General features: G+C 71.3%; 41 protein-coding genes. 19 read left to right on the forward strand and 22 right to left on the reverse strand.

The window, feature by feature from the left end:
* Positions 1-33 precede the first annotated feature (33 nt).
* The 4 genes from ACWGPF_RS13290 to ACWGPF_RS13305 are packed head-to-tail and all read right to left on the reverse strand — an operon-like array spanning position 34 to position 2,370.
* Complete coding sequence (locus ACWGPF_RS13290) at positions 34-282, reverse strand: hypothetical protein (RefSeq protein WP_452333247.1); 249 nt, start codon at positions 280-282, stop codon at positions 34-36.
* Positions 279-1,466 carry an anion permease gene (locus tag ACWGPF_RS13295; protein ID WP_452333248.1) on the reverse strand — a complete coding sequence of 396 codons (1,188 nt, stop codon included), beginning with the start codon at positions 1,464-1,466 and terminating at the stop codon, positions 279-281. Before ACWGPF_RS13295 ends, ACWGPF_RS13290 begins: the two co-directional genes overlap by 4 nt.
* A 56-nt stretch (positions 1,467-1,522) precedes the next feature.
* A complete protein-coding gene (locus ACWGPF_RS13300; RefSeq protein ID WP_345439485.1) occupies positions 1,523-1,774 on the reverse strand; it encodes an anti-sigma factor family protein in 252 nt (83 codons plus the stop codon).
* Positions 1,771-2,370, reverse strand: coding sequence for a sigma-70 family RNA polymerase sigma factor (locus tag ACWGPF_RS13305; RefSeq protein ID WP_345439483.1), 600 nt, complete (start codon positions 2,368-2,370; stop codon positions 1,771-1,773). The genes ACWGPF_RS13300 and ACWGPF_RS13305 overlap by 4 nt, the downstream gene beginning before the upstream one ends.
* A gap of 106 nt (positions 2,371-2,476) precedes the next feature.
* Here ACWGPF_RS13305 and aroA point away from each other — a divergent pair, with 106 nt between their 5' ends.
* The gene (gene aroA / locus ACWGPF_RS13310) at positions 2,477-3,826 is read left to right on the forward strand and encodes a 3-phosphoshikimate 1-carboxyvinyltransferase (protein WP_452333249.1); all 1,350 of its coding nucleotides are present in this window, start codon (positions 2,477-2,479) and stop codon (positions 3,824-3,826) included.
* Positions 3,823-4,869: a ribosome small subunit-dependent GTPase A gene (gene rsgA / locus ACWGPF_RS13315; protein WP_452333250.1), complete on the forward strand. Its 1,047-nt coding sequence runs from the start codon at positions 3,823-3,825 to the stop codon at positions 4,867-4,869. The genes aroA and rsgA overlap by 4 nt, the downstream gene beginning before the upstream one ends.
* 36 nt (positions 4,870-4,905) lie before the next feature.
* Here the strand turns inward: rsgA and ACWGPF_RS13320 are convergent, their stop codons facing one another.
* Together ACWGPF_RS13320 and ACWGPF_RS13325 are read right to left on the reverse strand one after the other, a co-directional pair.
* A complete protein-coding gene (locus ACWGPF_RS13320) occupies positions 4,906-6,090 on the reverse strand; it encodes an SseB family protein (RefSeq protein ID WP_452333251.1) in 1,185 nt (394 codons plus the stop codon).
* Positions 6,091-6,235: 145 nt separating this feature from the next.
* Positions 6,236-7,426, reverse strand: a complete 1,191-nt coding sequence (locus tag ACWGPF_RS13325; protein ID WP_452333252.1) for an MFS transporter — start codon at positions 7,424-7,426, stop codon at positions 6,236-6,238.
* Between the two features lie 48 nt (positions 7,427-7,474).
* Here ACWGPF_RS13325 and ACWGPF_RS13330 point away from each other — a divergent pair, with 48 nt between their 5' ends.
* Positions 7,475-8,152 (forward strand): GntR family transcriptional regulator, encoded by a 678-nt coding sequence (locus tag ACWGPF_RS13330; RefSeq protein WP_452333253.1) that lies wholly within the window; start codon positions 7,475-7,477, stop codon positions 8,150-8,152.
* A gap of 6 nt (positions 8,153-8,158) precedes the next feature.
* Here ACWGPF_RS13330 and ACWGPF_RS13335 read toward each other — a convergent pair whose 3' ends face one another.
* Positions 8,159-10,540, reverse strand: coding sequence for an ATP-dependent helicase (locus ACWGPF_RS13335; RefSeq protein WP_452333254.1), 2,382 nt, complete (start codon positions 10,538-10,540; stop codon positions 8,159-8,161).
* Positions 10,541-10,710: 170 nt separating this feature from the next.
* Between ACWGPF_RS13335 and ACWGPF_RS13340 the strand changes: the two genes are divergently transcribed.
* On the forward strand, positions 10,711-11,367 hold the full coding sequence (locus ACWGPF_RS13340) for a GntR family transcriptional regulator (RefSeq protein WP_452333255.1): 657 nt from the start codon (positions 10,711-10,713) through the stop codon (positions 11,365-11,367).
* 69 nt (positions 11,368-11,436) lie between these two features.
* Positions 11,437-12,093 (forward strand): GntR family transcriptional regulator, encoded by a 657-nt coding sequence (locus ACWGPF_RS13345; protein ID WP_452333256.1) that lies wholly within the window; start codon positions 11,437-11,439, stop codon positions 12,091-12,093.
* On the opposite strand, the gene ACWGPF_RS13350 is transcribed toward ACWGPF_RS13345, so the two are convergent.
* On the reverse strand, positions 12,086-13,078 hold the full coding sequence (locus tag ACWGPF_RS13350) for a glycerophosphodiester phosphodiesterase family protein (RefSeq protein ID WP_452333257.1): 993 nt from the start codon (positions 13,076-13,078) through the stop codon (positions 12,086-12,088). The genes ACWGPF_RS13345 and ACWGPF_RS13350 overlap by 8 nt on opposite strands.
* 115 nt (positions 13,079-13,193) lie before the next feature.
* Here ACWGPF_RS13350 and ACWGPF_RS13355 point away from each other — a divergent pair, with 115 nt between their 5' ends.
* From ACWGPF_RS13355 to ACWGPF_RS13395, 9 genes are all read left to right on the forward strand, one after another.
* Complete coding sequence (locus ACWGPF_RS13355) at positions 13,194-14,129, forward strand: Bax inhibitor-1/YccA family protein (RefSeq protein ID WP_452333258.1); 936 nt, start codon at positions 13,194-13,196, stop codon at positions 14,127-14,129.
* Positions 14,130-14,486: 357 nt separating this feature from the next.
* Complete coding sequence (locus tag ACWGPF_RS13360) at positions 14,487-15,428, forward strand: phosphodiester glycosidase family protein (RefSeq protein WP_452333259.1); 942 nt, start codon at positions 14,487-14,489, stop codon at positions 15,426-15,428.
* Positions 15,425-16,495, forward strand: a complete 1,071-nt coding sequence (locus tag ACWGPF_RS13365) for a GtrA family protein (RefSeq protein WP_452333260.1) — start codon at positions 15,425-15,427, stop codon at positions 16,493-16,495. Before ACWGPF_RS13360 ends, ACWGPF_RS13365 begins: the two co-directional genes overlap by 4 nt.
* A 61-nt stretch (positions 16,496-16,556) precedes the next feature.
* The gene (locus ACWGPF_RS13370) at positions 16,557-17,153 is read left to right on the forward strand and encodes a DUF4956 domain-containing protein (protein WP_452333261.1); all 597 of its coding nucleotides are present in this window, start codon (positions 16,557-16,559) and stop codon (positions 17,151-17,153) included.
* Positions 17,150-17,929, forward strand: a complete 780-nt coding sequence (locus ACWGPF_RS13375) for a polyphosphate polymerase domain-containing protein (RefSeq protein WP_452333262.1) — start codon at positions 17,150-17,152, stop codon at positions 17,927-17,929. The genes ACWGPF_RS13370 and ACWGPF_RS13375 overlap by 4 nt, the downstream gene beginning before the upstream one ends.
* Before the next feature lie 22 nt (positions 17,930-17,951).
* Positions 17,952-19,508, forward strand: a complete 1,557-nt coding sequence (locus ACWGPF_RS13380) for a carbohydrate-binding domain-containing protein (RefSeq protein ID WP_452333263.1) — start codon at positions 17,952-17,954, stop codon at positions 19,506-19,508.
* 226 nt (positions 19,509-19,734) lie between these two features.
* Complete coding sequence (locus tag ACWGPF_RS13385) at positions 19,735-20,112, forward strand: MmcQ/YjbR family DNA-binding protein (RefSeq protein ID WP_452333264.1); 378 nt, start codon at positions 19,735-19,737, stop codon at positions 20,110-20,112.
* A gap of 78 nt (positions 20,113-20,190) precedes the next feature.
* Positions 20,191-20,805: a ClpP family protease gene (locus ACWGPF_RS13390; protein WP_452333265.1), complete on the forward strand. Its 615-nt coding sequence runs from the start codon at positions 20,191-20,193 to the stop codon at positions 20,803-20,805.
* Complete coding sequence (locus ACWGPF_RS13395; RefSeq protein ID WP_452333266.1) at positions 20,802-21,389, forward strand: ClpP family protease; 588 nt, start codon at positions 20,802-20,804, stop codon at positions 21,387-21,389. Before ACWGPF_RS13390 ends, ACWGPF_RS13395 begins: the two co-directional genes overlap by 4 nt.
* A gap of 6 nt (positions 21,390-21,395) precedes the next feature.
* On the opposite strand, the gene ACWGPF_RS13400 is transcribed toward ACWGPF_RS13395, so the two are convergent.
* Entirely contained in the window at positions 21,396-21,752 is a 357-nt protein-coding gene (locus ACWGPF_RS13400) for a helix-turn-helix domain-containing protein (protein ID WP_452333267.1), read from the reverse strand.
* A gap of 74 nt (positions 21,753-21,826) precedes the next feature.
* Positions 21,827-23,014 (reverse strand): MFS transporter, encoded by a 1,188-nt coding sequence (locus tag ACWGPF_RS13405; protein WP_452333268.1) that lies wholly within the window; start codon positions 23,012-23,014, stop codon positions 21,827-21,829.
* Positions 23,015-23,089: 75 nt separating this feature from the next.
* On the opposite strand from ACWGPF_RS13405, the gene ACWGPF_RS13410 reads away from it, so the two are divergent.
* Positions 23,090-23,638: a TetR/AcrR family transcriptional regulator gene (locus tag ACWGPF_RS13410; RefSeq protein WP_452333269.1), complete on the forward strand. Its 549-nt coding sequence runs from the start codon at positions 23,090-23,092 to the stop codon at positions 23,636-23,638.
* 274 nt (positions 23,639-23,912) lie between these two features.
* On the opposite strand, the gene ACWGPF_RS13415 is transcribed toward ACWGPF_RS13410, so the two are convergent.
* The 7 genes from ACWGPF_RS13415 to guaB all read right to left on the reverse strand — a co-directional run bounded on the left by ACWGPF_RS13415 (position 23,913) and on the right by guaB (position 31,339).
* Positions 23,913-25,190, reverse strand: a complete 1,278-nt coding sequence (locus ACWGPF_RS13415; RefSeq protein ID WP_452333270.1) for an alpha/beta fold hydrolase — start codon at positions 25,188-25,190, stop codon at positions 23,913-23,915.
* Positions 25,191-25,267: 77 nt separating this feature from the next.
* Positions 25,268-26,845 carry a glutamine-hydrolyzing GMP synthase gene (guaA, locus tag ACWGPF_RS13420; RefSeq protein WP_452333271.1) on the reverse strand — a complete coding sequence of 526 codons (1,578 nt, stop codon included), beginning with the start codon at positions 26,843-26,845 and terminating at the stop codon, positions 25,268-25,270.
* Entirely contained in the window at positions 26,842-27,351 is a 510-nt protein-coding gene (locus ACWGPF_RS13425; protein ID WP_452333272.1) for a DUF3817 domain-containing protein, read from the reverse strand. Before ACWGPF_RS13425 ends, guaA begins: the two co-directional genes overlap by 4 nt.
* A 75-nt stretch (positions 27,352-27,426) precedes the next feature.
* On the reverse strand, positions 27,427-28,326 hold the full coding sequence (locus ACWGPF_RS13430; RefSeq protein WP_452333273.1) for an SURF1 family cytochrome oxidase biogenesis protein: 900 nt from the start codon (positions 28,324-28,326) through the stop codon (positions 27,427-27,429).
* Positions 28,326-29,444 carry a GuaB3 family IMP dehydrogenase-related protein gene (locus ACWGPF_RS13435; protein WP_452333274.1) on the reverse strand — a complete coding sequence of 373 codons (1,119 nt, stop codon included), beginning with the start codon at positions 29,442-29,444 and terminating at the stop codon, positions 28,326-28,328. Before ACWGPF_RS13435 ends, ACWGPF_RS13430 begins: the two co-directional genes overlap by 1 nt.
* 37 nt (positions 29,445-29,481) lie before the next feature.
* Entirely contained in the window at positions 29,482-29,760 is a 279-nt protein-coding gene (locus tag ACWGPF_RS13440; RefSeq protein ID WP_452333275.1) for a DUF2277 domain-containing protein, read from the reverse strand.
* A 76-nt stretch (positions 29,761-29,836) separates the two neighbouring features.
* On the reverse strand, positions 29,837-31,339 hold the full coding sequence (gene guaB, locus ACWGPF_RS13445; protein WP_345439424.1) for an IMP dehydrogenase: 1,503 nt from the start codon (positions 31,337-31,339) through the stop codon (positions 29,837-29,839).
* Positions 31,340-31,551: 212 nt separating this feature from the next.
* Between guaB and ACWGPF_RS13450 the strand changes: the two genes are divergently transcribed.
* Genes ACWGPF_RS13450 through ACWGPF_RS13465 form a run of 4 tightly spaced genes read left to right on the forward strand, consistent with a single transcriptional unit; the run spans position 31,552 to position 35,584 of the window.
* Complete coding sequence (locus ACWGPF_RS13450; RefSeq protein WP_452333276.1) at positions 31,552-32,880, forward strand: ABC transporter permease subunit; 1,329 nt, start codon at positions 31,552-31,554, stop codon at positions 32,878-32,880.
* 10 nt (positions 32,881-32,890) lie between these two features.
* Positions 32,891-33,871, forward strand: coding sequence for a branched-chain amino acid ABC transporter permease (locus tag ACWGPF_RS13455; RefSeq protein WP_452333277.1), 981 nt, complete (start codon positions 32,891-32,893; stop codon positions 33,869-33,871).
* A 43-nt stretch (positions 33,872-33,914) separates the two neighbouring features.
* The gene (locus ACWGPF_RS13460; RefSeq protein ID WP_452333284.1) at positions 33,915-34,853 is read left to right on the forward strand and encodes an ABC transporter ATP-binding protein; all 939 of its coding nucleotides are present in this window, start codon (positions 33,915-33,917) and stop codon (positions 34,851-34,853) included.
* Entirely contained in the window at positions 34,850-35,584 is a 735-nt protein-coding gene (locus ACWGPF_RS13465; protein ID WP_452333278.1) for an ABC transporter ATP-binding protein, read from the forward strand. The genes ACWGPF_RS13460 and ACWGPF_RS13465 overlap by 4 nt, the downstream gene beginning before the upstream one ends.
* Positions 35,585-35,635: 51 nt before the next feature.
* Here ACWGPF_RS13465 and ACWGPF_RS13470 read toward each other — a convergent pair whose 3' ends face one another.
* The 5 genes from ACWGPF_RS13470 to rarD form a co-directional block, all read right to left on the reverse strand.
* The gene (locus ACWGPF_RS13470; protein WP_452333279.1) at positions 35,636-36,493 is read right to left on the reverse strand and encodes a metal ABC transporter permease; all 858 of its coding nucleotides are present in this window, start codon (positions 36,491-36,493) and stop codon (positions 35,636-35,638) included.
* A complete protein-coding gene (locus ACWGPF_RS13475; RefSeq protein WP_452333280.1) occupies positions 36,490-37,233 on the reverse strand; it encodes a metal ABC transporter ATP-binding protein in 744 nt (247 codons plus the stop codon). The genes ACWGPF_RS13470 and ACWGPF_RS13475 overlap by 4 nt, the downstream gene beginning before the upstream one ends.
* A complete protein-coding gene (locus tag ACWGPF_RS13480) occupies positions 37,230-38,132 on the reverse strand; it encodes a metal ABC transporter substrate-binding protein (protein WP_452333281.1) in 903 nt (300 codons plus the stop codon). Before ACWGPF_RS13480 ends, ACWGPF_RS13475 begins: the two co-directional genes overlap by 4 nt.
* Before the next feature lie 108 nt (positions 38,133-38,240).
* Complete coding sequence (locus ACWGPF_RS13485; RefSeq protein ID WP_452333282.1) at positions 38,241-39,530, reverse strand: ABC transporter substrate-binding protein; 1,290 nt, start codon at positions 39,528-39,530, stop codon at positions 38,241-38,243.
* Positions 39,531-39,734: 204 nt separating this feature from the next.
* Positions 39,735-40,676, reverse strand: coding sequence for an EamA family transporter RarD (gene rarD / locus ACWGPF_RS13490; protein ID WP_452333283.1), 942 nt, complete (start codon positions 40,674-40,676; stop codon positions 39,735-39,737).
* Between the last annotated feature and the right edge of the window lie 113 nt (positions 40,677-40,789).

Below are 40,789 nucleotides of genomic sequence, written 5' to 3' on the forward strand. Positions count from 1 at the left end.
CCTCGCGGCCGCCCGGCGCCGCGGTGCGCGGGATCAGCCGCCGAAGATCGCCTTGCCGAAGACGATGACGACGATGCCGGCGAGCGCCGCGACGATGCACAGCGCGAAGCAGGTCCAGGCGCCCACGCGCGCCGGCGCGGGCCCGTGCTCGGGGGCCGCGGCGAGCAGCCGCATGCCGAGGGCGAAGAGGGCCGGGAGACCCGCTCCGAGGAGCAGGCCGACGACGAGCACCTGCAGGACGGACCCGAGGATGCCGGGCAGATCGATCGACACCGCGGTCACCGCCCGACCTTGACGACGCTCGTCACGTTGGCGGTGTCGAGGGTCACGGCACCGTCGGGCCAGTCGTCGTTGACGTTGCGATGCGAGACCTCGGTCTTCTTCGAGTGCCAGTACATGTAGCCGGAGAGGGCCACGAGCAGCGCGAACACGATGAGCACGCCCACGAGGCCGGGGAACGCGCTGCCGATCCACCAGCACACGCCGCCGACGACGGCCGCCGCGGGCAGCGTGATGACCCAGGCCACGGCCATCCGGCCCGCGAGCTTCCAGCGCACCTCGGCGCCCTTGCGTCCGAGCCCCGTGCCGAGGATCGAGCCCGTCGCGACGTGCGTCGTCGACAGCGGCAGGCCCAGATGGCTGGACGTGAGGATGATGGCCGCGCTCGAGGTCTCGGCGGCCATCCCCTGCGGAGCCGACAGCTCGACGAGGCCCTTTCCGAGCGTGCGGATGATGCGCCAGCCGCCGAGGTAGGTGCCGAGCGCGATCGCGAGCGCGCACGTCAGCTTGACCCAGAACGGCACGTCGTCCTCGGGGCTCACGGCGCCGTAGGCGATGAGCGCGAGGAAGATGACGCCCATCGTCTTCTGCGCGTCGTTCGTGCCGTGGGCGAGCGAGACGAGGGATGCCGATCCGAGCTGGCCCCAGCGGAAGCCGCCCTCGGTCTTCTTCTCGGGCGCCGTCGCCGTGATCCGGTAGACGAGCCACGTGCCCACGCCCGCGATGAGGGCGGCGATGAACGGCGACAGGATGGCCGGGATCAGCACCTTGCCGATGATCCCGCCCCACACGACGCCGTTCGCGCCGTTGACGGCGCCCCATACGAGCGCCGACCCGATGAGGCCGCCGAACAGCGCGTGGCTCGACGACGACGGCAGGCCGAACAGCCACGTCACGAGGTTCCAGATGATGGCGCCCACGAGGCCGCAGAACACGATGAGCATGAGCTCCTCGCCCTGCGCCTGGCTCAGGTCGACGACGTCGCCGCCCACCGTCTTCGCGACCTCGATGGAGAGGAACGCGCCGACGAGGTTCAGCACGGCCGAGAGGGCGACGGCGGCCTTCGGCCTCAGAGCTCCCGTCGCGATCGACGTCGCCATGGCGTTCCCGGTGTCGTGGAACCCGTTGGTGAAGTCGAAAGCGAGTGCGGTGACGACCACCAGCAGGAGGACGAAGAGCTCTTCCACACCTTCTATTGTCCACCCGCGCGCACGGCGCGCGTCACCCCCGGTTCAGCGTCCGTTCAGGAGACGCTGTGCGGCGTCCGGAGCTTCGCGAGGACCTCGTCCCGCAGCGTCTCCGGCGCGACCTCCTCGCGGCAGGAGCGCTGGATGGCGTCCGTCAGCGTGCGCTCGACGAGGACCTCGTCCTGGCAGCTCGGGCAGCCGTCGATGTGCTCGGCGATGTCGGTGTGACGCGTGTGGCAGAGCTCGATCGCTCCGCGGAGGTACGCCTCCAGATCGCGCCGGGCCTTCTCGCAGCCGCAGTCGGTCATTTCTTCACTCCTGTCTGGGCGGCCTGGATGCCTCGCTCGGCCGCGTAGTCCGCCAGCAGTCCGCGCAGGAGCCGCCGGCCTCGGTGCAGGCGGCTCATGACGGTGCCGATCGGCGTCTTCATGATGTCGGCGATCTCCTGGTAGGCGAATCCCTCGACGTCCGCGAGGTACACCGCCATCCGGAAGTCGTCGGGGATGGACTGCAGGGCGTCCTTCACGACCGATGCGGGCATGTGGTCGATCGCCTCGGCCTCGGCCGAACGGCTGCTCGTCGCCGTGGTCGACTCCGCACCGCCCAGCTGCCAGTCCTCGAGCTCGTCGATGGTGCCCTGGAACGGCTCCCGCTGCTTCTTCCGGTACGTGTTGATGTACGTGTTCGTCAGGATGCGGTACAGCCACGCCTTGAGGTTGGTGCCCTGTGTGAACGACGCCCACGACGCGAACGCCTTGACGAACGTCTCCTGGACGAGGTCGGCGGCGTCCGACGGGTTCCGCGTCATGCGCATCGCGGCGCCGTAGAGCTGGTCCATGAACGGCAGGGCCTGCTCCTCGAACTGCGCGCGCGCATCGGCGGAGGATGATGGTGCGTCGCTCATGAAGAGTGATTCTAGGCCCGCGACCTCCGCGGCCACCTCCGCATGCGCGCGATCCAGCGTGGCGATCATCCGACTCCCTCCGTACCTTTCAGTAGGGTGGAACGCGATGACTGCGCGAGGGTATTCCCCCGACGGCCGTGACGCCGTGACCAGACCTCAGGGCGCCTACGCGGCTCCCGTGTCCGACGGCGCCCTCGAGGCGACCCTGACCATCCCCGGCTCGAAGTCGCTGACGAACCGCGAGCTCGTGCTCGCCGCGATCGCCGACGGGCCGAGCACGCTGCACCGGCCGCTGCACTCCGACGACTCCGCTCGGATGGTCGAGGGCCTGCGCGCGCTCGGCGTGGGGATCGAGGAGGTCGAGGGCGACAGTCCGTTCGGCCCCGACCTGCACGTCACGCCCGCCCTGCCGCTCCGCGGCGGGAGCACGGTCGACTCCGGCCAGGCCGGCACCGTCATGCGCTTCATCGCACCGCTCGCGGGCCTCGCCGACGGCGAGGTCACCGTGACGGCTCACGAGAGCGCGCTGCACCGCCCCATGGGCGCGATGATCAAGGCGCTGCGCGACCTCGGACTCGACATCGACGACGGAGGGCACTGGGCGCTCCCGTTCCGCGTGCACGGGCACGGGCACATCCGCGGCGGCGAGATCGACATCGACGCGTCGGCGTCGAGCCAGTTCGTCTCCGGCCTGCTGCTCGCCGCTCCGCGGTTCGACGTCGGGCTCCGCCTGCGCCACGTCGGCGACCGGCTTCCGAGCGTTCCGCACATCGACATGACGATCGAGTGCCTGGCGCGTCGCGGGGTGCTCGTGGAGCGCGCGGGCCACGGCGAATGGATCGTGCCGGCGGGTCCCGTCCGCGCCAAGGACATCGCCATCGAGCCCGATCTGTCGAATGCGGCGCCGTTCCTCGCGGCGGCGATGATCGCGGGCGGTCACGTCACGGTGACGGGATGGCCCCCGCACTCGACCCAGCCGGGCGCGCAGCTCACCGAGATCCTCGCGCACATGGGAGGCCGCGTCAGCCGTCGCGCCGGCGCCCTGACGGTGTCGGCGGGCAGGGCCATCCACGGCGTCGATCTCGATCTCTCGGCCGTGAGCGAGCTCACCCCGACCCTCGTGGGCCTCGCCGCCTACGCCGACGGGCCCTCGACGTTCCGCGGCGTGGCGCACATCCGCGGCCATGAGACCGACCGGCTCGCGGCGCTCGCCGAGAACATCCGCGCCGTCGGGGGCGAGGCCGAGGAGCTGCCGGACGGCATCCGGGTGTTCCCGCGCCCGCTCACGGGCGGCCCGTGGAAGGCGTTCCACGACCACCGGATGGCCACGACGGGTGCGCTCGTCGGGCTGCGCACCCCGGGCGTCGTCATCGACGACATCGGGACGACGGCGAAGACGCTGCCGGAGTTCGTGCAGCTGTGGGACGGACTCGTGCACGGAGGCGCCCCGGCGTGAGCTGGCTCGACGACCAGGATGACGACCTCGACGACGCGTACGACGAGTCGGACGTCCGCGTACGGCCGAACCCGAAGGCGAACCGACCGCGCACGAAGCGCCGCCCCGCGCACGAGGACGCCAGGATCGCGCGCGTCCTCGGGGTCGACCGCGGGCGCTACACCGTCCTCGTCGACGAGGACGGGCCCGACGAGCACGAGTCCACGGCGGCGCGCGCCAGGGAGCTGAGGCGCACGCCCATCGTGACGGGGGACCTCGCACGCGTCGTCGGCGACACCTCGGGCGCCGAGGGGACGCTCGGGCGCATCGTCGGCATCCAGGAGCGCACATCGCTGCTGCGGCGCAGCGCCGACGACACCGACCAGGTCGAGCGGGTGATCGTCGCGAACGCCGACCAGATGCTCGTCGTCGTGGCCGCGGCCGATCCCGAGCCGCGCCCGCGGCTCGTCGACCGCTACCTCGTGGCGGCGCTCGACGCCGGAGTCCGGCCGCTGCTCGTCGTGACGAAGACCGATCTCGCCGACCCGTCGGCGTTCCTCGCGCACTTCGAGGGCCTCGCCGATCTGCGGGTGTTCCGCAGCGCGCGCGGCGAGGCGCCGGTCGACGAGATCGGCCGGGCGCTCGTCGGTCATTCGACGGTGTTCGTCGGCCATTCGGGAGTCGGCAAGTCGACGCTCGTGAACGCGCTCGTGCCGGGAGCCGGCCGGGCGACGGGCCATGTCAACGAGGTCACGGGCCGCGGCCGGCACACGTCGTCGTCGACGGTCTCGCTGCGCTATCGCGGGGCGGATGGCGCGGGCTGGGTCATCGACACCCCCGGCGTGCGGTCGTTCGGGCTCGGGCACGTCGATCCCGACAATATCCTGCGCGCGTACCCCGATCTCGACGCGGTCGCCGAGGAGTGCCCGCGCGGCTGCACGCACCTCGCCGACGCGCCGGACTGCGCCCTCAACGACGCCGTGGCCGCGGGCACGCTGCCTGCTGCGCGCGTCGACTCCCTGCAGCGACTGCTCGAGACGTTCGGCGGACGCGCGGAGTACTGACCACCCGCGCCACGGAGCGCGGGCAGCCGGAGCGGGCTACTCCCCCAGGGCGAGCACAGGCGCGAGCTCCTCGCGCGTGAGGGTGATGAGCGGGCCTGCGGGATCGATGAGCAGGCCCCCGAGCTCGGGGTGCTCGCGCAGCATCTTGCCGAGCTTGTCGACCTGGATCGGCAGCGCCTTCTCGCCGCGCCCCTGCGCGACCACCTCGAGGGGGTGCGAGTGCACCTGTACGAGTCGCGTGCCGTCGGCGAGGCGGGCCTCGGCGATCCCCATCTTCGAGTCGTCCGTCGCGAGCGCGCCCACCGCGACCCAGAGCGGCGGCTGCTCGGCGAGGAGCGCCGCCACCCGATGCGGGGTGTCGGCCTCTCGGGGAGCCGTGATGAGCGCCTTCAGGCGGAACTCGGGGTCCGCCTGCGTGACGGCCTGCTCCACGATGTCGCGCGGCAGCACGACGCGGTGGGGCGCGGAGCTGTTGTCGATGATGATGCCGCCGAAGTCGCCGTCGAGCAGCTGCGTCAGGAGCGAGGCGACAGGCTGCGCGACAGCCGAGGTCGCGGTGTCGCCGTCAGCCTGCACGGCGTCGCGCAGCGCCTTCCCAGAGCTGTACGCGAGCATGAAGTTCTTGTCGCCGACCCGGGCGATGCCGAACGTGACGGGCTTGCCCTCCGAGATCTGCTGGCGCGCGTCGCCCTTCACCCGCAGGAACACGTGCCCCTGCAGCAGCTGGCGCAGCACGCCCATGACCTGCGGCCCGGTCGGCTTCTGGGGCAGCGCCGCGAGCGCATCGCGCAGCAGCGCGTTGTCGCGGAGCCCCGGGACGGACTCGAGCACGGTGGGCGGAGCCGCCGGCGCCTTCGGCAGCTCGGGACGAGCGGGCGGCGACGGCTGAGGCGCGGGCGCGCGGGTCAGCGGCGGCTGCGGGGAGGGCGCGGGCTCTCCGGCCGGCGCCGGCTGCGCGGATGCGCCGGGCTGGGTCGTGCCGGGCTGCCCGGATGGCCCCGATGCGTCGGACGCGGCCGGCTGCGACCCCGGGTCGGTCGGAGCCGCGACCTCCGGTCCGGCGGCGCCGACGCCGCGGAAGGCCGAGAACGAGATGTTGACCTGCGGGGCCGCGTCGGTGGCGGCCGCGGGTTCCGCCTGCTCCGATGTCTCCTCCGCGGCGGGCGCGACGGCCTCATCCTGTGCGGGGTCGGTCTTCTTCTTCCTCGAGAACAGGCCCATGCGCCCAGCCTACGGTGCGGTGGGCGGCCGCCCGGCCGCTTCGCACCCACTGGCCAGGTTCGCCGTCGGACATCCCTCACGTGCTGCGCGGAGAGCGCCCCGGCACGAGAACATCCGCACGATGCGAGCAGACGCGTACGCCCCGTCACTCCGCGTGCACGTCGTCCCGAGGGATGAGCGGCAGCGACGCGAGCGGCAGCAGTGCCGTCAGCGCGAAGGCGATCGGGAAGCCGACGGCGGTGATCAGCGCGCCCATCGCCGGGCCCACGGCCGACGCCGCGAGGAACTGGCCCGTGTTCTGGATACCGAGCGCCTTGCCCGACCAGCCGGGGCCCGCGGCCTCGGCGACCGAGGTGAACGCGAGGCCGTTGTCGGCGACGGTCACGGTCGAGGCGATGACGAGGACGATCGCGGCCGGGATGCTCCAGGCGACCGCAGCGACGATCGCCAGCACGGCCATCACGACGACGCCGCTCACGGCGACCCACCTCAGCACCCGCACGCGGCTCCCGAGGCGATCGCTGAGCGCCCCCACGGCGATGCGGCCGAATGCGCCGACGAACTGCGAGACGGCGATGAGCGCACCGGCGGGGGCCGCATCCCACGCGAGCCCCGCGACGAGCCAGACCATCCCGAAGGTCGACAGCAGGAACTGCGGCACGACGAGCAGCACCGACACGGCGTGGATGCGCAGGAGGAACCCGCTGCCCCGATACGGATGGACGGCCGCCGGGCGCGCAGCGGCGGCCGCAGGGCGCGGCGGGTTCGCGATGCCGATCGCGCACAGCACCGCGAGCACGCCGGTCGCGACCGCCGCGACCACGAGCGGTGCGGCCATCCCGCCGAGCTCGGCGAGCCCTGGCACGACGAGCGCAGCCGCGGCGACCCCGAGCGGCTGCGACATCTGCCGGATCCCCATGGCGGTGCCGCGGCGCTCACGCGGGAACCAGCCCACGACGATGCGCCCGCTCGCGGAGTTCACGCTCGCCGACGCTCCCCCGGCGAACGCGAGGAGCACCCCGAAGGCGACGATGTCGGACATCGCCGACGCCGCGAGCGCGAGGACGGCCGTGAGCGCGAGGCCGCCCGCGATGACCCAGCGCTCGCCGTAGCGGTCCGCGAGGTGTCCCCACGCGACGAGAGTCGCCACCATCCCGATCGTCGGCGCGGCCGCGAGGGCGCCCGCTGCCGCGAGCGGGACGCCGCGCTCGAGGTGCAGGAGTGGGATGAGGTAGGCGGGAGTGCTGACGAGCATCGTCCCGGCGGCCTGCGCGAGCACGCCGAGGACCAGCATCCGCCAGGCTCTCGTCGGGGTCCGGACGAGGGTGTCGGTCATCGCGCCTCCTAGTGGTGTACCGTCTTGGTATACCACCTCGGAGGTCCCATGCCGCAATCCGACGACCGCGCCGCCTATGCGACGCTGCGCGCTGCCATCCTGTCGTTCGATCTGCTCCCGGGCGAGGCGCTCAGCGAGAGGGGCCTGGAGCCGCTGACGGGCGCGTCGCGGACCCCGGTGCGCGCGGCGCTCATGCGCCTCGAGAACGAGGGCCTCGTCCGGCGGGATGGCCGTGCATGGCGCGTCTCGCCCATCGACGTCGCCGAGGTGCGCGCCGTGCTCGAGTTCAGGGCGACGGTCGAGGCCGGCGCCGTCGCCCTCGTCGTGGAGCGGGCCGACGGGGACGCCATCGCGGCGCTGCGCGCCTTCGTCTCGCATCCGGACGAGGACGGGCCCGAGGCGGGGCTCCGCGACGGCGGAGACTTCCACGTCGCGCTCGCGCGGCTCTCGGGCAACCCGTTCTTCGCATCAGCCATGGACGACGCCATGACGCGCCTCAGCCGCACGCGCTGGCTCGAGGTGCGCACCGAGCAGTCGCGTGCCCAGGCCCGCGCCGAGCACCTCGCCATCCTCGACGCGGTCGCCGCACGCGACGCACCACGTGCGGTCGCGCTCGTCTCGGCCCACAGCGCGGGCACGCGCGACCGTCTCGTCGGCTTCCTCGAGGAGGAACGGCGGCGACTGCGGGGGCGCGGGATGGCCGTGGTCGACGACGCGTCGGCGTGACCCGCGCTACACCTTGGCGATCGGCGCGACCTTGATGAGCAGCTTCTTCGCACCCGCGGAGTCGAAGCGCACGTGCGCGATGCGCTTGGCGCCCTCGCCCGTGACGGCGTCGACCGTGCCCTCGCCGAAGTCGTCGTGGCGGATGCGGTCTCCGGCGGCGAGATCGAGATCGCCGTTGTCGCGGACCTTGTTCGTGACGAGACCGGGGAACTTCTCCATCGCGGTCGACTTCGGCTTGAGCCCGCCACCCGCGGGCAGGGGCTTGACGCCCCAGCGGTCGCCCGCGCCCCCGCCGGGTCGGCGGGCGTTGAGCGCGCGTGACTGCAGCCCGCCACGCGAGTTGACGTCGCCCGGCGACTGCTTCCAGTCGATGAGCAGCGACGGGATCTCCTGCAGGAATCGGCTCGGCATCGCGACCGTCACCTCGCCGAACTGCGCACGCGTCATCGCGAGCGACAGGTACAGGCGCTTCCGCGCTCGCGTGATGCCCACGTAGAACAGGCGCCGCTCCTCCTGCGGACCGCCGGGCTCGTTCGCCGAGATGCGGTGCGGGATGAGGTCCTCCTCGACGCCGGTGAGGAAGACGGCGTCGAACTCCAGCCCCTTCGCCGTGTGCAGCGTCATGAGCGAGACCGCGCCCGACTCGTCGTCGAGATCGTCGGTGTCGGCGACGAGCGCGACCTCCGTGAGGAAGTCGACGATCGTCCCCTCCGGATTGTTGCGCGCGAACTCGCGCGTGACGGCGACGAGCTCGTCGAGGTTCTCCACGCGCGCCTCGTCCTGAGGGTCGCGGCTCATCCGGAGCGCATCGGCGTAGCCGCTCTTGTTGAGCAGCACCTGCAGCCCCTCTGTGACGGCCGTCGGCGGCGCGGGCTCTCCCGACGCGGGCAGCAGCACGGCGGTCGCCTCCCGCAGCACCGCGTCGAGGTGCAGGATCGACTTCTGCAGCTTGGGGCCCAGCCCCATCTCGGCGGGGTGCGCGAGGGCGTCGCGGAACGACATCCCGTTGTCCGCCGCGAACCTCGCGATCGCCGTCTCGGTGACGTCGCCGATGCCCCGCTTCGGCCTGTTGAGGATGCGTCGCACGGCCATCTCGTCCGCGGGATTCGCCACGGCGACGAGGTAGGCGAGCGCGTCCTTGATCTCGGCGCGGTCGTAGAACTTCGTGCCGCCCATGATCTTGTAGGGCACGGCGGCGCGGATGAAGATCTCCTCGAGCGCTCGCGACTGCGAGTTCGTGCGGTAGAAGACGGCCATCTGCTGGTAGTCGACGCCGCTGCGGCGGAGGCTCTCGATCTCGTCTGCGACGAACTGCGCCTCATCGTGCTGCGAGTAGCCGGTGAACCCGACGATCTGCTCGCCGGGCCCCTGGTCGCTCCAGAGCTTCTTGTCCTTGCGGTCGAAGTTGTTGCGGATGACCGAGTTCGCGGCATCGAGGATGTTCTGACTCGAGCGGTAGTTCTGCTCCAGCAGCACGACCCTGGCTCCGGGGAAGTCGCGCTCGAACTCGGTGATGTTGCGGATGTCGGCCCCGCGGAACGCGTAGATCGACTGATCAGAGTCGCCGACGACCGTGAGCGAGGCGCCGGGCGCATCCTCGAAGACCATGCCGCCGCCGGCGTCGCCCTGGATGGGCCGCGTCAGCTCGCGGATGAGCTGGTATTGCGCGTGGTTGGTGTCCTGGTACTCGTCGACGAGGACATGGCGGAAGCGCTTGCGGTAGACGTCCGCGACGTGGGGGAAGGCGCGGAAGAGGAAGACCGTCTGCGCGATGAGGTCGTCGAAGTCGAACGCGTTCGCCTTCTGCAGCTCGCGCTGGTAGTCGCCGAAGATCTCGACGAACTTCCGTTCGGCGGGATCGCTCATGTTCGCGTCGCGCGCGTACGACTCGGCGTCGGCGAGTTCGTTCTTGAGCTTGGAGATGCGCGACTGCACGCCCGCCGGGGTCAGGCCGAGGGAGTCGGCCTCGCGATCGCGCACGAGTCGCTTGAGCAGCGCGCGCGAGTCACCGGAGTCGTAGATCGTGAACGCCTTCGTGAACCCGAACTGCTCGGCCTCGCGCCGCAGGATGCGGACGCATGCGGAGTGGAACGTCGAGATCCACATGCCCCGCGCGCTGTCGCCGACGATCTGCTCGACGCGCTCGCGCATCTCGCCCGCCGCCTTGTTCGTGAAGGTGATCGCCAGGATCTGGCTCGGCCACGCCTCGCGGCTGCGCAGCAGCGAGGCGATCCGGTGCGTCAGGACGCGCGTCTTCCCCGAGCCGGCGCCCGCGACGATGAGCAGGGCGGGGCCGCGGTACTCGACGGCCTCGCGCTGCGGGGGGTTGAGCCCTCGCAGCAGGTCGTCGTCCGCCGCGGTCGGGAGGGAGAAGAGCGCGTCTGTCATGGCCCTTCGAGTCTAGGCGGGCCCCCTGACACGCGGATGGCCCCTGACGCAGGCAGGGCGTCCAGGGTGACGCCGCGGGTGGTCCCCGAGCACGCGCCGGAGGAACACCGGTCTGATCTCAGGATTCCGGAGTAGTGTGCATCCGTTCGCATCGATCTGGGGAGGTTATGATGCCGAATTTCACGGGAAAGCTCGATCTGTCGCCGGCGCGTCTGGGAGACGCCGTCTACAGCCGCATCGCCGCGGCGATCGTCGAGGGGTCGCTCGCGCCCGGCGAGCGCATCCGAGACGTCGACATCGCCGAGAGCCTGGGGGTCTCGCGCATGCCGGTCCGCGAGGCGCTGCAGCGGCTCGAGCGAGAAGGGCTCATCGAGATGTCCGCGAGCCGGTTCACGCGGGTGACCGAGATCACCGACGACATGGTGGCCGCGTCGATGGAGTTCGCCCGCCACCAGACCGGGATCGCGGCGCGGATCGCGGTGGAGCGCATGTCGCCCGCCGAGCGCGAGGAGGCGGTCGAGCTGCTCGACGGCCTGCGCGCCGCACTTCTCGACGGCGACCGCGAGGGAGTGCGGGAGCGGTACTTCGCGTGCTTCGCCTTCCTGGTCGACAAGACCGACAACCCCGTCTTCCGCACCGTCACGAGCGACGCGCGGTTCGGCCTGGAGCGCAACATCCGCACGGGCGCCTTCGCACTCCCGCACACGCCGGGAGTGGAGGCGCTCTTCGACGAGCTGCGCGCGGCCATCCTGAGCGGCGACGCCGAGGTGTCCGAGCGCGCCATCCTCGACATCTTCGACGCCACCACGGCGACTCCCGCTTCATGACGACGGCGTCGCGGCCGCTCTGGCCGCGACGCCCTCCCTCCGGCTACGGTGGGTCGCGGGAGGGACGCCATGGACCGCAGCACCCACGTCATCACGCTCGATGCCCCGCAGTCGGACGCCTTCGCCCACCTGCGCGAGGCCATCCTCACGGGCGCGATCGGCGCGCGGTCGCGCATCCGCGACGCCGAGGTGGCTGCGCGGCTCGGCGTCGAGCGTGCCGACGTGCGGCGCGCCCTCGCATCGCTCGAGCGACTCGGGATGGTCGTCCGCACGCGCACCCGCTCCTTCCGCGTCGCGCTCGACGGCGACGACGGACTCGAGGCCGCAGCCGAGTGCCTCGGCATCGAATGCGGCGTGGCCATCCGCCTCGGCGTCCCGCGGATGCTCGACGAGGAGCGTGCGCTCGGCTCGGCGCTGTGCCTGGAGGCCGCCGCCGTCTGCGAGGCGGCGCCCCTGTCGATCGCGCTCGTGTATGAGGCGGCCCTGGCGGCCTTCGGCCACCTCGTCGGAGCCACGGGCAATCCGTATCTGCGCAACTCGTACGAGGCCGCGTGTGCCGCCGTCCTGCGGAGCACGCGCGGGGAGCACCGGCTGCTGAACCCGCCGACGTTCGTCGCCGCCCGGTTCCGCGAGCTGGCGGGGCACCTCGCCGCGGGCGACGCCCGCGCGGCGGAGCACGCGGCAGGACGCCTCTTCCGGGTCGAGATCGGCGAGACCGTCAGGTGATCCGGCGGAAGACGTCGACGCCGAGATCGGGATGGTCGACGAAGACGCCGTCGACGCCGCTCGCACGCAGCTCCTCCCACTCCCCCTCGTAGTCGCCGAAGGCGGCCTTCCCTCCTGCGCCGCGGTAGCGGCGATGGAGGAAGGCGTTCTCTGGCCGGCATGTCCACGTGTAGACGAGGAGCCCCCGCTCGTGGGCGTCTCGGACGAGCGCGCCCCCGTCCGCGAGGATCATCCGCTTGTCGACGCTGACACCGTCGACGACGCCGACGAGCGCAGCGAGCCCCTCTGGCGAGGCCGACGCGGCGTATCCGACGGCGGCGTCGCCGTCGCGAGCGACGAGGTCCGCGGGCTTCCCCTCCGCTTCGAGCAGGTACACGTACGTCGCACGCACGCCCGCCTCGCTCAACCGGGAGAGCGCCGTCGACTCGAAGGACTCCACGACGAGCGGCAGAGCGCCATCCGCCCACCCCGTCGCCGCGAGGTCCCGCGCGACGAGCGGGACGAGATCGAGGCCAGCGGAGGCGAAGTGGGTGGCGTGCTTGATCTCGAGCACGACGCCGATCTCGCGTCCGTGCTCGAGCGAGGCCTCGCGCACGAGGCCGAGCAGGTCGACGAGCCGCAGGATGGGCTCGGAGCCGTCGAAGGATGCGCTCGACGGGCGGATGTCGGGCAGCCGTTCGCGGGTGCGGAGCCTGGCGAGCTCCTCCCACGTGAAGTCCTCCGTGAACCAGCCGGTGTGCCTGCCGCCGTCGACGACGCGCGTCGTGCGCCGGTCGGCGAACTCGGGATGGTCGGCGACGTCGGTCGTGCCGGAGATCTCGTTCTCGTGCCGCACGACGAGCACGCCGTCGCGCGTCGCGACGACATCGGGCTCGACGGCGTCGACCCCCATCGCGAACGCGAGCCGGTAGGCCGACTCGGAGTGCTCGGGGCGGTAGCCGGAGGCTCCGCGATGGCCGATGACGAGCGGTGTGCGGCGGGGCATGCACGACAGGCTAGTTCGCCCGGGGTGAACGACCGGCGAATCACAGGCCCTCCATAGCCTGGCGTGACTAGGGTGGAGGGACAGCGCCGTCCCATCCATCAGAGGAGTGACCATCATGGCCAGCCCCGGTTTCAACAACCCCGTCTTCTCTCAGGATCCCCGCGCGGTCCAGACCTATCCCGGCGGTCCGCAGGCCGCGCAGTACGGTACGCCCACGACGCCCCCTGCTGCGGGCGGCTACGCCCAGGCCGGGCAGTTCGCCCACATGGGCGTCGACGCCGCCGCGAACGCCAACATGGAGGGCATGCTGGCCGCTCCCCCGGCGGGCGCGCGCGAGACCGGGCGCATGACGGTCGAGGACACCGTCTGGAAGACCGTCGGCCTGTTCGCCGTCATGCTCGTCGTCGCGGCCGTCGGCTACGTCTGGACGCTCGCTCCCGCGCTCGCCTCCGGCAACCCCGCGGACGTCACGCTCATGCCGTGGATCGTCGGCGCGCTGGGCGGCTTCGTCCTCGGACTCGTCAACTCGTTCAAGAAGAAGCCGAGCGTCCCGCTCATCTTCGCCTACGCCGCCTTCGAGGGCCTCTTCGTGGGCGGCATCTCGGCCTACTTCGAGCTCATCTGGCCGGGGATCATCGTGCAGGCCACGCTCGCCACCGTCTCGGTGGTCGGCGTCACGCTGGCCCTCTTCGCAAGCGGCAAGATCCGCGCGTCGAAGCGCGCGACGAAGATCTTCCTGATCGCCATGGTCGGGTACCTCGTCTTCTCGCTGCTGAACCTCGTGCTCTCGGCGACGGGTCTCATCCAGGGCTCGTTCGGCCTGTACTCCTCGACGATCATGGGCATCCCGCTCGGCCTCATCATCGGCGTGCTCGTCGTCCTCATGGCGGCGTACTCGCTCGTGCTCGACTTCGACATGGTGCAGCAGGGCGTCCGCAACGGCGCCCCGCGGATCTTCGGCTGGCAGGCCGCGTTCGGCATCATGGTCACGGTCGTGTGGCTGTACGTCGAGATCCTGCGGATCATCGCCATCCTCCGAGGCAACGACTGACCTCGCCGCGCTGACGAAGGCCGCCCCGGTTCACCGGGGCGGCCTTCGTCGTTCCCTGGGCGAGCTGCGCCCCGCGCCGCGACTCGCCAGTGCGGATGTCGCCCAGCGGGTGCGCGCCGCCGTTCGCCAGTGCGGATGTCCGTCAGAAAGCGCTTGCTCGCTGACATCCGCACTGACGAACAGCGGGGGCGGCAACATCCGCACTGGCGAACGACAGCAGCGGCGACAGCAGCGGCAGCGGCAGCAGCAGCGCCGACAACATCCGCACTGGCGAACGACACCTGGGTCGCCGGGATCGACGGCCGGGTCACGCGCGCGTCATAGCCGCGCCATAGCGGCTCCCGCGACGCTCGATCCATGACCGATCGACGCTTCCTCACCCGCAGGGCCTTCCTCATCGGCGGGGCCACCGCCGTCGCGGGCGCCGGCGCCGCCACCTGGTGGGCCGCCGACCGCTTCCTCATCCCCCATGTCGAGGTCGCGGACGTGTCGGAGGCCGAGGAGGCCGCAGGCACCACCGCGACCGACGCCATCGCCACGATCGACGAGGGGGATCAGAGCGCGACGAGCGCGTCCGCCGCCGTCTCCATCGACACCGTCACGACCGGTTCGGGCAGCGACACCGTCACGTACTTCGTCGCGAGCGTGACGCTCGATGATGCGACTGCGCTGCGCACCGCGTTCGCGAACGACCAGTTCGGCGAGAACGTGACGCAGCTCGTGTCGGAGATGGCGGACGCGAACGGCGCGGTGTTCGCCGTGAACGGCGACTACTACGGCTTCCGCGACACCGGCATCCAAGTGCGCAACGGCGTCGCGTACCGCGATGCCGGCGCGCGAGAAGGACTCGCCCTCTACCGCGACGGCCGCGCGGAGATCTACGACGAGACGGCGACCACCGCTCAGGCGCTCGTCGACGCCGGAGTGTGGACGACGCTGTCGTTCGGCCCCGCGCTCGTGAAGGACGGCGCGGCTGTCGAGGGCGTCGACGAGGTCGAGGTCGACACCAACGTCGGCAACCACTCCATCCAGGGCGAGCAGCCGCGCACCGCCATCGGCGTCGTCGACGCCACGCACGTCGTCTTCGTCGTCGTCGACGGACGCGAGGAGGGATACAGCCGCGGAGTCACCCTGCCCGAGCTCGCCGACATCATGGTCGGCCTGGGCGCACAGACCGCCTACAACCTCGACGGCGGCGGATCGAGCGAGATGTGGTTCGACGGCGCGGTCGTCAACCGGCCGTCGAACGGCGGGGAGCGCGCGACGAGCGACATCCTCTACATCGGCGGCGCATCGTGACCGTCGTCGCCATCCCCGCCTACGAACCCGACCACCGTCTCGTCGACCTGGCCGAGGCCATCCGCGAGCGCGACCCCGAGCTCGGCATCGTCGTCGCCGACGACGGGAGCGGGGTCGCGTCCGCCCCGGTGTTCGCGTCGCTGGAGGCCGCCGGGATCACGGTCCTGAGCCACGGCGCGAACAGGGGGAAGGGCGCGGCGCTGCACACGCTGTTCCGGTACGTCCGCACGGCCCATCCCGGCGAGGCGGTCGTCACGGCCGATGCAGACGGGCAGCACGCGCCGGACGACATCGTGCGGATCGCCCGGGAGACGGAGCAGGCGGATGACGCCATCGTCCTCGGCGTCCGCGACTTCGGCGGGCACGACGTGCCTCTGCGCAGCCGGTTCGGCAACGCCGTCTCTGCGCGTCTGTTCGCGCTCGCGATCGGCGAGCGCGTCGTCGACACCCAGACGGGTCTTCGGGGGCTGCCGCCTCGCGCGCTCCCGTGGGCGACGCGCCTGCCCGGCGACCGCTTCGAGTACGAGGCGATCATGCTGCTGAACGCACGGCGTGCCGGCTTCCGCCTCGCGCAGTCGCCCATCGCGACGGTGTACATCGAGGAGAACCGGTCGTCGCACTTCCGTCCCCTGCGCGACTCGCTGCGCGTGATGGCCCCGCTCGCGGGCTTCCTCGCGTCCTCGCTCATGGCCGCCGCGATCGACGCCCTGCTGCTGTGGCTGCTCGTGACCACGACGGGATGGCTGCAGGGCTCGATCGTCGCGGCCCGCCTCGTGAGCGCGACGATCAACTTCGCCGTCAACCGGCGCTGGGTCTTCGGCCGCGACCGCGAGCGCAAGCCCCTCCGCGTCGAGCTCACCCGCTACGCCGCGCTTGCGCTCGCAGTCCTCGCCGCCAACGTCGCCCTCATGACGATGCTCGACGCGCTCGGAGTCGGCCTCGTCGCGGCCAAGGTCTGCACGGAGGCGGCGCTGTGGGCAGCGGGCTTCGCCGTGCAGCGCGCGTGGGTGTTCACCCACGCGCGCAGCTCCCGCCGGGCGCCCGCGAAACCCTACGTCCTCGCCTAACGGCGACATAGGGACCCCATAGGGATGCCCCGTTGACTGAGGTGAACGAAAGGTGAACGACATGCCCGATCTCACGATGCTCCTCGTCGACCTGGCGGCCATCACGCTGCTGACGGTCGCCGTCTACTTCCAGCGGCACCGCCGGCGCGACCTCGTGGTCGCCTTCTACGGCGTCAACATCGGCGTCTTCGCGGTGTCGTACGTGCTCGCATCGGCAGAGGTGGCCGTCGGACTCGGCCTCGGACTGTTCGGCGTGCTCTCGATCATCCGGCTGCGCTCGAGCGAGATCTCGCAGCGGGAGGTGGCGTACTACTTCGCCGCGCTCGCCATCGGCCTGCTCACGGGACTCTCGCAGACGTTCAGCGTGATGTCGACGGTGCTCGTCGCGGTCGTCGTGCTGTCTCTCGCCGTCGTCGACCATCCGGCCCTGTTCGCCTCGCACCGGCACCGCACCGTGCAGCTCGACGAGGCCATCGGCGACGAGGACGTGCTGCGCGCCGTGCTCGAGGAGCGCCTGGGCGGAGAGGTCCGCACCCTGTCCGTCCAGCACATCGACTTCGTCAACGACACGACGCTCGTCGACGTGCGCTACCGCATCCGCCGCGGCACGACGACGGCCGCCCCCGCACCTGCCCTCCGAGAGCAGGTGGCGGCGTGAACCTCTCCGACCGCTTCGCCGGACGCTTCGAGACGATCTCGCTCGCCGAGCTCGTCGCCGAGGCCGAGCTGCTCACGCGCGTCGACCGCAAGTACCTGCTCCGCGCGGACGACGCCGTGCGCGTGCTCGACGGCGTGGACGCCGAGGCGCGTGTGCTCGAGATCGACGGCGAGCGCGCCTCGCTCTACGGCACGATGTACTTCGACACCCCCGAGCTCCTGAGCTACCGCCTCGCGGCCCTCGGCCGCCGTCGCCGCTTCAAGCTCCGCTCCCGGCACTACGTCGAGACCGACGCCGCGTTCCTCGAGATGAAGACGCGGGGCGCCCGCGGCACGACCGTGAAGGAGCGCATCGAGCAGCCGTCGGATGCCGTCGACCGTCTGACCGACGAAGGCCGCGCGTACGCCGCCGAAGCGGTCGAGTCCCTCGGTCTCGGCGCCGATGTCGCCGACGAGCTGGAACCCACGCTCCACACCGGCTACCGCCGCACCACCCTCCTCCTTCCCGAGGGCGCACGGGCGACCGTCGACACCGACCTGGAATGGCTCGACGCCTGGGGCGGGCGCATGAGCCGTCCTGATCTCGTCATCGTCGAGACCAAGTCGGCGGCGCGCGCCTCGTCGCTCGACCGGCTGCTGTGGCGTGCCGGCATCCGCCCCGTCGGCATCAGCAAGTTCGCCACGGGCCTCGCCGCGATGCGGCCCGAGCTGCCCTCCAACAAGTGGAGCCGCGTGCTCCGCACCCACTTCGACGCGCAGCCCGCGCTGGCCACCTGACCTCGTACGACGGGAGACCCCCATGAACGCACCCCGCACACCCCGCCCCTCCGCGCGGGCCCGGGCCGGGCTCGGCCTCGCCTTCGCCCTCGCGGTGGCGACGGTCACCGGCTGCACCGCCGTCGCGGCATCCGAGACGGCGTCCGCCGGCTCGTCCTCCTCCTCGTCCGGGGCCTCATCCGAGACGACCAGCACGACGACCGCGGAGACGCCGTCGAGCGTCACCGAGGTCGTCGAGGCGAACTCCGACCAGACCGTCGTGAACGACGACGAGTGGTCAGAGGACGACGCCGTGGACGTCGTCCTCTCGGGGACATCGGCGGAGACGACCGCGACGGGCGTGAGCGTCTCGGACGGCACCGTCACGATCACGGAGGCCGGCGTCTACCGGCTGTCCGGGGACCTCGACGGCTCCGTCGTCGTCGCCGCAGCCGACGACGCGCAGGTCGTGCTCATCCTCGACGGCGTGACGATCACGGCCGACGGCGCCCCGGCCATCCAGGTCACGACGGCCGACGACGTCGCGATCTTCCTCGCGGACGGGTCATCGAACGCGGTGTCGTCGACCGGGGCGTACGCGGAGAATGCCGACGCGAACGCGGCCATCTGGGCCGACACCGACCTCACGGTGTCGGGCACGGGAGCACTCACGGTCGACGGCTCGGCCGAGGACGGCATCACGAGCAAGGACGACCTCGTCGTGCTCTCGGGCACGATCGACGTCACCGCGGCCGACGACGGGCTCAAGGGCAACGACTCCCTCACCGTCCGCGGCGGCACGATCGCCATCGACGCGGGGGGTGACGGCCTGGCGTCCGACCAGGACGCCGACGACACGCAGGGCTGGGTCCTCGTCGAGGGCGGCACGCTCGACATCACCGCGGGAAGCGACGGCATCGACGGCTTCACCGACGTCGTCGTCACGGGCGGCGACATCGTCATCTCGTCGGAGGAGGGGATCGAGGCCGGCACCGTCGCGATCGGCGGCGGCACGATCGACATCACGGCGACCGATGACGGCATCAACGGATCGGCGGGCACGTCATCCGACTCGGCGTCGTCGGACGACGGGCAGGATGCGTTCGGAGGCGGAGGCGGCGGAATGTCGGACAGCGGCGAGCTCGTGCTCATCGCGGGCGGCACGATCACGGTCGACGCCCAGGGCGACGGCCTGGACTCGAACGGCTCGATGCAGATCACGGGCGGCACCACGGTCGTCTACGGTCCGACCGGGTCGGGCAACGGCGCGCTCGACACCAACGGCGAGTTCACGATCTCGGGCGGCAGCCTCATCGCGCTCGGTTCGTCGGGGATGGCCGAATCTCCGTCGACGTCATCGGAGCAGGCGTGGGTGGCCGCCTCCGCGAGCGGCTCGGCGGGGTCCACGGTGGAGATCGTCGCGTCCGACGGCACCGTCCTCGCCTCGACGACGGCCGAGAAGGAGTTCGCGACCGTCGTGTACTCGAGCGCCGACGTCGTGGCGGGCGAGACCTACACGGTGACGGTCGACGGCACGTCGGCCGTCACCGCGACGACCGGCCAGGCCCTGTCGGGCGGCATGGGCGGCGGCGGCCGCTGACCCGCCGGCGGCTGCGGAGGCGCGGCGGCGGCTTCGGAGGCGCGGCGGCGGCTTCGCCAGTGCGGATGTAGGTCGGGAAGCCCGATCTGACCGACATCCGCACTGGCGAATGCGCGCAACGCCGACATCCGCACTGGCGAATGCGCGCGACGCCGCCGTCCGAGACGTTCGGTCGCTGATCGACCGGCGCGGGAGGCGCGGGTGTGAGTCCGTCTACTCTGGGATCGTGGACGGACGCGAGCTGCACGACGCGGCGACGGCCGCGGCGCACGAGCTGCCCGGCATGGCGCTCGAGTACCCGTTCGGCCCCGAGTGGGACGTGTTCAAGGTGCGCGGCAAGGTGTTCCTGCTGCAGACCACCCTGCGCGGCTCCGAGCTCGTCACCGTGAAGGCGCATCCCGACGACGCCGTGGCGCTGCGTGCCGAGTTCCCCGACATCTCCCCCGGCTACCACATGAACAAGCGGCACTGGATCTCCCTGCGCCCCGGGCCCTCCCTCTCGGAGCCGCTCGTCCGCGAGGTCGTCACCGAGTCGTATCTGCGCGTCGTCGAGACGCTGCCCCGCGCCATTCGCCCCGTCGACCCGACCCTGTTCGGGCGCTGACGGGCGCATCCGCCGAGGGCGGATCCGCCTGCCGCGGATTCTGCGGCGCGGCCCGGATGGCGGGCGCACGCTGGGTGCATGGCAGACGAATCGAAGGTCCCGCAGTTCACCGCCCAGGCGCGGCATGAGCTGTTCCACCGGCGCGTGCTCGTGCTCGACGGCGTGCTCGACGACGACAACGGCATGCTCCTCGCCACCCAGCTGCTCGCGCTCGCCGCGGAGGACCCGCACGCCGACATCGCGCTCTGGATCCACTCCCCCGGCGGCTCCGTGCCGTCGATGCTCGCCATCCGCGACGTCATGCGGCTCGTGCCCTGCGACGTGTCGACGCTCGCGGTCGGCCTCGCGTGCAGCGCCGGGCAGTTCCTGCTCTCCGCGGGCACTCCGGGCAAGCGCCGCGCGCTGCCGCACGCGCGCATCCTCCTGCACCAGGGCTCCTCGGGGATCGGCGGCACGGCAGTCGACGTCGCGCTGCAGGCCGACGACCTGCGACAGCTGCGCGACACGGTGCTCGGCCTCATCAGCGCCGACACGGGTCAACCGCTCGAGCGGGTGTTCGACGACTCGCTGCACGATCATTGGTTCACGGCGCAGGAAGCGCTCGCCTACGGCTTCATCGACGGCATCGTCTCGGGGTTCGACGAGGTCATGCCCGTGCACCGATCGCGCATCGGGATCGGAGCGGGCGCATGAGCACGTACACGATCCCCCACGTCATCGCGCGGGATGGCCGCGGCGAGCGCGTCATGGACGTGTACTCGCACCTGCTCGCCGAGCGCGTCGTCTACCTCGGCACTCCGATCGACGCCGGCGTCGCGAACGCGCTCATCGCGCAGCTGCTGCATCTGGATGCCGTCGCGCCCGACCGCGACGTGCAGCTCTACATCAACTGCGAGGGAGGCGACCCGGCGGCGATGCTCGGCGTGTACGACACCATGCGCCACATCCGGTCTGACGTCGCCACGACGTGCGTGGGGCAGGCGATCGGCGTCGGCGCCGTACTGCTCGCGGCGGGCGCCGCGGGCAAGCGCGCCGTGCTCCCGCACGCCCGGGTCGTCCTGAACCAGCCCGCCGCACAGGGGCGCGGGGCCATCCCCGATCTCATCCTGCACGCCGACGAGCTCGTGCGGGTCCGCGGAGACATCGAGGGCATCCTGTCGCATCACACGGGCCGCCCCGTCGAACTGCTGCGGCGCGACACCGACCGCGATCGCGTGCTCACGGCCCGGGCCGCCGTGGAGTACGGGCTCGCCGACACCGTGCTCGCGCCGCGGTGAGCACCCTCAGGCGGCGAGGGCGAGCGCCTGCACGCGGGCGGGTGTCTGCGCGGGCACCTGCGAGTGCGCGGGCGCGGGCGCGGAGGTCGTCGCCGCCCGCAGGTCGTCGGCGATCCCCGCCGTCAGGTCGAGGAGCGATCCCTCCAGAGCGCCGAGGACGGCCGCGACGATCTCGCTCGAGGCCTCCTTGAGCCCGCGCTCCACCTCGGAGAGGTACTGCACCGAGACGCCCGCGCGGCGCGCCACGTCGGCGAGCGTCTCACCGCGTGCGTGCCGCATGCGCCGCAGGCGATCGCCGACGAGATGCCGCCAAAGCGGGTCGGGCAGGGCGATGCGCGGACGGAGGGGAAGCAGTTCGGCCATGCCCTCACGCTAGGTCGCGCGCCGCCGCCCGTACAGGGCCTTCCGCCGACGGCAGAACGCGACCGCCATCCGCCTCAGGCGCGCCGCCGCCCGAGCACGCCCGACAGCACGACGATGACGACGCCCGCGATCGGCACGATGAGCAGACTGACACGCAGATCGGTCGCGTCGGAGACCGCGCCGATCACGAGCGGCGAGATGAGGAAGCCGAGGCGCATGAGCCACGTCACGACGGTGAGCCCGGTCCCCGGACGCAGGCCGGGCAGCTCGTCGGCCGTGTGCATGGCCGCGGGGATGAGCGTGGCCACGCCGAATCCCGCCGCCGCGAAGCCGATGAGCGTCGCCGGCACGGTCGGGAACGCGAGCGCGACACCCATGCCGACCGCGACGAGGACGCCGCCGGCGACCGCGACGAGCCGCTGCCCGAACCGGTCCGTCAGCGCGTCACCGACGAGACGTCCGACGAACTGGAACCCGATGAGGGCGATGTACCCCGTCGCGGCGAGAGCGGCGGGGGCGCCGAGCGAGTCGCGCATGTACAGCGTCGCCCACGACGACCCCACGTCCTCCACGATCGTCGCCGCGATCGAGATCGCGGCGAGCCCCGCCATGGCGAGCACGACGCGCGGTGCCGCGCGTCCGACGACCGAAACCGCCTCCTCGACCGACGCCTCGCCGGACTCCTCGTCGGGGCCGGGCAGGCACATCCGCAGCGCGACGATCGCCGTCCCTGCGAACAGCGCTCCCGTGATCGCGAGGTGCACACCGAGCGGCAGGCCGAGCGCGATCGCGCCCGCCGACATGAATCCGCCCGTGACGGCCCCGAGCGACCAGATCGCATGGAAGCCGTTGATGATCGAGCGCCCGTAGCGCTTCTGCACGCGCAGACCGTGCGCGTTCTGCGCGACGTCGGTGACGGAGTCGAGCAGACCCACGGTGAACAGCGCGAGCGTGAAGACGACCGGCAGCGGAGCGAGCCCGACCCCGAGCATCGCCGCCGCGAGCAGGATGGTGCCTGTCACGGCGAGGCGGCCCGAGCCCATCCGCCGGATGAGCGAGCCCGCAGCGAGCCCCGACAGCAGCGCACCGACCGGCATCGCCGCGATCGAGATGCCGTAGAGGGTGTCGCTGAGGCCCAGCGCCTCCTTGATCTCGGGGAAGCGCGGGATGACGTTGGCGTAGATCGCGCCGTTCGTGAAGAACAGGGCCGACACCGCGAAGCGCGCGCGACGCGCTTCGCGGGAGGGGACGGGGGTGTTCACGGTGCTCCTGATTCGTCCGTGTCGCGGGAGGACACGGATGTGTACGATCGTACGCCATCGGATAGAGTCGCCCCCATGGCCTCACCCCGACGCGACGACCCCGGGCGTCGCGACCGCATCATCGACGCGTGCCTCGACGTCATCGCCGAGGTCGGCGTCGCGGGCACGTCGCACCGCCGGGTCGCCGCCGCCGCCGACGTGCCGCTGGGGTCGATGACCTACCACTTCACCGGGATGGCCGAGCTGCTGCACGAGGCGCTCTCGCGCTTCGCACACACCGTCAGCGACGGCTTCGAAGAGCGGATGGCCGCGGCACGCGACCGCGACGAGGCGGTCGACGCCGTCGTGGCGATCATCGCCGACGACCTCTTCGACAGCAGCCGCTCGCTCGTGCTCACGCACGAGATCTACACCCTCGCCGCGCGCGACGAGGCCTTCCGCACACTCACCGAGGCATGGATGGCACGCAGCCGGGCCGCGCTCGAGCGGCACTTCGACCCCGTCATGACCCGCGTGCTCGACGCGCTCATCGAGGGCGTCACCATCCACCGCGCACTCGATCGCGGCCCGACGTTCGACCGCGCCGCCGTGCGCGACGCCGTGCTGCGCGTCGTCGGGCGCTGACGCCGGGACACGACGCAGGAGATCCGGGCCCGGCAACGGCGGCAGCGCCGGAATTCGCGGCGGTGGCCCCCTTCGCACCGGAAGAACTCCTGCGTCGTGTCCGGTGCAGCGCCCGCAACCGGCCACGTCCCCCTCAACCGACCGGACCGCACCCGCGGACACAGTGCAGGAGATCCGGCCGCCCGCCGGCGGTGGCTCCCGTCATCCCGGGTCTCCCCTCACCCGGCAGCGGTGGAACTCCTGCACTGTGTCCGGTCAGGCGGCGGGCCGGCCCTCAGTCGAGCGGGCCGCCCTCTGCCACGACGCGGTCGATGAGGGCGCGCACGATCCGCGGATCCTGGCGCAGCCCGTCGTGCTCGTACTCGTTCGTCACCCACAGGTGCGTGTTCGGCACGCGGCGCACGGTCTCCTCGGCCTGGCCGAAGTCGACGTACATGTCGTCGTAGTACATGGCTGCTGCGAGGGGCACCTCGTTCCGCGCGAGCCGCGCGGCGTCGTACAGGCGCGGATGGTCGACCCGCTCGGCGAGGGCGTGCGCGGCGTCGCGGAAGGGGCGCAGCGACGCGATCTCGTCGTACATCCAGGGGAAGAACATCTCCCCCGTGAACGGCACAGGGGCATCCGTCGCCGCGAAGCCGCCGAGCTCCGCGCGCACCCGGTGCGCGGCCCATGCCGTCGCGCCGTCGCCATCGGCGTAGATCTCCTCCTGCAGCAGCGCGTAGAGCGGGTTGCCCCAGTACTGCGTGAGGTCGTCGACGGCGGCGAGGAAGTGGTCACTGAGGCGCCCTGGCGCCGAGAACGCCTCGTCGAAGAGCCAGTGGACGCGCTCGAAGCCGGGCTTCATCCCGAAGTCGATGCCGATGGTCTGCAGCCGACGGGCCGTGAGGCGGTCGCCGCTCGGGAGCCGGACATCGTCGTTCTCCAGCACGTCGATCACGGCGGCGACGGTCGCTGCGTCCTGCGGGTACCGGCGGTAGAACTCCGCCGTCTTCGCCGCGACACGCGGCAGCGTGCGCCGGTAGACCTCGTCGGCGTCCGGCTCGATCGACGTCAGGCCGCCCGTGACGTACGACGCCGCGAGCGCCTCGGGGTGGAACGACAGGTATGTGAGCGTCAGGAAGCCGCCGTAACTCTGCCCGAGCGTCTGCCAGCGGATGCCGCCGAATACCGTGTGCCGCAGGTGCTCGAGGTCGGCCACGATCTGCCCGGCACGGAAGAACCGGATGTACGCGGCCGCCTCGTCCGCGCCCATCCCCGCGATCGATGCGCGCTCGACGCGGGTCGATCGCCCCGTGCCCCGCTGGTCGAGCAGCAGCAGCCGGTGGGTCTTCAGCGCCTCGTCGACCCAGTCGGCGCCCGGCAGGGGGCGCGGGCCCTTGCCGCCGGGCCCGCCCTGCAGGTAGACGAGCACGGGGGCATCCTGCCGATCGACGTGGGCGACCTCGCGCGCGAACACCTCGATCGTGCGGCCGCCGTCGGGCGCCGCCCAATCGAGCGGGACGACGACGGTGTGGTCGCGGATGACGCGGTCGCGCATGCGGTACGAGGTCATCCGTCCATTCTCTCGCGCCGCACGAGACGGCGAAGGCCGCCGCTGCGGATGCAGCGACGGCCCTCAGCGCGGCGGGATCACTCCCACTCGATGGTCCCCGGGGGCTTCGACGTGACGTCGAGCACGACCCGGTTGACCTCGCGCACCTCGTTCGTGATGCGGTTGGAGATCTTCGACAGCACGTCGTACGGCAGGCGCGTCCAGTCGGCGGTCATGGCGTCCTCGCTCGAGACGGGCCGCAGCACGATCGGATGGCCGTACGTGCGGCCGTCCCCCTGTACGCCGACCGAGCGCACGTCGGCGAGCAGCACGACGGGGCACTGCCAGATGACGCCGTCGAGACCCGCGGCGCTCAGCTCCTCGCGCGCGATGGCGTCGGCGTCACGCAGGATCTCGAGACGGTCAGCGGTGACCTCGCCCACGATGCGGATGCCGAGGCCGGGCCCCGGAAACGGCTGGCGGCCGACGATCGCCTCGGGGAGGCCGAGCTCGCGGCCGATCGCACGCACCTCGTCCTTGAACAGGGTGCGGAGCGGCTCGATGAGGGCGAAGTCGAGGTCGTCGGGCAGGCCGCCGACGTTGTGGTGGCTCTTGATGTTCGCCGTTCCGGCTCCGCCGCCCGACTCCACGACGTCGGGGTAGAGCGTGCCCTGCACGAGGAACTTGATGGGCTCGCCCTCGGCCTTCGCCTCCTCGACGAGCTCGCGCTGCACCTTCTCGAACGCGCGGATGAACTCGCGGCCGATGATCTTGCGCTTCTGCTCGGGGTCGGTGACGCCCTCGAGATGCCCGAGGAAGGTCTCGGCGGCGTCGACCGTGATGAGGCGCACGCCCGTCGACGCGACGTAGTCCTGCTCGACCTGCTCGCGCTCGCCCTTGCGGAGGAGCCCGTGGTCGACGAAGACGGCCGTCAGCTGGTCGCCGATCGCGCGGTGCACGAGGGCGGTCGAGACGGCCGAGTCGACTCCGCCCGAGAGCGCGGAGATGACGCGCGCCGAGCCGACCTGCTCGCGGATGCGCGCGACCTGCTCCTCGATGACGTTGCCGCTGTTCCAGTCGGCGGGAAGACCCGCGGCCCTGTGGAGGAAGTTCTCCAGCACCTTCTGGCCGAAGTCGGAGTGCTTCACCTCGGGGTGCCACTGCACGCCGTAGAAGCAGCGCTCGTCGCTGCCGAACGCCGCCACGGGGGTCGCGGCGGTGGCTGCGAGCACCTGGAAGCCCTCCGGCGCCTTCGAGACCTGGTCGCCGTGGCTCATCCACACGTTCTGCTCGGCGGGCTGGCCGCCGAGGAGGATGCCGCCGTCGCCGACGAGCGCGGCGTCGGTCGCCCCGTACTCGCGCAGGCCCGTGTGCGCGACCTCGCCGCCGAGCGCCTGCGCCATGACCTGGAAGCCGTAGCAGATGCCGAGGGTGGGGATGCCGAGGTCGAAGACCTTCGTGTCGAGGGAGGGCGCACCGGGCTCGTAGACCGACGACGGACCACCCGAGAGGATGATCGCGACCGGGTTCTTCTCAGCGACCTCGGCCGCCGTGATGGTGTGCGGCACGAGCTCGCTGAAGACGCCGGCCTCGCGCACGCGACGCGCGATGAGCTGCGCGTACTGCGCACCGAAGTCGACGACGAGGACGGGGCGCGCAGCGGTGTCTGCGCTCATCGGGGGACCTCCTGAGTGGGAGCGGGAGAGGGGTCGGATGCGGCCTTGGCTGCCTTCTTCTCGGCGGCGCTGTCCTCGCGCTGGGCGAGGTAGCGCTTCACGTCGCGGGCGACGTAGTACTCCATGAAGAACGACAGGAACGGCACGACGCCGCCGCCGGCGAGCAGGATGAAGCGCCAGAACGCCCAGCGCATGAGGCTCCACACGCGGAAGCAGGCGAAGAGGTACACGACGTAGAACCATCCGTGCACGATGAGGATGCCGAGCGAGAGGTTCACGCCGTCGCCCGTCGAGACGAGTTCTCCCGTCGGGCTCGGCACCACCTCGCGGAAGGCGAAGACCCCCTGCGAGTCGAGGAAGAACAGCTCGACGGCGAGGGGGGTGTACTTCAGCACCATCTCGGCGCACAGGAGCAGCAGCCCGACGCCCGTGATGACGGAGCAGACCTGGTAGAAGCGGAGCGCCCGGCGGATCTGGGGGAACGTGGCGATCCGCGGTTGTGGCATGCTCCCCATTCTACGGGGCCGTCGGCTGGCGGTTCGCCGGATGGCCGCGGCCGGGATGGCGTCTGACGCCCGGCCTCACGCCTCGTCGGGGTCGACGCCCTGGAGCTCTTCCAGCTCGCGCTCCCAGGCGTCCTTCGCGAGGCGGTACCAGAGGTAGAACGAGAACGCCGCGAAGATCGCCCACTCGGCCGCGTAGAACAGGTTGAGCCAGTTCACGGGGCTGCCGATCTCGGGCGCCGGCGACGTGATGGCCGAGAGGTCGGTCTCGACGAGACCCGCGACGGGGTCGTCCGACGTGAGGTACTGCCGGTACACGTCGATGGGCTCGCCGTCGATCTCGGTGTCGTGCCACAGCGACAACAGCGCGGCCGGCGACATCCGCGTCTGGGCGAACACGTCGTCGCCGGTCGGGAGCGTCGGTCCCTCGTCCGAGATGAGGCGACCGGACAGGTCGGTGGGCTCCCAGTCGGCGACGTGCCGCAGGCTCGGCGGGACGTAGCGGGCTTCCGCGGCTTCGTCGAGGGCTGCTGCGGCGGCGTCCGCCTCCTCGCGTGTCGCCGTCCATCCCAGTGCGACGGCGATCGAGCGGGCCTCGGGGTACGCCGCGACGGCGAACTGCCCCGTCACCCAGTAGCCTTCGACGCCCTCGTCGTAGCGCGACGACACGACGATGAAGTCGCCGGGGACCCACTGCCCCTCGAGCGCGACCTTCTGTCCGACGAGCGACTCGTCGAGGTACTCGCCCGGCTGCACGACGTCGTCGAGCGGTCGGACGACCTCGGTCGCCCCCGCCTCGGGCGGGTCGGTGTCGATGGCCCGCGCGAGCTGCCACTGCAGCAGCCACGAGAACACGCCGGCGACCACGAGGCACAGCACGAGCATCGCGATCCACCGGGGTCGCAGCATGACCTCGCGCAGGGTCGGAGGGAAGACCTGCTCGTCGGCGGGGGCGGCGGATGGCGCGGGATCGGCCATCAGTGGACGGGGTTCACCACGACGTCGACGCGCTGGAACTCCTTCAGGTCGGAGTAGCCCGTCGTCGCCATCGACTTGCGCAGCGCGCCGACGAGGTTCGCAGTGCCGTCCGCCACGAGCGCGGGCCCGTACAGGATCTCCTCGAGCGTGCCGACCGGATCGACCTTGACGCGGTGTCCGCGCGGCAGCTTCGCGTGATGCGCCTCGGGCCCCCAGTGGTATCCGTTGCCGGGGGCGTCGGTCGCGCGTGCGAGCGCGACCCCGAGCATGACGGCGTCGGCGCCCATCGCGAGCGCCTTCACGATGTCGCCGGAGGTGCCGACACCGCCGTCGGCGATGACGTGCACGTAGCGTCCGCCCGACTCGTCGAGGTAGTCGCGGCGGGCGCCCGCCACATCGGCCACGGCGGTCGCCATGGGCGTCGACACCCCGAGGGTCGCACGCGTCGTCGAGGCTGCTCCCCCGCCGAAGCCGACGAGCACGCCTGCCGCGCCCGTGCGCATGAGGTGGAGCGCCGCGGTGTACGTGCCGACGCCGCCGACGATGACGGGGACGTCGAGCTCGTAGATGAACTCCTTGAGGTTCAGCGGCTCCGCGACGCTCGAGACGTGCTCGGCGGACACCGTCGTGCCGCGGATGACGAACAGATCGACTCCGGCTGCCACCACCGTCTCCGAGAGCTCCTGCGTGCGCTGCGGCGACAGGGCGCCGGCGACGGTCACGCCGGCCTCGCGGATCTCCGCCAGGCGCTGCGTGATGAGCGCGGGCTTGATGGGCTCGGCGTACAGCGCCTGCATGCGCGCCGTCGCCGACCGGTCGGGCAGCGAGGCGATCTCGGCGAGGAGCGGCTCGGGGTTCTCGTAGCGCGTCCAGAGCCCCTCGAGGTCGAGCACCCCGAGCCCGCCGAGGCGGCCGAGCGCGATGGCGGTCTGCGGGCTGATGACGGAGTCCATGGGAGCCCCCACGACCGGCACGTCGAACGCGTAGGCGTCGATCGCCCACGAGGTCGACACGTCCTCGGGGTTGCGCGTGCGCCGCGAGGGCACGACGGCGATGTCGTCGAACGTGTAGGCGGGTCGGCCCCGCTTGCCGCGGCCCAGCTCGATGTCACTGCTCACCCGATCAGCCTACCCTCACGGGCCGACGGGCCCGGGGTCAGGCGGCGCTGTAGCGTCCCGAGCGGATGGCCCTCGCCCGCGCCTTCTCGGCCTCCTCCTCGCGGTTCTTGGGAGGGGCGGAGGTCGTCAGCGCGTCGAGGAGATGCTGCGTGGCGTGCGCGATCGCGTGCACGGCCTCGCCGAAGGCCTCCTCGTTCGCCCTCGACGGCTTCGTCGTGCCGGCGATCTTGCGGACGTACTGGAGGGCGGCCGCGTGCACCTCGTCGGAGGTCGCCGCCGGCTCGAAGTTGTGGAGCGTGTGGATGTTCCGGCACATGTCCCGCACGATACGCCGCTCGCCGGACAGCGGGAAGGGCCTCCGGGACGGTGTCCCCGAGGCCCTTCCCGTGCCCTCAGCGCTTGTAGTTCGGCGCCTCGACGACGATCTGCACGTCGTGGGGGTGCGACTCCTTGAGCCCGGCCGAGGTGATCCGCACGAACTTGCCGCGCGCCTTCAGCTCCTCGATCGTGCGGGCGCCGACATAGAACATCGACTGGCGCAGGCCGCCCGTGAGCTGGTAGACGACGGCCGAGAGCGGACCACGGTAGGGCACCTGCCCCTCGATGCCCTCGGGGATGAGCTTGTCGTCGCTCGGCACGTCTGCCTGGAAGTAGCGGTCCTTCGAGTACGAGGTCTGCTTGCCGCGCGTCTGCATGGCGCCGAGCGAGCCCATCCCGCGGTACTGCTTGAACTGCTTGCCGGCCTGGAAGACGATCTCGCCCGGCGACTCCTCCGTGCCGGCGAGCAGGGAGCCGAGCATCACGGTGTCGGCGCCGGCGACGAGAGCCTTCGCGATGTCCCCCGAGTACTGCAGCCCGCCGTCGGCGATGACGGGCACGTCGGCCGCGCGTGCGGCGAGCGACGCCTCGTAGATGGCGGTGACCTGGGGCACGCCGACGCCCGCCACGACGCGGGTGGTGCAGATCGAGCCGGGCCCGACGCCGACCTTGACGGCGTCGACGCCCGCGTCGATCAGCGCCTGGGCGCCTTCGCGCGTGGCGATGTTGCCGCCCACGACGTCGATGTGGGCGAACGAGGGGTCGGCCTTGAGCCGGCGCACGATGTCGATGACGCCCTGCGACTGGCCGTTGGCGGTGTCGACGACGAGCACGTCGACGCCGGCGTCGCGCAGCGCCTCGGCGCGCTCCCACGCGTCGCCGAAGAAGCCGATCGCGGCGCCCACGCGGAGGCGGCCCTGCTCGTCCTTCGTCGCGAGGGGGTACTTCTCGCTCTTGTCGAAGTCCTTGATCGTGATGAGGCCGCCGAGACGGCCGTCCTCGTCGATGAGCGGGAGCTTCTCGACGCGGTGCTCCGCGAACAGCGCGATGACCTGCTCCGCCGCGATGCCGACGGGGCCCGTGACGAGCCCGTCCTTGGTCATGACGTCGGCCACGCGCGTGACGGGGCGCTGGATCTCGGACACGAAGCGCATGTCGCGGTTGGTGATGATGCCGACGAGGCGGTCGTCCTCGTCGACGACGGGCAGGCCGGAGATGCGGTACTTCGCGCACAGCGCGTCGACCTCGGCCACGGTCGCGTCGGGCGTCGTCGTGATGGGGTCGGTGATCATGCCCGACTCGCTGCGCTTCACGCGGTCGACGGCGGTCGCCTGATCGGCGATCGACAGGTTGCGGTGCAGGATGCCGATGCCGCCCTGGCGAGCGAGGGCGATGGCCATCCGCGCCTCGGTCACGGTGTCCATGGCGCTCGACAGGAGCGGGATCGCGACCCGGATGCGGCGTGTGAGGCGCGACGACGTGTCCGCCTCGCTGGGGATGACGTCGGTGTGCCCCGGAAGGAGCAGGACGTCGTCGTAGGTCAGTCCTACGAAGCCGAACGGGTCGTGATCTGTCATCTGGGGTGTCTCCTGCCGACGCGATGAGGGCTGCTCCGGGTACGGGAGAGGGTCGCCATCCCGTGGAGAGATTCTATCGGCGCGCCGGAGGCCCGGCGTCGTGTCCCTCACATGGCACACACAGGAAACGGCGGCGACACATTAGGGTCTTAGCGTCGGACACCGATGTCCGGCGAACCGACCGACGGCATCGGTGCCGACCCGGAGGACCCATGAAGCACAACTTCGTCCGACGGAGGCGGGCTCGTCTCGGCGCACTCACCGCGCTGGCAGCCATCGCCTCCGCCCTCTTCCTCGCTCTGACGGCGCCATCCGCCGCCCATGCGGCCGAGGGCGACCCCTACACGATCAGCGGGAACGTCCAGCTCGACGGGGAGCCGCTGGAAGGCGTCGTCCTCGTGGTCGACGGCGCCGGCGGCGAGCAGGAGGTGGAGACCGACGCCGACGGCCGCTGGCAGGTGAAGGTGCCGGAGAAGGGCGTCGACTACACCGTCACGCTCGACGAGGAGACCCTCCCCGAGGGCATCGCGGTCGTGGAGGACACCGACGGCGACGGCGAGCCGAACGTCACCACCTCGGAGATGGGGCAGGGCGGGCGCCTCACGTTCAACTTCTTCATCGGAGAGGGAGAGCGCAACGTCACCGGCTTCTTCGATCAGTTCGTCCAGCGCCTCGTGCAGGGCCTGAACTTCGGCCTGATGCTCGGGCTCGCGTCGGTCGGCGTCTCGCTCGTGTACGGCACGACGCGCCTGTCGAACTTCGCGCATGCCGAGATGGTCACCTTCGGCTCGATCGCCGCGCTCGTGCTCGTCGGCCCCGCCTCCCTCGCCCTTCCGGTGTGGGTCGGCATCCCGATCGCCGTCATCCTGAGCGGCGTGCTGGGCTTCGTGCTCGACTGGATCATCTGGCGCCCGCTGCGGCGCCGCGGGGTGGGCACGGTGCAGCTCATGATCCTGTCGATCGGCCTGTCGCTCGCGCTGCGGTACGTCTTCCAGTTCTTCATCGGCGGCGGCACGCAGCAGCTGCCGCCCATGGCGGCCACCGACCGCATCCCGCTCTTCGGCGCCGTCGGGCTCAGCGTCACCGAGATGGTGTCGATGGCGATCGCGGTCGTCGTCATCGTCGCCTTCGCGGTGTGGCTCACCTACAGCCGCATCGGCAAGGCGACGAGGGCCATCTCGGACAACCCGTCGCTCGCCGCGGCCTCGGGCATCGACGTCGACCACGTCGTGCGCATCGTGTGGATCGTGTCCGGAGCGCTCGCGGGCCTCGCCGGCGTCCTCTACGCGTACTATCGGCCCGGCATCCGCTGGGACATGGGCGCGCAGGTGCTGCTGCTCGTGTTCGCGGCCGTCACCCTGGGCGGTCTCGGAACGGCGTACGGCGCCCTCGTCGGCTCGATCATCATCGGGCTCCTCGTGGAGGTGTCGAGCCTGTGGATCCCGGCCGACCTCCGCTTCGTCGGCGCGCTCGTCGTGCTCATCCTCATCCTCCTCGTCCGGCCGCAGGGAATCCTGGGCCGGCGAGAGCGAATCGGCTAAGGGGGCTGTCGTGAACTGGTTGCAGATCCTCGACAACACGCTGTCGTCCATCATCAGCCCCGCGACGCTGGGCTACGCCCTCGCGGCGCTGGGCCTCGCCATCCACTTCGGGTACGCGGGCCTCATCAACATGGGCATCGCCGGATTCATGGCACTGGGCGCCTACGGATACGCGATCTCCGTGCTCACCTTCGGCCTGCCGTGGTGGGTCGCCGCGCTCATCGGCCTCGGCGCCGCGGCGCTGTTCGCCCTCATCCTCGGCATCCCGACGCTGCGCCTGCGCGGCGACTACCTCGCAATCGCGACGATCGCGGCCGCCGAGGTCGTGCGCCTCCTGTTCCTCACCACCGCCTTCGAGGACGTCACGGGCTCCGCCGACGGCCTGAGCGGCTACCACGGCAGCTTCCGGTCGTCCAACCCGCTGCCGGACGGCACCTACGGCTTCGGCCCGTGGACCTACAACGAGACCGGATGGTGGGTCCGCATCATGGGCCTCGTGACCCTCGGCATCGCCGCGCTCGCGGTGTGGATGCTCACGCGCAGCCCGTGGGGACGCGTCATGAAGGGCATCCGGGAGGACGAGGACGCCATCCGCGCCCTCGGCAAGAACGTCTTCTCGTACAAGATGCAGTCGCTCGTGCTGGGCGGCGTGCTCGCCGCGGCCGGAGGCGTCGTCTACGCGCTCCCGTCGGCGGTCAACCCCGGCGTCTACGTGACGTCGCTCACGTTCTTCGTCTGGACGGCGCTCCTCCTCGGCGGCGCCGCCACGGTCTTCGGACCGCTGCTGGGATCCCTCATCTTCTGGGTGATCCAGACGTTCCTGTCGAACGTCCTCCCGGCGCTCGTCGACGCCGGGCTCCTGCCGTTCATGTCGTCCGTCCAGGCCGGCACGCTGCGGTTCATCCTCGTGGGCGTCGCGCTCATGCTGCTCGTCGTGTTCATGCCGCAGGGCATCCTCGGCAACAAGAAGGAGCTGACCTTTGTCCGATAACGCTCCCGCCACCGCCCCGGTCGCGCGCCCGAAGACCACCGGCCTGCACACGGGCGACGCCGCGCCCGGCTGCGCCAAGGTCGACCCGATCATCGTCGCGGACGGCGTCACCCGCTCGTTCGGGGGCATCACGGCCGTCGACGTCGCCCATCTCGAGATCCCGCGCGGCGCGATCACGGCCCTCATCGGCCCGAACGGCGCCGGCAAGACGACGCTCTTCAACCTGCTGACCGGGTTCGACAAGCCCGACGAGGGCACCTGGTCGTTCGACGGCCGGTCGCTGTCGGGCGTGCCGGCCCACCGCGTGGCGCGGATGGGGCTCGTGCGCACCTTCCAGCTCACGAAGGCGCTCGGACTCCTCACCGTGATGGACAACATGAAGCTCGGCCAGAAGGGGCAGGTCGGCGAGCGCTTCTGGTCGAGCCTCATCCCCGCGCTCTGGCGCGCGCAGGACACCGGCATCGAGGACCGCGCGTTCGAGCTGCTGCGCAAGTTCAAGCTCGATGCGAAGAAGGACGACTTCGCCGCATCGCTGTCGGGCGGGCAGCGCAAGCTCCTCGAGATGGCGCGGGCGCTCATGACGGAGCCGACGCTCGTCATGCTCGACGAGCCCATGGCGGGCGTGAACCCGGCGCTCACGCAGTCGCTCCTCGAGCACATCCTCGACCTCAAGGACGAGGGCATGACGGTGCTCTTCGTCGAGCACGACATGCACATGGTGCGCCACATCGCCGACTGGGTCGTGGTGATGGCCGAGGGACGGGTAGTGGCGGAGGGCGCGCCCGACGACGTGATGCGCGACCCCGCCGTCGTCGACGCCTACCTCGGCGCGCACCAGGAGCTCGACCTCGGGGTCGTGACGGGGCGCATCCCCGTCGTCGACGCCGACCCCACGACCGACGCCGCGGCATCCGCGTCCGTCGCAGAGACCGATCTGACCGCCGAGGGCCTCGCCGAGGCCGACGAGGAGGACCGCGCATGACCGGGAACGAGGCCGATCTCGTCGTCTCCGTCGAGGACGTGCACGCCGGCTACCTGCCGGGCGTGAACATCCTGAACGGATGCTCGCTGCAGGCCTACCAAGGTGAGCTCATCGGCATCATCGGCCCCAACGGCGCCGGCAAGTCGACGCTGCTGAAGGCGATCTTCGGGCAGGTGAACGTGCGCTCGGGGGCCATCCGCCTCGCCGGCGACGAGATCACGAACCTCAAGGCCGACCGGCTCGTCGCACGCGGCGTCGGGTTCATCCCCCAGACGAACAACGTGTTCCCGTCGCTCACGATCGCCGAGAACCTGCAGATGGGGGCCTACCAGAAGCCGAAGATGTACGCCGAGCGCGTCGACTTCGTCACGTCGGTGTTCCCCGACCTCGCCAAGCGCCTCGGCCAGCGCGCCGGCGGCCTGTCGGGCGGCGAGCGGCAGATGGTCGCGATGGGGCGCGCGCTCATGATGGACCCCAAGGTGCTGCTGCTCGACGAGCCGTCGGCCGGTCTGTCGCCGGTCCGCCAGGACGAGGCGTTCATCCGCGTCTCCGAGATCAACCGCGCCGGGGTGACCTGCATCATGGTCGAGCAGAACGCCCGCCGCTGCCTGCAGATCTGCGACCGCGGCTACGTGCTCGACCAGGGGCGCGACGCGTACACGGGCACGGGCAGGGAACTGCTCGGCGACCCGAAGGTCACGCAGCTCTACCTCGGCACGCTCGGCGTCTGAGCGGATGGCCGGGGCGGCGCCCCGGCCATCCGCACCTCTGGTCCGATCCCGTCACGCACGTGCGCGCCTGCGGAAGACCCGCTGCCCGATCACTCCGTGGGCGGGGGCGAACAGGTAGACGAGCGTGAACAGCACCCCCTGGACGAGAATCACGAGCGCACCCGAGGCCGCGTCGAGCCAGTAGCTCAGGTATATGCCGATCACGGAACATGCCGCCGACAGCGTCGGTGCGATGACGAGCATCCGCCCGAAGCGGTCGGTCAGCAGGTGCGCGGTCGCCCCCGGGATGATGAGCATCGCGACGACGAGGATGACGCCGACCACCTGCAGCGCCACGACGGCCGTGAGCGCCAGCACGCCGAGCAGGACGGCCCCGAGCAGGCGCGGAGACAGGCCGATCGCGAAGGCGTGCGTCGGGTCGAAGGCGTAGAGCGTGAGGTCGCGGCGCTTCACGAGCAGCACGGCGAGCGCGACGGCGGCGAGCACCGCGATCTGCAGCAGGTCGCCGTCGGATACCCCGAGGATGTTGCCGAAGATGATGTGATTCAGGTCGGTCTGGCTCGGCGTGACGGAGATGAGAGCGAGGCCGAGCGCGAACAGCGTCGTGAACACGATGCCGATCGCGGCATCCTCCTTCACCCGGCTGGTGTCGCGCAGCAGGCCGATGAGCGCGACCGCGAGCAGCCCGAACACGAGGGCGCCGAGGGCGAACGGCGCGCCGACGATGTAGGCGATGACGACGCCCGGGAGCACGGCGTGCGACACCGCGTCGCCCATGAGCGACCATCCCACGAGCACGAGCCAGCACGACAGCAGGGCGCACACGACGGCGGCGACGGCGGTGGCGACGAGCGCCCGGACCATGAAGTCGTACTGCAGCGGCTCCAGCAGCAGATCGAGGATGGTCATGCCACGTCCTCCAGGCCGAAGGCGCGGGCGAGGTTCGCCGGCTCGAGCGCCTCCGCGACCGTTCCGTGGAACAGCGGGCGGCGCAGCAGCAGTACGGCGTCGTCGGCGAGCTGCGGAAGCGCATGCAGGTCGTGCGTGGACACGAGTACGGCGCATCCGTCCCCCGCGAGCTCGCGGAGCAGGCGCACGATCGTCGCCTCCGAGCGCTTGTCGACGCCCGCGAACGGCTCGTCGAGCAGCAGGACCCGCGCTCCGGCGCTCTGCCCCGCGAACTGGGCGATGCCACGGGCGACGAACGCGCGCTTGCGCTGGCCGCCGGACAGCTGCCCGATCTGGCGGTCGGCGAGATCGACGAGGTCGACGCGCGCGAGCGCCTCCTCGACGGCTGACCGGTCGCTCGCGCGCGGCCGGCGCGTGAGCCCCTGGCGTCCGTAGCGCCCCATCATGACGACGTCCCGCACCGAGACGGGGAAGGCCCAGTCGACGTCCTCGCTCTGCGGGACGTACCCCACGACGCCGGATCGGCGCGCCGCCGCAGGCGTTCCCCCGTCGATGCGCACGGTGCCCGCGTCCGGCCGGACGAGCCCGAGGACGCTCTTGAACAGGGTCGACTTGCCCGATCCGTTCATCCCGATGAGCGCCGTGACGCGCCCCGCCTCGACCGTGAGGGAGGCGTCGTCGAGGGCGAGGACTTCGCGATAGCGGACGGTCACGCCGTCGACCTCGATCGCCGGCTTCACGAGGTCAGCCCGGCCACGATGGCCTCCGCGTCGTAGCGGAGGAGATCGAGGTACGTCGGCACGGGGCCATCCGCCTCCGAGAGCGAGTCGACGTAGAGCACACCGCCGTAGGCCGCGTCCGTCGCGTCGACGACCTGCAGCATCGGCTTGTCGGAGACCGTCGACTCGCAGAACACCGCGGGCACCGAGGCGGTGTCGACGAACTCGATCGCGGCGGCGATCTGCTGCGGCGTCGCCTGCTGCTCGGCGTTCACGGGCCAGATGTACGCCTCCTCGAGACCCGCGTCGCGGGCGAGGTAGGAGAACGCTCCCTCGCAGGTCACGAGCGCGCGCTGGGCCGTGGGGAGCGCCTCCAGCTCCGTCACGAGCTCGTCGTGCACCGCCTGCAGCTCGGCGGCGTACGCGGCTCCGTTCGCCGCGTAGTCGTCGGCGTGCTCGGGATCGAGCTCGGCGAACGCATCGACCATGTTCTCGACGTAGACGAGGGCGTTGAGGGGACTCATCCACGCGTGCGGGTTCGGAGTGCCCGCGTATGCGTCGCCCGCGATGTCGATGGGGTCGACTCCGTCCGACACCACGACGTGGGGGACGTCGACGGACTCGACGAACTGCGAGAACCACGCCTCGAGGTTCAGGCCGTTGTCGAGGATGAGGTCGGCGTCGGCGGCCCGGCGGATGTCGCCGGGGGTCGGCTCGTAGCCGTGGATCTCGGCACCGGCCTTCGTGATCGACTCGACGCGCAGGTGCTCCCCCGCGACGTTCTCGGCCATGTCGGCGAGGACGGTGAAGGTCGTGAGCACCACGGGACGCCCGTCGTCGCCGTCGTCCGCCGCGCTGCACCCCGACAGCACGGCCACGGCCGCGGCGAGGGCCGCGGCCTTCACGAGATTTTTCGGCATGCCGAAAACGTAGCTTTTCGGGTCGCCGAAAACAACTCGGGCGAGGCGGCTCGGGCACGGCCGAGGCCCCGCCTCCCGAGACGGGAGACGGGGCCTCGGAGCGGGTGATCAGCCCTCGAACGGGACGTACGTGTTGTCGTCCTGGTACTGGTAGATGTTGATCATGCCCTCGGTCGGGTCGCCCACATCGTCGAACGTGACGGGGCTCGAGACGCCGTCGTAGTCGGCAGTGCCGCCGTCGAGGATGATGTCGGCGCAGTCGGCGAACGTCTCGCACTTCTCGCCGTCGCCCGATCCGCCCGAGACCTCCTGCAGCTTCGCCGCGATGTCCGCCGGATCGGTCGACCCCGCGGCGAGCGCCGCGAGCGCGATGAGGTTCGTCGCGTCGTACGACTCCGGCGCGTAGGTGTAGTCGCTCAGCGCCTCGGTGCCCGACTCCTCCACGAACGCGTCGAGGCCGTCGACGAAGTCCTGCACCTGAGCCGGGGTGGGGCCGGGGTACGTGCCGAGCGCGCCCGCGAGCGTGCCGGGCTCGAAGTCCTCGGAGTAGTTCGCGAGATTGCCGTCGACGAAGAAGAGGTTCTCGGCGGGGTAGCCCGCGTCCACGAGGTTCGGCACGATGACCTTCGCCTCGTCGAACGTGATGAGCGCGATGGCGTCGGGGTCCTCGGCCGTCACCTCGGCGATCTGCGAGTCGAACGTGGTGTCGCCCGGGTTGAAGGTCGAGCTCGCGACGACCTCGCCGCCGGCCGCCTCGAACGCCTCGGTGACGTACCCGGCGAGGCCCGTGCCGTACGAGTCGTTGAGCACGATGAGGCCGAGCGTCTGATGCCCCTGCTCGGCGATGAAGTTGCCGAGCACGTCGCCCTGCAGCACGTCGGAGGGCGCCGTGCGGAAGTAGAGCCCGTCGTCCTCGTACGTCGTGAACGCGTCGGACGTGTTCGCCGGCGAGAACTGGATCACGCCCGCGCCGACGACCTGGTCGATGAACTGGAGCGAGACGCCGGACGAGGCCGCGCCGATGATGGCCGACACGTTCTCGCTGAGCAGGCGGGGGATCTCGGTCTCGTACGCCTTGTTGTCGAGGTCGCCGGAGTCGCCGTGCACGACCTCCAGGTCGAGGCCGCTCGTCTCGGTGTACTCGTTGATGAGCGACTGGGCGTAGTTGACGCCCGCGATCTCGGGCGGGCCGAGGAACGCGAGCGAGCCCGTCACCGGCAGAGCCGTTCCGATCTTGAGCGCGAGGTCTCCTCCGACCTCGGCGCTCGAATCCGTCGTCTCCTCGGGTTCCTCCGACGCGGTGGTGTCGCCGCCGCCGGAGGCGCAGCCGGCGAGCACGAGCGCCGTCGCCCCTGCCAACGCGGCGAAGCCCGTGAGAGCCTTCCTGGATCGAACCATGGGATGGGTCCTTTCTCGGTGATCCGGAGATCGGGTGGTAGCGGTGGGTGCCCCGCGACTGTGCGCGGCACGCTACCGATGCATTGCTACGAGGGTGTTTCGGTTTCCGCTCACAGGCGATACCCAGTGAGGCATCGCGACGCAATCGTTACCTGAGCGCCCTCGATCGGCTCTGCTCATCCTCCGAGCCGGACGTCCTCCGTGTCAGGCGATGGGCTCCGCGACGGTGCGACGGCTGCGGCGCGCGTGGCGCACCATGTCGACCGTGAGCACGACGAGCGCGACCCACACGATCGCGAAGCCGATCCAGCGCTCGACCGGCATGGGCTCGTGCAGGACGACGACGCCGCACAGGAACTGCAGGATCGGCGCGATGAACTGCAGCAGCCCGACGGTCGTGAGCGACACGCGCCGCGCTCCTGCCGCGAAGAGCAGCAGCGGGATGGCCGTCGCCACGCCCGCGAGCGACAGCAGGATCGTGTGCCCGACGCTCACCTGGCCGTACGTGAGCCCCGTCGTCGCGGCCACGACGACGAGCTGCACGACCGCGATCGGCGCGAGCCACATCGTCTCGAGCGCGAGGCCGCTCACGGCGTCGACCGCGCCGCCGATGCGGTTCTTCACGAGGCCGTAAACGCCGAACGACGCCGTCAGGATGAGCGAGATCCACGGCACGGATCCGTAAGCCACGACGATGACGATGACCGCGACGGCCGCGATGCCGATCGCCGCCCACTGCGCAGGGCGGACGCGCTCGTGCAGCACGAGCACGGCGAGGAGCACGGTCGTGATCGGGTTGATGAAGTAGCCGAGGCTCGACTCGACGACGTGCCCCGTCTGCGTCGCGATGAGGAACGCCTGCCAGTTGACGTAGATGAGGAGCCCCGCGACCGCCGTCCAGAGCGCGAGCCGCGGATTCCGCAGCACGGCGACCATCCGCCCCCAGCCCCTCATGACCGTGAGGAGGAGCGCACAGAAGACGAGCGAGAGGAGCACGCGCAGCGCGACGACCTCCCACGGGCCCGTCGGCTTGAGCCAGACGAAGTAGAGCGGGAGCACTCCCCAGAGCAGGTACGCGCTGAAGCCGTATCCCGTGCCCAGGGCCCGTTCGCGATCCGAGGGGACGAGGGAGGGGGAGCTGCTCACCCGATCAGGCTATCCCTGCGCGGCGGTCCGCCGGCCGCGGGCGGCGGACGGGTGCCGCCGGAATCCTGCCAACCGCGGCGCGCCGGGCCCGGCCGCGGACGGCGGAAGGGCCC

The organism is Microbacterium sp. NPDC055683 (assembly GCF_053617895.1).

What these genes read in the sequence shown, in the direction of transcription:
- ACWGPF_RS13300 (WP_345439485.1), bottom strand. Translation starts at nt 1,774, where the DNA reads ATGACCGACTGCGGCTGCGAGAAGGCCCGGCGCGATCTGGAGGCGTAC.
- ACWGPF_RS13470 (WP_452333279.1), bottom strand. Translation starts at nt 36,493, where the DNA reads ATGACCATCCTCGATCTGCTGCTGGAGCCGCTGCAGTACGACTTCATG.
- ACWGPF_RS13380 (WP_452333263.1), top strand. Translation starts at nt 17,952, where the DNA reads ATGAACGCACCCCGCACACCCCGCCCCTCCGCGCGGGCCCGGGCCGGG.
- ACWGPF_RS13320 (WP_452333251.1), bottom strand. Translation starts at nt 6,090, where the DNA reads ATGGGCCTGTTCTCGAGGAAGAAGAAGACCGACCCCGCACAGGATGAG.
- ACWGPF_RS13355 (WP_452333258.1), top strand. Translation starts at nt 13,194, where the DNA reads ATGGCCAGCCCCGGTTTCAACAACCCCGTCTTCTCTCAGGATCCCCGC.
- ACWGPF_RS13345 (WP_452333256.1), top strand. Translation starts at nt 11,437, where the DNA reads ATGGACCGCAGCACCCACGTCATCACGCTCGATGCCCCGCAGTCGGAC.
- ACWGPF_RS13465 (WP_452333278.1), top strand. Translation starts at nt 34,850, where the DNA reads ATGACCGGGAACGAGGCCGATCTCGTCGTCTCCGTCGAGGACGTGCAC.
- ACWGPF_RS13410 (WP_452333269.1), top strand. Translation starts at nt 23,090, where the DNA reads ATGGCCTCACCCCGACGCGACGACCCCGGGCGTCGCGACCGCATCATC.
- ACWGPF_RS13480 (WP_452333281.1), bottom strand. Translation starts at nt 38,132, where the DNA reads ATGCCGAAAAATCTCGTGAAGGCCGCGGCCCTCGCCGCGGCCGTGGCC.
- ACWGPF_RS13415 (WP_452333270.1), bottom strand. Translation starts at nt 25,190, where the DNA reads ATGACCTCGTACCGCATGCGCGACCGCGTCATCCGCGACCACACCGTC.
- ACWGPF_RS13450 (WP_452333276.1), top strand. Translation starts at nt 31,552, where the DNA reads ATGAAGCACAACTTCGTCCGACGGAGGCGGGCTCGTCTCGGCGCACTC.
- ACWGPF_RS13330 (WP_452333253.1), top strand. Translation starts at nt 7,475, where the DNA reads ATGCCGCAATCCGACGACCGCGCCGCCTATGCGACGCTGCGCGCTGCC.
- guaA (WP_452333271.1), bottom strand. Translation starts at nt 26,845, where the DNA reads ATGAGCGCAGACACCGCTGCGCGCCCCGTCCTCGTCGTCGACTTCGGT.
- ACWGPF_RS13340 (WP_452333255.1), top strand. Translation starts at nt 10,711, where the DNA reads ATGCCGAATTTCACGGGAAAGCTCGATCTGTCGCCGGCGCGTCTGGGA.
- ACWGPF_RS13350 (WP_452333257.1), bottom strand. Translation starts at nt 13,078, where the DNA reads ATGCCCCGCCGCACACCGCTCGTCATCGGCCATCGCGGAGCCTCCGGC.
- ACWGPF_RS13395 (WP_452333266.1), top strand. Translation starts at nt 20,802, where the DNA reads ATGAGCACGTACACGATCCCCCACGTCATCGCGCGGGATGGCCGCGGC.
- aroA (WP_452333249.1), top strand. Translation starts at nt 2,477, where the DNA reads ATGACTGCGCGAGGGTATTCCCCCGACGGCCGTGACGCCGTGACCAGA.
- ACWGPF_RS13485 (WP_452333282.1), bottom strand. Translation starts at nt 39,530, where the DNA reads ATGGTTCGATCCAGGAAGGCTCTCACGGGCTTCGCCGCGTTGGCAGGG.
- ACWGPF_RS13360 (WP_452333259.1), top strand. Translation starts at nt 14,487, where the DNA reads ATGACCGATCGACGCTTCCTCACCCGCAGGGCCTTCCTCATCGGCGGG.
- ACWGPF_RS13440 (WP_452333275.1), bottom strand. Translation starts at nt 29,760, where the DNA reads ATGTGCCGGAACATCCACACGCTCCACAACTTCGAGCCGGCGGCGACC.
- ACWGPF_RS13430 (WP_452333273.1), bottom strand. Translation starts at nt 28,326, where the DNA reads ATGGCCGATCCCGCGCCATCCGCCGCCCCCGCCGACGAGCAGGTCTTC.
- ACWGPF_RS13425 (WP_452333272.1), bottom strand. Translation starts at nt 27,351, where the DNA reads ATGCCACAACCGCGGATCGCCACGTTCCCCCAGATCCGCCGGGCGCTC.
- ACWGPF_RS13335 (WP_452333254.1), bottom strand. Translation starts at nt 10,540, where the DNA reads ATGACAGACGCGCTCTTCTCCCTCCCGACCGCGGCGGACGACGACCTG.
- ACWGPF_RS13400 (WP_452333267.1), bottom strand. Translation starts at nt 21,752, where the DNA reads ATGGCCGAACTGCTTCCCCTCCGTCCGCGCATCGCCCTGCCCGACCCG.
- ACWGPF_RS13305 (WP_345439483.1), bottom strand. Translation starts at nt 2,370, where the DNA reads ATGAGCGACGCACCATCATCCTCCGCCGATGCGCGCGCGCAGTTCGAG.
- ACWGPF_RS13370 (WP_452333261.1), top strand. Translation starts at nt 16,557, where the DNA reads ATGCCCGATCTCACGATGCTCCTCGTCGACCTGGCGGCCATCACGCTG.
- guaB (WP_345439424.1), bottom strand. Translation starts at nt 31,339, where the DNA reads ATGACAGATCACGACCCGTTCGGCTTCGTAGGACTGACCTACGACGAC.
- ACWGPF_RS13325 (WP_452333252.1), bottom strand. Translation starts at nt 7,426, where the DNA reads ATGACCGACACCCTCGTCCGGACCCCGACGAGAGCCTGGCGGATGCTG.
- ACWGPF_RS13390 (WP_452333265.1), top strand. Translation starts at nt 20,191, where the DNA reads ATGGCAGACGAATCGAAGGTCCCGCAGTTCACCGCCCAGGCGCGGCAT.